At 71.6% G+C, this 55704-nt stretch carries 52 protein-coding genes, 1 pseudogene and 1 riboswitch; of the genes and pseudogenes, 25 read left to right on the top strand and 28 right to left on the bottom strand.

Annotated elements, in window-relative coordinates; all coding sequences use genetic code 11:
• The first annotated feature begins 297 nt into the window (after positions 1-297).
• Both ACFRCG_RS20320 and ACFRCG_RS20315 read left to right on the top strand, forming a co-directional pair.
• Complete coding sequence (locus ACFRCG_RS20320; protein WP_126643061.1) at positions 298-1044, top strand: GntR family transcriptional regulator; 747 nt, start codon at positions 298-300, stop codon at positions 1042-1044.
• Positions 1045-1156: 112 nt separating this feature from the next.
• Positions 1157-2320, top strand: coding sequence for an ROK family transcriptional regulator (locus tag ACFRCG_RS20315; protein WP_380033313.1), 1164 nt, complete (start codon positions 1157-1159; stop codon positions 2318-2320).
• A gap of 91 nt (positions 2321-2411) precedes the next feature.
• Here ACFRCG_RS20315 and ACFRCG_RS20310 read toward each other — a convergent pair whose 3' ends face one another.
• A complete protein-coding gene (locus tag ACFRCG_RS20310; protein WP_380033311.1) occupies positions 2412-3050 on the bottom strand; it encodes an NAD(P)-dependent oxidoreductase in 639 nt (212 codons plus the stop codon).
• Positions 3051-3151: 101 nt separating this feature from the next.
• Between ACFRCG_RS20310 and ACFRCG_RS20305 the strand changes: the two genes are divergently transcribed.
• The gene (locus tag ACFRCG_RS20305) at positions 3152-3553 is read left to right on the top strand and encodes a winged helix-turn-helix transcriptional regulator (RefSeq protein ID WP_380033309.1); all 402 of its coding nucleotides are present in this window, start codon (positions 3152-3154) and stop codon (positions 3551-3553) included.
• A gap of 46 nt (positions 3554-3599) precedes the next feature.
• Here the strand turns inward: ACFRCG_RS20305 and ACFRCG_RS20300 are convergent, their stop codons facing one another.
• From ACFRCG_RS20300 to ACFRCG_RS20275, 6 genes are all read right to left on the bottom strand, one after another.
• Positions 3600-4649 (bottom strand): SIS domain-containing protein, encoded by a 1050-nt coding sequence (locus ACFRCG_RS20300; RefSeq protein WP_380033307.1) that lies wholly within the window; start codon positions 4647-4649, stop codon positions 3600-3602.
• Positions 4650-4842: 193 nt separating this feature from the next.
• A complete protein-coding gene (locus ACFRCG_RS20295) occupies positions 4843-5904 on the bottom strand; it encodes a hypothetical protein (protein WP_380033306.1) in 1062 nt (353 codons plus the stop codon).
• Between the two features lie 607 nt (positions 5905-6511).
• Entirely contained in the window at positions 6512-7747 is a 1236-nt protein-coding gene (locus ACFRCG_RS20290) for an ABC transporter permease (RefSeq protein WP_380033304.1), read from the bottom strand.
• A complete protein-coding gene (locus tag ACFRCG_RS20285; protein ID WP_380033303.1) occupies positions 7741-8514 on the bottom strand; it encodes an ABC transporter ATP-binding protein in 774 nt (257 codons plus the stop codon). The genes ACFRCG_RS20290 and ACFRCG_RS20285 overlap by 7 nt, the downstream gene beginning before the upstream one ends.
• Entirely contained in the window at positions 8511-9923 is a 1413-nt protein-coding gene (locus ACFRCG_RS20280; RefSeq protein ID WP_380033301.1) for a peptidoglycan-binding protein, read from the bottom strand. Before ACFRCG_RS20280 ends, ACFRCG_RS20285 begins: the two co-directional genes overlap by 4 nt.
• A 10-nt stretch (positions 9924-9933) precedes the next feature.
• Positions 9934-10515 carry a hypothetical protein gene (locus tag ACFRCG_RS20275; protein WP_380033299.1) on the bottom strand — a complete coding sequence of 194 codons (582 nt, stop codon included), beginning with the start codon at positions 10513-10515 and terminating at the stop codon, positions 9934-9936.
• Positions 10516-10758: 243 nt separating this feature from the next.
• Here ACFRCG_RS20275 and ACFRCG_RS20270 point away from each other — a divergent pair, with 243 nt between their 5' ends.
• Both ACFRCG_RS20270 and ACFRCG_RS20265 read left to right on the top strand, forming a co-directional pair.
• Positions 10759-11412, top strand: coding sequence for a response regulator transcription factor (locus ACFRCG_RS20270; protein WP_380033298.1), 654 nt, complete (start codon positions 10759-10761; stop codon positions 11410-11412).
• Positions 11409-12809: a sensor histidine kinase gene (locus ACFRCG_RS20265; RefSeq protein ID WP_380033296.1), complete on the top strand. Its 1401-nt coding sequence runs from the start codon at positions 11409-11411 to the stop codon at positions 12807-12809. The genes ACFRCG_RS20270 and ACFRCG_RS20265 overlap by 4 nt, the downstream gene beginning before the upstream one ends.
• 466 nt (positions 12810-13275) lie before the next feature.
• Here ACFRCG_RS20265 and ACFRCG_RS20260 read toward each other — a convergent pair whose 3' ends face one another.
• Positions 13276-13965 (bottom strand): TetR family transcriptional regulator, encoded by a 690-nt coding sequence (locus tag ACFRCG_RS20260; RefSeq protein WP_380033294.1) that lies wholly within the window; start codon positions 13963-13965, stop codon positions 13276-13278.
• 102 nt (positions 13966-14067) lie between these two features.
• Here ACFRCG_RS20260 and ACFRCG_RS20255 point away from each other — a divergent pair, with 102 nt between their 5' ends.
• Positions 14068-14859, top strand: coding sequence for an SDR family NAD(P)-dependent oxidoreductase (locus tag ACFRCG_RS20255; RefSeq protein WP_380033292.1), 792 nt, complete (start codon positions 14068-14070; stop codon positions 14857-14859).
• Positions 14860-14875: 16 nt separating this feature from the next.
• Here the strand turns inward: ACFRCG_RS20255 and ACFRCG_RS20250 are convergent, their stop codons facing one another.
• Entirely contained in the window at positions 14876-15433 is a 558-nt protein-coding gene (locus ACFRCG_RS20250) for a DUF4291 domain-containing protein (RefSeq protein WP_380033290.1), read from the bottom strand.
• Between the two features lie 283 nt (positions 15434-15716).
• On the opposite strand from ACFRCG_RS20250, the gene ACFRCG_RS20245 reads away from it, so the two are divergent.
• Positions 15717-17417, top strand: coding sequence for an FG-GAP repeat domain-containing protein (locus ACFRCG_RS20245; protein WP_380033288.1), 1701 nt, complete (start codon positions 15717-15719; stop codon positions 17415-17417).
• A gap of 99 nt (positions 17418-17516) precedes the next feature.
• Here the strand turns inward: ACFRCG_RS20245 and aceE are convergent, their stop codons facing one another.
• The gene (gene aceE / locus ACFRCG_RS20240; RefSeq protein WP_380033286.1) at positions 17517-20240 is read right to left on the bottom strand and encodes a pyruvate dehydrogenase (acetyl-transferring), homodimeric type; all 2724 of its coding nucleotides are present in this window, start codon (positions 20238-20240) and stop codon (positions 17517-17519) included.
• A 132-nt stretch (positions 20241-20372) separates the two neighbouring features.
• On the opposite strand from aceE, the gene ACFRCG_RS20235 reads away from it, so the two are divergent.
• Positions 20373-21041 carry a GntR family transcriptional regulator gene (locus tag ACFRCG_RS20235; RefSeq protein WP_380033284.1) on the top strand — a complete coding sequence of 223 codons (669 nt, stop codon included), beginning with the start codon at positions 20373-20375 and terminating at the stop codon, positions 21039-21041.
• A gap of 119 nt (positions 21042-21160) precedes the next feature.
• Here the strand turns inward: ACFRCG_RS20235 and ACFRCG_RS20230 are convergent, their stop codons facing one another.
• Positions 21161-21547 (bottom strand): hypothetical protein, encoded by a 387-nt coding sequence (locus ACFRCG_RS20230; protein WP_380033283.1) that lies wholly within the window; start codon positions 21545-21547, stop codon positions 21161-21163.
• A 158-nt stretch (positions 21548-21705) separates the two neighbouring features.
• Positions 21706-21912 (bottom strand): DUF2191 domain-containing protein, encoded by a 207-nt coding sequence (locus ACFRCG_RS20225; RefSeq protein WP_078979074.1) that lies wholly within the window; start codon positions 21910-21912, stop codon positions 21706-21708.
• 262 nt (positions 21913-22174) lie between these two features.
• Between ACFRCG_RS20225 and ACFRCG_RS20220 the strand changes: the two genes are divergently transcribed.
• The 4 genes from ACFRCG_RS20220 to ACFRCG_RS20205 are packed head-to-tail and all read left to right on the top strand — an operon-like array spanning position 22175 to position 25363.
• On the top strand, positions 22175-22921 hold the full coding sequence (locus ACFRCG_RS20220; RefSeq protein WP_380033281.1) for an amino acid ABC transporter ATP-binding protein: 747 nt from the start codon (positions 22175-22177) through the stop codon (positions 22919-22921).
• Between the two features lie 13 nt (positions 22922-22934).
• A complete protein-coding gene (locus tag ACFRCG_RS20215; protein WP_380033279.1) occupies positions 22935-23900 on the top strand; it encodes a glutamate ABC transporter substrate-binding protein in 966 nt (321 codons plus the stop codon).
• Between the two features lie 15 nt (positions 23901-23915).
• Positions 23916-24560 carry an amino acid ABC transporter permease gene (locus ACFRCG_RS20210; protein ID WP_380033277.1) on the top strand — a complete coding sequence of 215 codons (645 nt, stop codon included), beginning with the start codon at positions 23916-23918 and terminating at the stop codon, positions 24558-24560.
• Positions 24557-25363, top strand: a complete 807-nt coding sequence (locus ACFRCG_RS20205) for an amino acid ABC transporter permease (RefSeq protein WP_380033275.1) — start codon at positions 24557-24559, stop codon at positions 25361-25363. Before ACFRCG_RS20210 ends, ACFRCG_RS20205 begins: the two co-directional genes overlap by 4 nt.
• A gap of 20 nt (positions 25364-25383) precedes the next feature.
• Here the strand turns inward: ACFRCG_RS20205 and ACFRCG_RS20200 are convergent, their stop codons facing one another.
• Positions 25384-26637 carry an MFS transporter gene (locus ACFRCG_RS20200; protein WP_380033273.1) on the bottom strand — a complete coding sequence of 418 codons (1254 nt, stop codon included), beginning with the start codon at positions 26635-26637 and terminating at the stop codon, positions 25384-25386.
• Between the two features lie 283 nt (positions 26638-26920).
• Positions 26921-28525, bottom strand: a complete 1605-nt coding sequence (locus ACFRCG_RS20195) for an alpha/beta fold hydrolase (protein ID WP_380033271.1) — start codon at positions 28523-28525, stop codon at positions 26921-26923.
• Between the two features lie 206 nt (positions 28526-28731).
• Between ACFRCG_RS20195 and ACFRCG_RS20190 the strand changes: the two genes are divergently transcribed.
• Both ACFRCG_RS20190 and ACFRCG_RS20185 read left to right on the top strand, forming a co-directional pair.
• Positions 28732-30072: a CHAT domain-containing protein gene (locus tag ACFRCG_RS20190; protein ID WP_380033269.1), complete on the top strand. Its 1341-nt coding sequence runs from the start codon at positions 28732-28734 to the stop codon at positions 30070-30072.
• 60 nt (positions 30073-30132) lie between these two features.
• Positions 30133-30276, top strand: a riboswitch (TPP riboswitch).
• Positions 30272-31639, top strand: a complete 1368-nt coding sequence (locus ACFRCG_RS20185; RefSeq protein ID WP_380033267.1) for a purine-cytosine permease family protein — start codon at positions 30272-30274, stop codon at positions 31637-31639. Its footprint overlaps the riboswitch before it by 5 nt.
• A 15-nt stretch (positions 31640-31654) precedes the next feature.
• On the opposite strand, the gene ACFRCG_RS20180 is transcribed toward ACFRCG_RS20185, so the two are convergent.
• Positions 31655-32305 (bottom strand): NADPH-dependent F420 reductase, encoded by a 651-nt coding sequence (locus tag ACFRCG_RS20180; RefSeq protein ID WP_380033265.1) that lies wholly within the window; start codon positions 32303-32305, stop codon positions 31655-31657.
• Between the two features lie 64 nt (positions 32306-32369).
• Positions 32370-33182: an inositol monophosphatase family protein gene (locus tag ACFRCG_RS20175; protein ID WP_380033264.1), complete on the bottom strand. Its 813-nt coding sequence runs from the start codon at positions 33180-33182 to the stop codon at positions 32370-32372.
• Positions 33183-33297: 115 nt separating this feature from the next.
• Between ACFRCG_RS20175 and ACFRCG_RS20170 the strand changes: the two genes are divergently transcribed.
• Positions 33298-34209: a LysR family transcriptional regulator gene (locus ACFRCG_RS20170; RefSeq protein WP_380033262.1), complete on the top strand. Its 912-nt coding sequence runs from the start codon at positions 33298-33300 to the stop codon at positions 34207-34209.
• A gap of 222 nt (positions 34210-34431) precedes the next feature.
• Here ACFRCG_RS20170 and ACFRCG_RS20165 read toward each other — a convergent pair whose 3' ends face one another.
• Together ACFRCG_RS20165 and ACFRCG_RS20160 are read right to left on the bottom strand one after the other, a co-directional pair.
• Complete coding sequence (locus ACFRCG_RS20165; RefSeq protein ID WP_380033260.1) at positions 34432-34635, bottom strand: DUF397 domain-containing protein; 204 nt, start codon at positions 34633-34635, stop codon at positions 34432-34434.
• A 14-nt stretch (positions 34636-34649) separates the two neighbouring features.
• A pseudogene (locus tag ACFRCG_RS20160) lies at positions 34650-35210 on the bottom strand (DUF5753 domain-containing protein); the annotation flags it as partial.
• A 493-nt stretch (positions 35211-35703) separates the two neighbouring features.
• On the opposite strand from ACFRCG_RS20160, the gene ACFRCG_RS20155 reads away from it, so the two are divergent.
• Positions 35704-36111: a PPOX class F420-dependent oxidoreductase gene (locus ACFRCG_RS20155; RefSeq protein WP_380033258.1), complete on the top strand. Its 408-nt coding sequence runs from the start codon at positions 35704-35706 to the stop codon at positions 36109-36111.
• A 67-nt stretch (positions 36112-36178) separates the two neighbouring features.
• Positions 36179-36553, top strand: coding sequence for a VOC family protein (locus ACFRCG_RS20150; protein WP_380033256.1), 375 nt, complete (start codon positions 36179-36181; stop codon positions 36551-36553).
• Positions 36554-36571: 18 nt separating this feature from the next.
• Here the strand turns inward: ACFRCG_RS20150 and ACFRCG_RS20145 are convergent, their stop codons facing one another.
• The 3 genes from ACFRCG_RS20145 to ACFRCG_RS20135 all read right to left on the bottom strand — a co-directional run bounded on the left by ACFRCG_RS20145 (position 36572) and on the right by ACFRCG_RS20135 (position 40811).
• On the bottom strand, positions 36572-39232 hold the full coding sequence (locus ACFRCG_RS20145; protein ID WP_380033254.1) for an FAD-dependent monooxygenase: 2661 nt from the start codon (positions 39230-39232) through the stop codon (positions 36572-36574).
• A gap of 119 nt (positions 39233-39351) precedes the next feature.
• Positions 39352-39906, bottom strand: coding sequence for an ATP-binding protein (locus ACFRCG_RS20140; protein ID WP_380033252.1), 555 nt, complete (start codon positions 39904-39906; stop codon positions 39352-39354).
• A complete protein-coding gene (locus ACFRCG_RS20135; RefSeq protein ID WP_380033250.1) occupies positions 39903-40811 on the bottom strand; it encodes an MEDS domain-containing protein in 909 nt (302 codons plus the stop codon). Before ACFRCG_RS20135 ends, ACFRCG_RS20140 begins: the two co-directional genes overlap by 4 nt.
• 566 nt (positions 40812-41377) lie before the next feature.
• Here ACFRCG_RS20135 and ACFRCG_RS20130 point away from each other — a divergent pair.
• Positions 41378-43594 carry an SDR family oxidoreductase gene (locus tag ACFRCG_RS20130; protein WP_380033248.1) on the top strand — a complete coding sequence of 739 codons (2217 nt, stop codon included), beginning with the start codon at positions 41378-41380 and terminating at the stop codon, positions 43592-43594.
• 97 nt (positions 43595-43691) lie between these two features.
• Here the strand turns inward: ACFRCG_RS20130 and ACFRCG_RS20125 are convergent, their stop codons facing one another.
• Positions 43692-44270, bottom strand: coding sequence for a 1,4-alpha-glucan branching protein (locus ACFRCG_RS20125; RefSeq protein WP_380033246.1), 579 nt, complete (start codon positions 44268-44270; stop codon positions 43692-43694).
• A 57-nt stretch (positions 44271-44327) separates the two neighbouring features.
• Positions 44328-45557, bottom strand: a complete 1230-nt coding sequence (locus ACFRCG_RS20120; protein WP_380033244.1) for a hypothetical protein — start codon at positions 45555-45557, stop codon at positions 44328-44330.
• A 244-nt stretch (positions 45558-45801) separates the two neighbouring features.
• Here ACFRCG_RS20120 and ACFRCG_RS20115 point away from each other — a divergent pair, with 244 nt between their 5' ends.
• Entirely contained in the window at positions 45802-46020 is a 219-nt protein-coding gene (locus ACFRCG_RS20115) for a hypothetical protein (RefSeq protein WP_380033243.1), read from the top strand.
• 50 nt (positions 46021-46070) lie between these two features.
• Here the strand turns inward: ACFRCG_RS20115 and ACFRCG_RS20110 are convergent, their stop codons facing one another.
• Positions 46071-46496 (bottom strand): EboA domain-containing protein, encoded by a 426-nt coding sequence (locus tag ACFRCG_RS20110; protein ID WP_380033241.1) that lies wholly within the window; start codon positions 46494-46496, stop codon positions 46071-46073.
• A gap of 237 nt (positions 46497-46733) precedes the next feature.
• On the opposite strand from ACFRCG_RS20110, the gene ACFRCG_RS20105 reads away from it, so the two are divergent.
• Positions 46734-47168, top strand: a complete 435-nt coding sequence (locus ACFRCG_RS20105; protein ID WP_380033239.1) for an SRPBCC domain-containing protein — start codon at positions 46734-46736, stop codon at positions 47166-47168.
• 10 nt (positions 47169-47178) lie between these two features.
• Here ACFRCG_RS20105 and ACFRCG_RS20100 read toward each other — a convergent pair whose 3' ends face one another.
• Positions 47179-47466, bottom strand: a complete 288-nt coding sequence (locus tag ACFRCG_RS20100) for a VOC family protein (RefSeq protein WP_380033238.1) — start codon at positions 47464-47466, stop codon at positions 47179-47181.
• Positions 47467-47687: 221 nt separating this feature from the next.
• Here ACFRCG_RS20100 and ACFRCG_RS20095 point away from each other — a divergent pair, with 221 nt between their 5' ends.
• Positions 47688-47843, top strand: a complete 156-nt coding sequence (locus ACFRCG_RS20095) for a hypothetical protein (RefSeq protein WP_380033236.1) — start codon at positions 47688-47690, stop codon at positions 47841-47843.
• A 322-nt stretch (positions 47844-48165) separates the two neighbouring features.
• Here the strand turns inward: ACFRCG_RS20095 and ACFRCG_RS20090 are convergent, their stop codons facing one another.
• A complete protein-coding gene (locus tag ACFRCG_RS20090; RefSeq protein WP_380033234.1) occupies positions 48166-49113 on the bottom strand; it encodes a hypothetical protein in 948 nt (315 codons plus the stop codon).
• 321 nt (positions 49114-49434) lie between these two features.
• On the opposite strand from ACFRCG_RS20090, the gene ACFRCG_RS20085 reads away from it, so the two are divergent.
• From ACFRCG_RS20085 to ACFRCG_RS20075, 3 genes are all read left to right on the top strand, one after another.
• Entirely contained in the window at positions 49435-50022 is a 588-nt protein-coding gene (locus tag ACFRCG_RS20085) for a hypothetical protein (RefSeq protein ID WP_380033232.1), read from the top strand.
• 142 nt (positions 50023-50164) lie between these two features.
• Positions 50165-51493 (top strand): sensor histidine kinase, encoded by a 1329-nt coding sequence (locus tag ACFRCG_RS20080; RefSeq protein WP_380033231.1) that lies wholly within the window; start codon positions 50165-50167, stop codon positions 51491-51493.
• Entirely contained in the window at positions 51490-52188 is a 699-nt protein-coding gene (locus tag ACFRCG_RS20075) for a response regulator (RefSeq protein ID WP_380033229.1), read from the top strand. The genes ACFRCG_RS20080 and ACFRCG_RS20075 overlap by 4 nt, the downstream gene beginning before the upstream one ends.
• 109 nt (positions 52189-52297) lie before the next feature.
• Here the strand turns inward: ACFRCG_RS20075 and sigJ are convergent, their stop codons facing one another.
• Together sigJ and ACFRCG_RS20065 are read right to left on the bottom strand one after the other, a co-directional pair.
• Complete coding sequence (gene sigJ, locus ACFRCG_RS20070) at positions 52298-53188, bottom strand: RNA polymerase sigma factor SigJ (RefSeq protein WP_380033228.1); 891 nt, start codon at positions 53186-53188, stop codon at positions 52298-52300.
• A gap of 137 nt (positions 53189-53325) precedes the next feature.
• The gene (locus ACFRCG_RS20065) at positions 53326-53574 is read right to left on the bottom strand and encodes a hypothetical protein (RefSeq protein WP_380033226.1); all 249 of its coding nucleotides are present in this window, start codon (positions 53572-53574) and stop codon (positions 53326-53328) included.
• A 480-nt stretch (positions 53575-54054) separates the two neighbouring features.
• Between ACFRCG_RS20065 and ACFRCG_RS20060 the strand changes: the two genes are divergently transcribed.
• Positions 54055-55692 (top strand): TROVE domain-containing protein, encoded by a 1638-nt coding sequence (locus ACFRCG_RS20060; RefSeq protein WP_380033224.1) that lies wholly within the window; start codon positions 54055-54057, stop codon positions 55690-55692.
• Positions 55693-55704 lie beyond the last annotated feature (12 nt).

Here is a 55704-nt window from a genome sequence, read left to right as displayed (position 1 = left end):
TCGGGGGTGTGGCCCGAGCGTGCTCCCCGCCGGAACCCGACCCGGCGCTCGGCTCCCCTCCCCCGCGATTCCCTCACCTCACGCCCGCCCCGGCGGGGTGTGTCCTTTGCGCAGGTCGAGCAGGAGGTGTCGCGTCGCATGTGGCGATGTGAGACAGGTCACCGGGAAGTTCATCCGACTTGGTCTGGACCTTTCGTGGTCCGACGCGGTTATATTCAACCGTCTTTAGTAAACCGAGCATGCAATAAATCCGCGCCGAGCAGGCGTCGGAGAGCCGAGGGGGCGTCCGTGAGCAGCATGGCGACAATGCCGGACGAGACGGCCGTCTTCGGCGAACCCAAGTACTGGCAGCTGCGCACCTCCCTGCTCAAGGCGATCGACGAGGACTTCAACTCCGGCGACATCCTCCCCAACGAGCGCGACCTCGCCGCGCGCTTCGGGGTCGCCCGGGCCACCCTGCGACACGCCCTGGAGCAGCTCGAGCTGGAAGGCCGCCTGGTCCGCAAGCGCGGCGCCGGCACCACGGTCGCCGGCCCTCGCGTCGACGTCTCCCTCGGCGCCGACGGCGAGGGCTGGCCGGGCGTGGACCTGCGCGACCGCGAGGTGATCGACTGCGCCACCGTGCCGGTCACCGACGAGTTCGCCGACACCCTCAAGGGCCGCCCCTCGGCCCTGGTCCACCGCCTGCGCCGGCGCCAGTTCTCCATGCGCCAGGTGGTCGGCCTGGAGTGCCTCTACGTCTCGCGCGCCGTCGTCCCCTCCCTCTCCACCCGCGTTCCGAACTTCGAGCGGGCGTCGCTGATGTTGCGCCAGCTGCGCGGCCACCGCCTCGAAGGACGGCACCGCGCGGTCGAGTTGGCCGTGGCCGAGGCCGAGGAGGCGCGCTACCTGGAGCGTCCGCCGGGTACCGCCGTCCTGGTCGTGACGACGACGTACACCGCGCTCGGCCGTACCGCCGCGGTCACCGTGGCCACCTACCGCGCCGACACCTGCCGGCTCGCCTTCGCCGAGGCCGGGCCGACCGCGCTGCGGCCCGCGTCCTGATCCCGACCCGAAATCTGGGTACCATCCGCGCCTGAGCGACGACGGCGTGCATGACGGGCGCGGCGGCCCGGACGAACGTCCCGTGTGACGACGCGGGGAGAGGACAAAAGCTGTGGCACAGGCGACCGGCGGGGATTCCTCCGTGGTCCGGCGGATCAATTCCGCGGCGACCCTGCGTGCGTTGCGCGGCGGCGAGGTGCTGACGGTGACCGCCCTGATGGAGGCCACCGGTCTGTCCCGACCCACCGTCGAGGGCGTCGTCGACGGTCTGCTCGCCGAGGGCCTGGTCGTGGAGACCACCACCGCCGAGGGCGAGGACGGCAGCCGTCCGCGCGGCCGTCCCGCCCGGCGCTTCCGGTTCCACGCGGAGGCCGGCCACCTGCTCGGCATCGACGTCGGCGTGCACCGCATCCGGGTCGTCCTCGCCGACCTCGGCGGCACCATCATCGGCCGCGCCGCCCGCACCGTCGAGGAGGGCTGCGAGGCCGAGGACCGCCTGGAACGCGTCCGCGCCACGGTCAGCGAGACCCTGCGGCGCGCCCAGGTCTCGCGCAATTCGCTCTGGGGCGTGGGCGTCGGCACCCCCGGCATCGTGGACACCGAGGGTGTGGTCACCCTGTCCTCGGCGATGCCCGGCTGGACCGGCCTGGACCTCGGCGGCCGGCTCGGCCGCTCGTTCAGCTGTCCGGTCCAGGTGGAGAACGACGCCAACCTGGCCGCGATCGGCGAGCGCTGGAAGGGGGTGGCGGTCGGCTCCGACGACATCGTCTACGTGATGGCCGGCCTCAGCCCCGGCGCCGGCTCGTTCATCAACGGTCGGCTGCACCGCGGCTTCGGCGGCGCGGCCGGCGAGATCGGCGCGCTGCACCTGCTCGGCCGCCAGGTCACCCCGGAGAACCTGCTCTCCACCACCGGCACCCCCCTGCCGCCGCTGGACGAGGCGGCGGTCGGCGAGGTGTTCCGGCACGCGGCCGAGGGCGACCGCACCGCGGGCGAGGCGGTGGACCGCTTCGTCCAACGCCTGATCCACGACGTCACCGCGCTGGTCCTGGCCCTCGACCCGGAGATCGTGGTGATCGGCGGCTGGGCGGCCGGCCTCGCCGACGCCGTACCGCCCCTGACCGCCGAGCTGCAACGCCTGTGCCTGCGCATGCCGCGCGTCGAACTGTCCGCCCTCGGCGCCGACGGCGTGGCCCTGGGCGCCGTCCGCGTGGCCCTCGACCGCGCCGAACACCGCCTCTTCGCGGTCGAACACACCGGCTCGGCAAGGGCCTAGAACCACCCGCAAGCCCGACGGCGGCACCGGCACCCGCCGCGCACGCCCATCTATCCCGCGTCCGCCACACGCTCGCCGGGCACCCGGCCGGTCATCGGCCGTCCGCGATCCCGACATGCACGCCGTGCAGGGTGGGGGTGTCCAGCTCGTCGAGCAGCGCGATGGCGAAGTCGGGGTAGGAGACCCGGCTTTCGACGTCACCGTCGGCCCGCCGCCACACGCCGGTGCGCGTACCGGCGTGATCGAAGTCCCCGGCCGGGCTCAACACGACCCAGTCCGGCCCGCCGCCCGCCTCGCGCAGCACCGCGTTGCCCGCCCCGTGTGCCAGGTAGAACTCCCGGTAGTCCTGCGGATATCCCGCCGTGTCCATCAACAACACGCCGGACGCCGTCGGCAACACCGAGGCCAGCCCCACCCACACCAGTCGCCGCACGCCCGCCCGGTCCAGCCCGTCGCGCAGCGCCCGCACGGCGCGCGTGAAGAAGTCCGCCGTCGGCGCCGCCGGGTCGTACACCGCCGCGATCGCCCCGTCGTGACCCGCCGCGAGTTCGGCCACCGCGTCCGCGTCCGTCACGTCACCGGCGACCACCCGCACCCGCTCCCCGGCCAGGTCCGCGTACTTCGCCGGATCACGCACCACCGCGGTCACCCCGTGCCCACGCCGCAGCGCCTCCGCGATCGCGGCCCGACCGGTGCGTCCACCCGCGCCGAAGACGATGATCTCGCTCATCGAAAACACCCCGTATCTCCGGGTCGATCCCTGTGTCGACCACCGCCGCGCACGCTATCCGGGGTCGTGGTTACCTCCTGGATACCGACTACGGTGGACACATGAGCGAGGCCACCGGGGAACTCACGGGAGAACCACTGCGCGCGGACATGTTCGACCCGGTCTGCCCGTCGAACCTGTCCCCGATCCGGTTCGGCGACAAGTGGGCGGGGATGATCATCCGCTGCCTGGAGGGTGGTCCGCGCCGCTTCTCCGAGTTGCGCGTACCGATGCACGGCGTCACCGCGAAGGTGCTCACCCAGTCCCTGCGCGCACTCGAACGCGACGGCCTGATCAGCCGCACCGCGTCCGAGACCCCGGTCCGCCGGGTGACCTACGCCCTCACCCCGCTGGGGCGCGGCATGCTGGTCCCGATGGCCGCCGCCTGCGAGTGGGCCGCGGCCCACTGGGACGAACTCCTGGACGCCCGCGAGGCGTCGATGAACCTGGACCGCACGGCCTGAAAACGGCGCGAGCCCGGGGGGCGGCGCCACCCGAGCCCGCCCCCGCCTACCGCGTCTCCGTCACCTTCGCCAGCGCCCGCGGCGCGTCCGGGTCGCACCCGCGCCCCAGCGCGATCTCGCGCGCGAGCACTTGCAGCGGCAGGATCTCCAGGATCGGCGACACCTCCTCGGCCACCCCGCCCGGCAACACGAAGCCCCGGCCGTACTCGGCCACCGGCTCGGCCGCGCCGACCACGAACAGGTCCGCGCCGCGCTCGCGCAGCCGATCCAGCACCGGCCGCAGCGCCCGGCCGCCCGCGCCCTCCGGCGCCACCGCCAGTACCGGCCAGCCCCGGTCCACGATCGCGAGCGGCCCGTGCATGAGGTCCGCGCCGGAGAACGCCTGGGCGCCGATGTAGCTGGTCTCCATGATCTTCAACGCGGCCTCGCACGCGGTCGGATATCCGTAGCCGCGCGCGGTCGCCACGAGTCGGTCCGCGAACCGGTACCGCTCGGCCGGCGCCTCGATCTCCGCCTGCCGCTCCAGGATCGCCCGAGCCGCGGCGGGCAGCCCGAGAGCCGCCTCCCCCGTACCGCCCCGGATGTGGTCCACGAGCAGGAACAGCGTGAGCAGTTCGGCCGTGTACGTCTTGGTCGCGGGCAGCGCGAGTTCGGGGCCCGCCAGTACGTCCAGGTGCAGGTCGGACTCCTGCGCGAGCACCGAATCGGCGTTGTTGGTCACCGCGAGGGTGAACGCGCCGTCCTCGCGGGCCTGTCGGGCGGAGGCGATCAGGTCCGGCGAACCCCCCGACTGGCTCACCGTCACGACCAGGCAGTCGGCCAGCCGTTGCCGAGCGCGGTACGCGGTCGTGGTGGACATCGAGGTGAGCCCGGCGGGCAGGCCGAGCAGGACCTCGGTGAGATAGCGCGCGTACAGCCCGGCGTTGTCGGACGTCCCGCGACCGGTGAACAGCACGAACTTCGGATCGCGCGCCCGGATCGCGGCCGCGGCGGCCCGGATCGGCCCGAGCCCGTCGGCCAGGATCCGCGCCAACCCCTCGGGCTGCGCCGCGATCTCACGGGCCATCACCGACCCGGGCACGGGGGAATCGAGCATGCGGGTGCTACCTCCGGACTGCGGCGACCCGCCCCGGAACAACCTCCGGCGCGGTGTCCCGAAGGTACCCACCGCGCCGAGCACCGGGCAATATTGGTCTAGACCACTATCGCGGGCAGCCGAAAGCGACACGAAAGGCAAACGAAAGGCGGGCACGCGCTCCGCGCATGCCCGCCGCTTCCGCCCGATCCGGCTACGCGTTCTCGCGCGCCCTCCCGGCGACGACCCCGTCCAGGTCGGCCTTGCTCAGGTCCACCGTGCCCACCGGCACCGCCGTCGCCTCGCGTCGCGCGTTCCGCCTGGCCCGCGACCACAACACACCCGGCATCGCGCCGAGCATGCGCACCTTGGCCACCGGTACCGCCAGCACGGCCCGCACCCGCTCCCGAGGCCCGTCCGTCCAGGCCAACCAGCCCGGCCGGGTCCGCCCCGCGAGCAGACCGAGCACGATCGCCGCACCCACCGCGATCAGGTGCTCACGACCGGCGAGGTTGGGCAGGATGATCGACTCCAGGACCATCGACCCGCCGGTGATGGTGAAGAGTATGGGCGCGCGGTGGATGATCGAGAGATACGTGAACAGGCCCACCACGGCCGCCGACGGACCGGTGTCCAACACGTGCGCCGCCGAGGACGGCAGGCCGAGCGCGTGGTCCGGGCCGATCGCGATCATGATCCGGGCGCCCATCGTGCCCGCGAGCGTGGTCACGTAGGCGACCATCAGCGTGCGGCCCGCGCCGAGCGAGAGCTGGGCGATCGCGAACGCCAGGAAGAGTTGGGTGATGCCGGCCCACACCGGTAGGTTCAGCGCGGGCACGAACAGCGAGATCGGCGTGCGCAGCAGCGCCAACCACAGCGGCAGGTCGGCACTGACCCCACCGACGAGCCGGACCACGGTCTTGCCGGCCGGGGTCTGCCCGATCGCGTGGAAGAAGATCACCGCCGAGCTGGCCACCACTGCGAGCGCGAGGCCCTTGCCGCGACTGCGCCACAACTGGCGCACCGGGTCGGCCACGATGCCGCGCCACTCGCCGCACAACGTCCGCCACAGGAACAGGAGCAGCTGCCACGGAGCGGACCACAACACGCCCCGGACACCGCCGCGGTCCGCCTTCGAGGGGGTCGTCGCCGCGGTCCCGCCGTTCGTCTCCGCCGCGTCGGGCCGCCGCGACGCGATGAGGGTGCCCGCAGGGGCGGACCCGCCGGCGGCGACGTCGTCGCCGTCGTCCCGGCGATCGTCGAGAACGCGCAACACTGCTGATCAACCCCCAACGACTCGTCGAGTCCGACCGCACCGGACCCGAGCCGGTGGTGATGGGTGTCCACCACGCCCTGCCCTTCTGCCGCGTCATCGTAGGACGAGGACACGACACACCGGTCGGGTGGGTTGACGCAGGGCGGGCGCTCCGCGGTTGCGACTGGTTCCGGTCGACCGGGCGATGCGGGGGGTGGTGAACCGCTTTTCCGTCTCAAAGATTACCGACTCTCGCCGCCGGCCACCGTCAACCGAATCGATGACATGACCGGCTCGGCGTCATCATCTGGTCGTACGTTGTCCCTCCTCTCCCGCTCCCACCTGCACCGATGCGGAACGCGCGGCTTCGGTACCCCGCCGGGATCGGCCGACTCCTCCCCTCGGTCGGCCGGTCCGCGCCGCTAGCGAAATCACCAACTCGGGCCCACACGTGGCGAAACCGTCCGAACGCGGAGGGTAAAATCCGCAGTCGGACGGTCTCGTCGACGGTCGGTGACGCGAGTCTGTGGGGGCGAGGGTGAAATCTTGCCCAGCCCACACTCAGGAATTGCCCAGCCTTTGCCCAGCTCCACCCGATCGGCGGCCGGCCCGGGCCGCGTCCGCGCCCTCAGGCCCCGTTCAGCGCCTCCGTGGGTGGCAGTCGCGCAGCGCGTCCGGCCGGGTACAACCCCGCCAGCGCGCCGATCGCCACCGATGCCGCGACGCCGCCCAGGATGGCCGGCCACGGCAGCACCAGCGGCCACCCCTTCGCGTGCGCGTACCCGCTCGTCACGATCAGCCCGAGCAGCACGCCGGCCACCCCGCCGAGGCCGGACAGGGTCACCGCCTCGGTCAGGAACTGGAGTCGGATCTGCCCGCGCCCGGCACCCAGCGCACGCCGCAGGCCGATCTCCTGGCGGCGTTCCAGTACGGAGATGACCATCGTGTTGGCCACCCCGACCCCGCCGACCAGCAGTGCCACCGCGCCGAGCCCGACGAACAGGCCCGTGAAGGTGTTCTTGGCGGCCAACTGCGCCTCCAGCGCGTCCGACGGACGGCTCACCTTGACCGCGCCGGGATCGGCCGGGTTCGCCGTCGCCGCGAGCACGTCGCGAACGTTGCCGACCGCGTTCTCGTCGGAGCGCTCGTAGATCCGGGTCGGGTGCCCGTCGAAGCCGAGCAGGTCCTTGGCGCCCTGCCAGCCGACCAGCGCGGAACGGTCCACCTCGGGGGCCAGCGGCACCGGCTTCAGCACGCCGATCACGGTGAACCAGCGGTCGCCGATCCACACCTGCCGGTTCGGCCCGTCGACCCCGAGCAGTTCCGCCGCCCGTGCGCCGAGCACGACCGTGGGGTAGCGGGAGGTGGCCGCGTTGAACCACTGCCCCTTGCCGACCCGGCCGCCGATCGTGCCGAGCAGATCCTCGCGGGCCGCCGCGACGGTGATGCCCTTGGTCTCGCGTGGGTCGATCCGGTCGGTGCGGCGTACGCTCCGGCCCTCGAGTTGGGCGGTCGCGCTCGCCGAGGTCACCGGACCGATCCGGCGCACCATGTCCACGGCGTCCTCGGGCAGTTGCAGCCGGGTGCCGAACATGTTCTCGCCCGGTCCGACCGAGAGCATGTTCGTGCCCAGGCTGCGGATCTGATCCATCAACCGGGCCTGGCTGGCCGCGCCGATGCCCAGGACGGCGACCATCGCGGCGATGCCGATGGCGATGCCCAGACCGGACAGGATCGCGCGCATCGGCCGACCGCGCACGCCGAGCAGGCCGACCCGGACCACGTCGACCGGACCGAGCCGGGCGGTGTCCGGCAGCGGGACGAGTGTGGACCGGGGGCCCCGGTCCCGACCGAGGATCACCATCCGGCCACCCCCGCCGGCTCCGCGCTCGGCACGCCGCTGTCCGCGTGGATCCGGCCGTCCAGGATCTCCACCCGCCGGGGCAACGACCGGGCGATGCCCGGGTCGTGCGTGATCACCACGATCGTGGTGCCGTCCGCGTGCAGTTCGTGCAGCAGCCGCATCACCGTCGCGCCGGAGCGCGAGTCGAGCGCACCCGTCGGCTCGTCCGCCAGCACCAGCGCGGGACGGGCCACCAGCGCGCGGGCGATGGCCACCCGCTGCCGCTCGCCGCCGGACAACTCCCGCGGCACGTGGTCGAGTCGACTGCCCAGGCCGACCCGGGCCAGCGCCTCGGCCGCGCGTTCGCGCCGCTCGCGGACCGGAATCCCGTGGTAGTAGAGGCCGTTGGCCACGTTGTCCACGGCGGTGAAGTGGTCGGTGAGGAAGAACTGTTGGAACACGAAGCCGATCCAGTTCGCCCGCACGCCGGAGAGTTGACGATCCGTCAAGCCGGCGATGTCGTGCCCGAGCAGACGCACCACACCCTCGGTCGGCCGGTCGAGCGTGCCCATCAGTTGCAGCATCGTCGACTTGCCGGACCCGGACGGCCCCACCACCGCGAGCAGTTCGCCCGCCTCGATGGTCAGGTTCGCGTCGATCAGGGCATGCACGCCGCCCGGGTAGGACCGGCCCACGCCGTCGAGTTCGATCACGGGCGCCGCGCCGCCGGGGCCGGCGGCCGAGGCCGACTCGGCCCCGGCCGGCGAGCTTTTGCGGTACCTCCTCATGCCTTGGGCACCCCGACCTTCAGTCCCTCGGTCACGCCGTCGCCGGTGACCTCGACCCGTCCGTTGGCGAACATGCCGAGTTCGACCTTCAACAGCCGGGTGCCGCCGTCGGGTTCGATCGCCTCGACGCCGTAGCCGCCCTCGGCCAGGGCGAGCAGCGCGTTGACCGGGACGGTGAGCACGCCCTTCTTCTCCTTGCCGGTGAACCCGACGGTGACCGGCGCGCCGTCCAACGTGCCGGCGTCCTTGGGCTGGTCGAGCGCGATGTCGACGGGGATGGTGGCCTTGTCACCGCCCGACGGCGCGCCCGGGGACTGGTCGCCCTCCTTGGCCACCGTGCCGACCTGGGTGATCGTGCCGCTCGCGGTCTTGCCGCCGGGCAGGGTGACCTGGACCTTGGCGCCCTTCGTGGCGAGCGTCTGCTTGTTCACGGGCAGGTTCACGGTGACCCGGCGGCCGGTACCGCTCGCCTTGAGCAGTGGCCCCTGCGAACTCGCGCCGAGCGTGGCGGTGACCTCGCCGACCCGGACCGAGTCGGGCAGTACCACCGCGTCGCCGGGGTCGAAGCGGCCGGTCTGCTTGTGGCCCATGTCCTTCTGCCACTTCTTCAGCGCCGTGGCCGTCGCGTCGGTGAACTTCTCGTCCACGGTGAACCCGCCGTAGCCCAGCGCCTGGAGGTTCTGCTCCAGTTCGCGCACGTCCACACCCTTGTCGACGCCGACCGACAGCGCCCGCCAGAACGGCGTCTCGCCGTAGAACAGCGGCACCTTGGTGCCGTCGCGGCCGTAGACGCGGTCGCCGCGCACGAGGGTGTCGCCGACGCCGGGGAGCCAGGTGATGGTGCCGGGGCCGGGGTTGTTGCCGCCGTCGGGGGGCGCGTTGCCGGTGCCGGGAGCGTTGCCCGTGCCGGGAGCGTTGCCGCCGCCGGTTGACGAGTTGCCGCCGCCGGTCGCAGAGCCTCCACCTCCACCTGAGGTCGAGCCTGTGCCGGGGCCCTTGCCCGTGCCCGGGCCGGCGCCGGGGTTGCCCCCGTTGCCGCCCGTCCCGCCCTGCGGCTTGTTGGCACCGCCGCCCAGCGCCTCCGGGTCCGCGCCGGGCGGTGCCGCGTTCACGGAGTAGGTGCCCGCATACCCGAGCTTGCCGTCCACGTTCTGCCGGTCGACCAGATCGGCGCGGGTCACCGGTACGGCGTCCAGTTTCGTGCGGTTCGCGGACGCGTCGGAGCCGTCACCGCCGTCGGACAGCAGTACCGCCGCCGCACCGCCCGCCGAGGCCAGGACCAGTGCAGCCGCCAGTGCGCGCCGCCGCCGGCGCCGGCGCCGATCGCGCGGGTACGCCGTGCGATCCGGGGCCACCGGCTGCGACGTGCTCTCCCCCTCGAACTGCTGCGGGGTGTCGATCGAAACCACGGGGCGGCCCCTACTTCTGCTTCTCGAACGGCGGGACCTTCTTGTTGCATATCTCGATCGCCTTCATGACCTTGTCGTCACTCGCGTCGATCGTCACCGCGGCGGCACCACCGCCGTCGTCCATGTTCTCCACGCCGTTCTCCCGCATGCAGGCCGCGCGCTTGGCCTGCCACTCCTTGTACTTGGGGTCGTTGGGGTCGAAGTCCAGCTTGGGCTGGAACTTCTCGCACGCCTTCATCGCGTTCTCGGTCTTGCTCATGTCGCCGTCCATGGTCATCGCCGGCATCCGCATCGCACCGCCCTCGCCCTGCTCCGGGTCGGGCATGTCGATGCCGTTCTCACGCATGCAGCTCGCGAACTTGACCATCTGCTCGTAGCGCGCCTTGGCGTCGTCCTTGCCGGAGCCCGGCTGACCGCCCGCCTTCTGGTCCTTGCCGGCGCCGCCGCCCGAGGCCACCTTGTTCTTCGCCGACCCGCCGTCGTCGCCCCCGCATCCGGCCGTGGTCAAGGCGAGGCCGCCCACCAGAACCATGCAGGCCGCCCACCGCAACACCAGGGGCCGTCCCGATCCCGTGCGCCCGAACCTCGTCATCACTGCCGCTCCCGCCTGTGATCCCGCCGTCGTCCGGCCCGATGGTCCGGACGTCCGGTCGCACGCACCGCCCACGGCGTCATGGACGGGATATGTGCGACAGCAGGTCTACGTGGCGGCGGGTTTCCCGGCCGTCACCCGAATTGGTTATCCGGAGCTAACACGGGGTCGCGTATAAACGGTGGGGGCCGACTCGAAGTCGCCCAATTCCCCCCATCGGCCCCGAAGCGGAGCGACGAAACCTTGCGAGTCCTGGTGACCGAGGACGAGGAACTGCTGGCCGACCTGGTGGCCCGAGGGCTGCGCCGGGCGGCGATCGCGGTCGATGTGGCGTACGACGGCGAGAGCGCGTTGGAGCGGCTGGCGGTCAACGACTACGACGTACTCGTGCTCGACCGCGACCTGCCCGGCACGCACGGTGACGAGGTCTGCCGGCGGGTGGTGGCCGGGCGGCTGCGTACCCGGATCCTGATGCTGACCGCCGCCGGGACCGTGCCCGAGCGGGTGGCCGGGCTGCGCCTCGGCGCCGACGACTACCTGCCCAAGCCGTTCGAGTTCGCCGAACTCCTGGCGCGTGTACAGGCGTTGGGGCGTCGGGCGACACCGGCGGTGCCGCCGGTGCTGGAGAAGCACGGCATCGTGCTGGACAGCGCGCGGCGCCAAGTCACCCGCGACGGCGAGTACGTTCGACTCGCGCACAAGGAATTCGCCGTGCTGGCCACGCTGATGGCGGCCGACGGCGCGGTGGTCAGCGCCGAGGAACTGCTGGAGCGGGTCTGGGACGAGAACATCGACCCGTTCTCCAACACCGTACGGGTGACCATGTCGAAGCTGCGGGCCAAGCTCGGCGACCCCCAGGTGATCCGGACCGTGCCCGGCGCGGGGTACCTGATATGAGCGGCGTGGTGGCGGCGCGCGGCCTTGCGGGCGATCTGCGACTGCTCCGGCGGGCGGTGTTCCGGCGGCCGTCGGCGCGGGCGCGACTGGCGTTGATGTACGGCGGCATGTCGCTGGTGGTCGGGACGGTGCTGTTGGGCATCGTGTACTGGTTCGTCGATCAGCGTGTGTCGCAGCGGCTGCCGACGGCGATGGCCAGGACGTTGTCGCTCGACGCCTCGGGCGACGTGGCCACGTTCGCCCCGGCCGCCCCCGTACAGACCGCACCGGCGCAGCCGGCCGAACCGGGGGCGTACGCCCAGTACACGCTGCCCCTGGAGCGGATTCGCCGGGCCAGCTCGGTCGGCCAGGAGGTGACGATGAGCCAACTGCTGACCGTACTCGGCGCCGCCCTGCTCCTGCTCGCGGCGGCCTCGATCCTGGTCGGGTGGTGGATGTCGGGCCGCGTACTGCGCCCGGTGCACGGCATCACCGCGACCGCGCGCCGGTTGTCCGAGCACAACCTGCACGAGCGGATCGCGATGCCGGGGCCGGACGACGAACTCAAGGAACTCGCGGACACGTTCGACGGGATGCTGGATCGGCTGGAGAAATCCTTCGACAGCCGGCGGTTGTTCGTCGCCAACGCCTCACACGAATTGCGCACTCCACTCACGATCCAGCGCACGGCGATCGAGATCGGCCTCGCCGATCCGCACTCGCCGGCGGACATCGCCGAGACCCGCGAACACCTGCTGGCGCTGAACCGGCGCACGGAGCGGCTGATCGACGGCCTGCTCAATCTGGCGGTGAGCGAGCGCGGGAACGTCCGGGTGTCGCCGGTCGCGCTGGACGAACTGACCGCCGACGTCCTGCGCCAAACCCGCCCGGCGGCCGAGCGGGCCGGGGTCCGGGTGGACGCGAACCTGGCCGCGAGCACGGTCGCCGGCGACCCCCTGCTCCTCCGCCAACTGGTCACCAATCTCATCGAAAACGCGGTCCGCCACAACCACGCGGGCGGCTTCATCACGATCGGCGTCTCCCCCGGCTCGTTCCGAATCCGCAACACGGGCCCGGTGATCCCCGCCGCCCGCGTCCCCGACCTCTTCGAGCCCTTCCACCGCTTCGGCCCCAACCGCACCGGCTCCGCCAAGGGCTCCGGCCTGGGCTTGTCCATAGTCCAGGCCATAGCCCACGCCCACGCAGCCCGAATCACCACAAAAGCCAACCAACACGGCGGCCTGTCCATAGCAGTAGCCCTACCCACACCCCACAAAACCCCAACAACCCAACCATCCAGTCCGCCGGCAAACAAACTCCCGCCAGGCGCCGCGCAGTTCACGACCAAATGCGAACAAGCCCCCGACCTCCCTGCCAAGGCAGGCTTCGGGAGCCGAGCGTCTCGGACATCCGGCTGAGCCGACGGCGCCGACAACCCCCCGGGTACGGTCGATGCGGCGGGTCGCGTGCAGGAGGCGGTCGCCGGGGCCAACGACGCAGCAGGAACCACGTCCCAAACCAGGCACTCGCGCAAGACCAACCCTCAACCGGAACAGCCCGGCCCAGCCCCCCTTCAAGACCACCGCAGCGCAACGAAGCACCCAACACAGGCCCCGACCCACCCGGTACCCCCGGCCCACCCCCCGCCGCGCAACCCACGCACCCAGCACGACGTACAAACCCAGCCCGGCCGGCGTTTGAGGCCACCCCAGCACAACCACACGCCCAACGCAGGCCAAAACCCCCGACCCCGCAAGCGCCTCCGGCCGGCCCGGCCGCCGCGCGACCCACGCCCAGCCCGGCCGGCGTTTGAGGCCACCGCAGCGCGACCCGGCGCCCGACGCCGGACAAAGCACCCCGGCCCCGTGAGTGCTTTCGGGCCGCCTAGTTGCCGCCCGGCTCGGGTTCTGGTCGGGTCAAGAGCCCGCCACGCGCAACGCGCGCGAGGGCGGTGGCCACGTGCTCCGCCGCCTCGTGTGCGTCGCCGTCGCCCGCGGCCCACCGGCTCATCGCGACCCGCACCGCGACGTTCGCGGCCCCCGCGGTCAGCCACACGTCGGCGTCGTCCACCGACAGCCCCGACCGCGCCGCGATCACCGGCCGCAACCGCTCCTCGCATTCGTGGTGCACCGCCAGCCACACCGCCCGCAGCGCCGGATGCCCGTCCGCCACCCGCAACATCACCCGCAACTGCGCGTCGTCGACCCCGTCCACCTCACGCGCATGCCGCATCGCCGCGCGATAGCTCAGTTGCATCGCCGCGAGCAGCCCGGCCTCCGGATCCCACCCCGCCAGGCGCTCGACCCAATCCGCCATCCCGGCGGAAAGCACCGGCGAGACCGTCTCCTCCTTGCTCCGGAAGTAGCGGTAGAAGGTCCGCAGCGCCATGCCGGCCGCGTCCGCGATGTCCTCCACGGTGGTCTCGTCGAACCCCCGCGACGCGAACAACCGCACCGCCGCCCGGGACACCTCCGTTCGGGTGTCCGCCTTCCGCCGCTCGGTCAACGAGGGCCGCCCGACCCGCGCCCCGCGCCCGCCCCGACCCGCCCCACTCGCCGCAGCAGCACCGTCCATCCGCCCATTCTAATGCCGCCACGGGAATTAATGGCACAACGTGCATGTTAGGCGTAACGTGCAAGGCGGGGGCTCACCACCATCCGGAAAGAAGGCACTCACATGAACCGCTTCGACACCCGCCGCATCCTCGTCACCGGCGCCGGCTCCGGCATCGGGCAGGCGACGGCCCTACGGCTGCTGCGCGAAGGCGGCCGGGTAGTCGCGGCCGACGTGGTCACCGAAGGACTCGCCACCACCCGCGAGCGCGCCACGGCGGAAGGCACCGCCGAGCGCCTGCACACCCTCGTGCTCGACATCGCCGACGAATCGTCCGTCACCGAGGGCGTGAAATCCGCCATCGCCGAACTCGGCGGCCTGGACGTCCTGGTCAACGCCGCCGGCATCCTCCGCGCCGAGCACACCCACCTGACCTCGCTCGACCTGTGGAACCGGATCATCACGGTCAACCTCACCGGCACGTTCCTGGTCACGCGCGAGGCCCTGCCCGCGCTCCTGGAGACCGGCAACGGCGTCGTGGTCAACTTCAGCTCGACCTCCGCGGCCTTCGCCCACCCCTACATGGCGGCCTACGCGGCCAGCAAGGGCGGCATCCAATCCTTCACGCACGCCCTCGCCCTGGAATACGGCAAGCAGGGCCTGCGCGCGGTCAACGTGGCCCCGGGCAGCATCAAGTCCGGTATCACCGACGCGACTTCCGGCTACCTTCCCGCGGACACCGACTGGGAACTGTTCGCCAAACTCTCCCCGATCCTGGCCACCGACCTCGAATCGGGCGGGGCCCCGATGGCCGGCCCCGACACCATCGCCGGCGTCATCGCGATGCTCGCCTCCGACGACGGCGCCTTCATCACCGGCACCGAAATCCGAGTGGACGGCGGCACGCACGCCTGACGGCCCACGCGTCGGCTCAGCCGTCCACGCCCACGCGCCGCGCCACCGCCGCCGGCAGGGGATACAGCTTCTCCGGCGGCAACAGGCGCTGCGCCTGTGCGACCCGCCCGTCCTTCACCAATCCCGCCAACCGCCGTACCAGCGGCGTCAGATCGGTGATGCCGACGACCCACTCCTCATTGAACGTCCGGATCAATCCGCGCCCGATCCCCACCTGAATGCTGTAGTGATTCAGCGCCGCACCACGCAACGACCGCTCCGGATCCCACTGCACATGCACATCGGCGCCCGCCACCGACCCCTCGGTCGACACCGCCCGCGCCAGCGCCTCCTCGAACCCGGCCCGAGTCATCCGCACGGCCAACACGCGTTCCTGGCCCGCCTTGCGCCCCCAGTCGCTGCGGTGCATCAGCCAGCGAAACGACGGCTTGACCCAGGTCATCCGCCCGAACGAGAACGGCGCCACGAACCGCCCCTCCCGCAAAGCCGGTTCGGCGATGGCCGGCGCATACGCCTGGTACACCACCAACGACCGCGCATCGAAGTCGGCCCGAATCCGACGCAACATCACCATGCCCCGACACGCTGCCGGCCCCACCCTCCCCCGGCCACGCATTTTCCCGGCCCACCTCGATGTGCCATCTCTCACTACAACCTTCGCCCTGCCTCGAATGTCCAACGCACCGGCAAATCAACCGAACCAGCGGATCCCACCCCCATACGCCACCCTCCGAACCCATTCGATCACCCTCCGCGAAGCCCGCGCATCGACGACGGCCTGATTCCCGTTGCGGGCACCCCAGTCAACTGGTTGCCTTCCATCGCCCGGTGATCCCGGCGACACGAGGAGTGCATCCATGGCCCTGATCCGAAGGAAAACCACCCGCCACCGCAGTCGGCTCCCGGCGCTGGCGGGCGGCATCGCTACCGCGGTCCTGGCCGGCAGCCTGCTGACTACCCCGGCGTCCGCAGAACCCACGGCCGGCGGTCCCACCAACCTGCGCATGAGCCCGGTGCCGGTCAACGGCTCGACGGGGACGTGCGGCTACCTCCACGGAATCAACTCCCTCAGCACATTGGACCTGTTCGCGACGGTAGGCGAGGCGAACGGCCCGCTGGTCGGGGCACACTTCGAACTCCACGAAGTCGGCAACGGTGACCCGACCACCTTTGACAGCGGCTGGGTATCACAGCAGTACGGCATCCACGAGGCCCAAACGCGCATCCCGGGCGACCTGCTGACCGACGGGAAGACCTACGCCTGGAGCGTCGAGTCGGGCCTGGCGAACGCTCCCGGTTCGGACCGCACCACAGGCTGCGCCTTCACCTACGACGGCACCGCCGCAGCCCCGCCGACCGTCACCAGCACCGACTTCCCGGTCGACGGCGGCGGCAAATACGCGGGGCAGGCGGGGGTGTTCGTCTTCGGCACCGGAACCGACACCGACGTCACCGCCATCGAATACGCTCTCAACGGTTCCGTTCCGGTGGGCGGAGCCGCCCGAGCCCTCTACGACGCGCCTTCCGGCACGTGGCACACACCGCCGCTGATCATCGGCCGATGGGGCACCAATTACCTGTACGCCCAAACCATCGACCGTGCCGGCAACCGCTCGCGACAGACGATCCACAGCTTCTTCGCACCCACCGACCCCAATCCCCCCGCTCCGAAGCCCGGTGACATCAACCGCGACGGCAAGGTGGACATCCTCTCCGTGGACGCCGCCGGCGCACTCCGCTTCCACAGCGCGGGCGACGACCCGGCAGCGGGCGGTCGAATCGCGGCAGCGGCCAAGGCGGGACCTGGACAGCGCACGTGGGCCGGCGCCCTCGTCACGCACCGCGGGGGGGACTCCGCCGACTACCTCTACGCGTACGCGAACGGAGCGATGCGCGCGTACCGCAGCGTTCCCGGTCCCCTGCCCGAGGACGGATTCTTCTCGACCCGCGTCAGTGTGGTCACGCGCCCTCAAACGTGCGTCGACCCGACCGCGGCGGACGGAACGTGCATCGGATACGCCGGTTCGTGGTCTCGGGTGACACAACTCGTGGCCGCGGGTGACGTCGATGGAGTGGCGACCGGAAGTTCCGCGGCATCGACCAGGGACCTGTTCACCATCGAGGACGACGGCGCGGGCAACGCACGCCTGTGGCTGTTCGTCGGCACCGTCGGGACCGGATTCGACCACGCCATCCCCATCGGCCTCGCCACCCGGCAGAACCAGGACATCATGGTCCCCGGCGATGTCACCGGCGACGGACTGCCCGAGTTGTGGATCCGTGACCGCACCAACGGCAACGTGTACCAATACGCCTCCGTGAAGAAGGCCGACGGCACCGCCGACCTCGACGCCTACACCGCCACGCCCACCCTCATCGGTACCGGCTTCGACACCACCGCCCACCCCCAGGTCTCCACCGACGGCGACTTCGACGGCGACGGCAAAGCCGACCTGTGGGCCCGCACCCCCAACGGCAACATCTACACCTTCCCCGGCCAGGCCCCCGATGCCACCGGCAACACCTTCGGCCCGGCACAACTGATCGCCGGCACCTGACCCACCACCGGGGCCGCCCCCCAACCACGGAGGCGGCCCCGGTCGCATCGGCGTCAGATGCCGACGTACTCGAATACCGCGCGACGACCGCCCCGGCGGTCACCCCGGCGACCGGCCGTAGCGCCGTATCGCCTCCTCGGGGGCCTCGGGCTTGACCCTGCCCCGGCGGGCCAGCAGCCGCAGGGTGCGGATCACGATCGACGGGGCGTCCACCGCGAAGTGGGCGCGGGTCGCGGCTCGGGTGTCGGACAGGCCGAACCCGTCCGTGCCGAGCGAGGTCCACTCCTGCCGGACCCACGGCGCGACCTGGTCGGGGACGGCGCGCATCCAGTCGCTCACCGCCACCACCGGCCCGGTCGCGTCCGCCAAGGCCCGGATGATGTACGGGACTTGGTCCTCCCCGGCGGCCAGCGCCTCGCGGCGCAGTTCGGTCCACGAGGTCACCGACCACACCTGGGCCCGCACGTCCCAGTCCTCGGCGAGCAACCGCTGCGCCTCCAGCGCCCACCGCACCGCCGTGCCACTGGCGAGCAGTTCGGCGTCGGCCTCCGTGTCGGCGACGGGCGCGCAGCAGTGCATGCCCCGCACGATCCCCTCGACCGCCCGGCTCCGCTCGGCCGCCGCGCGCTCGCCCTCCGCCGCCCCGCCCCCGGGCATCGCCGGCTGCGGCAGCGGCTCGTTGTACACCGTCAGGTAGTAGAAGACGTCCTCGCCCGTGGGGTGTTCGGGCGTGGCCGTGAGCATCCGCCGCAACCCCTCCCGCACGATGACCGCGATCTCGTACGCGAAGGCCGGGTCGTACGACACGCACGCCGGGTTCGTCGACGCGATCAACTGCGAGTGCCCGTCCGCGTGTTGCAACCCTTCGCCGGTCATCGTGGTCCGGCCCGCCGTCGCGCCGATCAGGAAGCCGCGACCCATCTGGTCGGCCAGTGCCCACAGTTGGTCGGCCACCCGCTGCCACCCGAACATCGAGTAGAAGACGTAGAACGGGATCATCGGCTCGCCGTGCGTGGCGTACGCCGTGGCCGCCGCCGTGAACGAGGCGACCGCGCCGGCCTCGGTGATGCCCTCGTTGAGGATCTGGCCGTCCACCGCCTCCCGGTAGGAGAGCAGCAGTTCGCGGTCCACCGCGTCGTAGGTCTGCCCGTGCGGCGAGTAGATCCCGGCCGTCGGGAACATCGACTCCATCCCGAACGTGCGTGCCTCATCCGGCACGATCGGCACCCAGCGCCGGCCCACGACGGGGTCGCGCATCAGATCCTTGGCCAGCCGGACGAACGCCATCGTGGTGGCGATCTCCTGCTTCCCCGACCCCTTGAGCAGCGCCGCGAACGGCGCCGACGTCAGCGCCGGCGGCTCCGGGAGCGGGGTGAACGCGGTACGCCGGGCCGGGACCGGGCCGCCGAGCGCGCGCCGCCGGTCGGCCAGGTAGCGGGCCTCCGGCGAGTCCGGTCCCGGGTGCAGGTACGGCGGCAACTCGCCGTCCAGATCGGCGTCGGACACCGGCAGGTCGAGCCGGTCGCGCATCACCCGGAATTCGTCCTGGCGCAGCTTCTTCATCTGGTGATTGGCATTGCGCGCCTCGAAGCCGGGTCCGAGCGTCCAGCCCTTGACCGTCTGCACCAGCACCACGCTCGGGCCGCCGCGATGCTCGACCGCCGCCCGATAGGCCGCGTGTACCTTGCGGGGTTCGTGTCCCGCCCGCGAGAACCCCACCACCTCGGCGAGCCGCGCATCGGCCAAGTGCGCTGCCACGTCCCGCAGATCGGGGGTGCCGCCGAGCAGGTTGTCCCGGATGTAGGCGCCGTCCGCGGCCGAGTAGGTCTGGAACTGGCCGTCGGGCGTGTGTTCCAGACGGCGGATCAGCTCGCCGTCGTGGTCGCGGGCGAACAGGTCGTCCCAGTCCCGACCCCACAGCGCCTTGACCACATGCCAGCCGGCACCGGCGAACACGCTTTCCAACTCCTGGACCACCCGCCCGTTTCCGCGCACCGGGCCGTCCAGGCGTTGCAGGTTGCAGTTGATCACGAAGACCAGGTTGTCCAGCCCCTCGCGGGCGGCCAGGGTCAGCGCCGCGGTGGCCTCGGGCTCGTCCATCTCGCCGTCGCCGAGGAAGGCCCAGACCCGGCTGCGCGACGTGTCCTTGATGCCGCGGTGGTGCAGATAGCGGTTGAACCTGGCCTGGTAGACCGCGGCCAGCGGACCCAGGCCCATCGACACGGTCGGGAACTCCCAGAATCCGCCCAACGATCGCGGATGCGGGTACGACGGCAACCCGCCGCCGCCCACCTCGCGCCGGAAGCGGTCGAGCTGATCGACCGTCAGGCGCCCTTCCACGAAGGCCCGGGCGTACACACCGGGTGAAGCGTGTCCCTGGAAGTAGATCTGATCACCGGGACCGCCGTCGGCCCGCCCCCGGAAGAAGTGCTCGAATCCGACCTCGTACAACCAGGCCGCCGACGCGTAGGTGGCCATGTGCCCGCCGAGGCCGAACCGGCTCGCCCGGGTGACCATCGCGGCGGCGTTCCATCGGTTGTACGCGGTGATCCGCTCCTCCAGGGCGAGGTCGCCGGGGTAGGCCGGCTCGGCCGCGGTCGGCACGGTGTTGACGTACGGGGTGCGCGTCACGGGCGGCAGGTCGAGGCCGTGGTGCGCGCCGTGTTCGAGGAGACGGGCCAGCAGCAGGCGGGCTCGGCCGGGGCCGGCGGCGCGTACGACGGCGTCGAGCGATTCGGCCCATTCCGCGGTTTCCTCGGGGTCCCGGTCGGGGAGCTGGTCGAGCTGCCCGGGCGGGATTCGGCTCGACGTGTGGGGTGACATCCGGGCCGCCTCCTTCGTATCGGTGAAGGCTTCCGCACCGGCTTCCGACTGAAGCCCGGCGGCGAAGCATATTCATTCTGCGCAATGATCGATCATTGCGCAAAAGCCGCCCACTCCGCCTACACTGGCGCGATGACCCAGCCGCGACCGACCGCCGAGCCGCCCCGCCCGACCCTGGAACGCCGTCCGCTGCGCGAACAGATCCGCCAGTACGTCACCGAGGCCGTGGTCGCGGGCCGCTGGGCACCCGGCGAGCGCATCGTCGAACGCCGCGTCGCGGTCGAGCTGGGCGTCAGCCAGGCCCCCGTACGCGAGGCGCTGCGCGAGCTGGAACAGCTGGGCCTGGTCGAATCGGAGCCGAACAAGGGCGTACGCGTGCGCTCCTTCAGCGAGGCCGATCTGCGCGAGATCTACCCGGTCCGGGCCGGCCTGGAGGAGACCGCGGCCCGGCTGGCGCTGCCGCGGATCGACGACGAACGGCTCGCCGCGCTCGATCGCCACGTCGCCGCGCTGCACGCGGCCTCGACGGCCGGTGACGCCGCCGCGCAGGTCCGGCACGGGGTGGCCTTCCACCGCGAGATCGTCGCCGCGTCCGGGAACGCACTCCTGGGCTCGGTGTGGGAGGCGCTGGGCATCGAGGTCTGGACGACGCTGTCGATCCGCGTGTACCGCATGGACCTGCACGAGAACGCGGCCGACCACGAGCCGATCGTCGCCGCCTTCCGCCGCCGCGACCCGGCCACGGGCGACCTACTGCGCGAACACGTACTGGGCTACGGCGGCTGCGCGTTGGCGCCGTAGGCGCGACCGGCCACGCGGCCGGGTACAGGGCACGCCGGGGCGCGTCACGCCCGCGCGGACCCGCCCGTCCCCGGGCTTCGCGCACCTACACATCCCACCCCCGAACGCGCCCCGCTCCCTCACCGCAGGACGCCCCGCTCCGCGCGCATGTGCGGCGCGACCACATTGCGCGGCCGGTTGAACAGGATCACCGTCAGCTCGACCACCGCGACCGCGAGCGCCACCACGAACGCGACCAGCGACAGGTAGCCCCAGAACGCCGCCGGACTCTCCCCGTCCGCCGCGAACCACGGCGACACCGCGATCACTATGGACACGCACCACATCTGGATCGCCACCAGCGCCATCGCCCGCACCAGCCCACGCCGCGCCGGGTCGCCCAGCGGCAGCGCCCGGAACGCGAGCATGACGTCGTCGGCCACACGCGCGCTGCGCCACATGTCGCTCGTACGGTTCGTCAGACCCACCGAGGACATGAACGCGAAATAGGTCAGCCACAGCCGCATGCGCACAACCTCTTCCCCCGCGACCCGACGTGTGGCTTCGCGTCACACGTGTCACCAGCATTCTCACCCAGCCCCTTGGGCCCGTACACGGGGCCTCCGGTCAAAAGGGACAACAATGTGGTGCGTGGGGGCGGGGCCACCGCCGGGAGCGGTGCGCGCTACTCGGTGACCGGGTTGCGCCGCTCGCGCTCCTCGACCGTACGCCGGTGCTCCTCGACGTTGCCGGTCAGCGCCTCGGTGCGATGTCCGCGGGCGATGTAGTCGAGGACGACCGCCTCGATCGCGTCCTGTGCGTTGCGGACGCCCGACAGGACCATGACCTCGATCACGGCGTTCGCGTCCAGGCTGATGTTGACCTTGGCCATCGACGGCTCCCTCGACTCGACCCGCTTTACACGATCGCACGACTGCCCGCCCGTCGGCGCGATCGCTCCGCCGCCGAAGCGCCGCGGATCCCCGGGGTATCGCACCGCACGACCGCCGCATCACCCGCGAGAGGGGACTCTATCGGCCGTTAGGGGGGTTGGCGTGGTCGGCGCGACTGAATCGTCCCGAGCGAGTGGATCCTCCGGGCATGTGCGCTTGCGTACGGTCCCTGCCCCCGTGTCGAAGGCGAGTCGAATACCTGTGACCTCGCAAGACCCCCTCGTCGTTCTCTCCGGCGTGAACAAACACTTCGGGTCGCTGCACGTGCTCCGCGACATCGACCTGACGGTGGCCCGCAACGAGGTGGTCGTCCTGATCGGCCCCTCCGGCTCCGGCAAGTCCACGCTGTGCCGCACGATCAACCGGCTGGAGCCGATCGACTCCGGCACGATCACCATCGACGGCCGGCCCCTGCCCGCCGAGGGACGTGGACTTGCCCGGCTGCGGTCCGAGGTCGGCATGGTGTTCCAGTCCTTCAACCTGTTCGCGCACAAGACGGTGCTGGAGAATCTGACCCTCGCTCAGATCAAGGTGCGCAAGCGCGGCAAGGCCGAGGCGGAGAATAAGGCCCGCGAACTCCTGGCTCGGGTCGGGCTCGCCGACCAGGCGCCCAAGTATCCGGCGCAACTCTCCGGTGGACAGCAGCAACGGGTCGCGATCGCACGGTCGTTGGCGATGGATCCCAAAGTCATGCTGTTCGACGAGCCGACCTCCGCGCTGGACCCGGAGATGATCAACGAGGTCCTGGAGGTCATGCGCACGCTCGCCGTGGAGGGCATGACGATGGTCGTGGTCACCCACGAGATGGGCTTCGCCCGCTCGGCGGCCAATCGGGTCGTGTTCATGGCCGACGGACAGATCATGGAATCGCGTACGCCCGAGGAGTTCTTCGACCACCCGGAGACCGACCGGGCCAAGGACTTCCTGTCCAAGATCCTCAAGCACTGACGGGGGATCGGACATGCGCACCCATACCGCCATCGCGACCGGCCCCGGCCCCGCGGCGGGCACCGGCGCGCCGCCGCGTCGCCGACCCCGTTCCGCCGCGGTGCCGCTCGCGGCCCTGCTCGCCGTCGTGTTGCTCGCCGCGTGCGGCAAATCCGGTACGCCCCCGCCCAAGGGCCCCAAACCCAAGGACCTGCCGTCGTATCAGGTCGCCACCGACGTGAACATCGACTCGCCCACGTTCCGATCGGCCAAGTCGCGCGGCAGGTTGGTCGTCGGCACCAAGGCGGACCAGCCCTATGTCGCGGCGCAGGACCCGGCGACCGGCTACTACTCGGGCTTCGACGTCGAGATCGCCAAGATGATGGCCGCGTCGTTGGGCTTCGGGGTGGACCGGATCGAGTTCAAGACGATCACCTCCGCCAACCGCGAGACCTCGTTGCAGAACGGCGAAGTCGACTACTACGTCGGGACGTACACGATCAACGACAACCGCAAGAAGCTGGTCGGCTTCGCCGGGCCGTACTACATCGCCGGTCAGGCGCTGCTGGTCCGCAAGGACGACAAGTCCATCAACGGCCCCCAGGACCTGGCCGGCAAGAAGGTCTGCTCGGTCGCCGGTTCCACGCCGTACCAGCGGATCGTGGCCAACTACCCCAAGGCGACCGCCGTCGCCTACGACAGCTACTCGGTCTGCGTGGACAACCTGATCAGCCTTCAGGTCGACGCGGTGACCACCGACGACACCATCCTCAAGGGTTACGCCGCGAAGGTGCCGGACCAACTCCGGCTCGCGGGCGAGCCGTTCTCCCAGGAGCCGTACGGGATCGGCGTACCGCGCGGGGACCGCACCTTCCGACTCGCGCTGGACGACGCGATCGTCGCGCACGAACAGAACGGCGATTGGAAGCGCGCCTACGACTCGACCCTCGGCCTCTCCGGCGTACCGGCGCCCCCGCCGCCGCCCGTGGACCGGTACTAGCGGAAGGCGTCGACCATGAACGTCCTGCTCGACAACTTCACCCTGTTCCGCAAGGGCTTCGTCGGTACCGTCGAACTGACCCTGGCCGCCGGGCTGATCGCACTGGTCGTGGGTGTGCTGATGGCCGGATGCCGGGTCTCGCCGGTGCGGCCGATGCGGCTGCTCGGCGGCGTGTGGGTGACCGTACTGCGCAACACCCCGCTCACGCTGCTGTTCTTCGCGGTGGTCCTGGGGCTGCCCCGATTCGGCGTGGTACTCCCGTTCTTCACCCTCGCCGTGCTCGCCCTGGGCTGCTACACCTCGGCGTTCATCTGCGAGGCGGTGCGGGCCGGCATCAACACCGTGCCGGTCGGTCAGGGCGAGGCGGCCCGGAGTCTGGGCATGAACTTCGGCCAGACGCTCAACCTGATCGTGCTGCCTCAGGCGGTGCGCGCGGTGATCCCGCCGGTCGGCAGCACGATGATCGCACTCGCCAAGAACACCGCCATCGCCGGTTCGTTCAGCGTGGTCGAACTGCTCGGCACGTACCGCCCACTCAACGAACTCGGCTACGACATCGTCGCCACGTTCCTGTGGATCGCGGTCGGCTACCTGATCATCACGCTGACGATCAGCGCGGTGTTCCGGTTCCTGGAGAAGCGTCTGGAGGTGGCCCGATGAGTGTCGAGACGTCGGCGCTGTACGACATCCCCGGCCCGAAGGCCCTCGCCCGGCACCGGACTTACGGCTGGATCGCGACCGCCGTGCTGCTCGGCGTGCTGGCCTGGGTGATCTACAAGCTGATCGACACGGGCCAGTTCGCGAGCGACAAGTGGGCGCCCTTCCAATACGTGGGTGTGCAGAAGCTGTTGCTGCGCGGTCTGTGGCACACGCTCCAGGTCTTCGCGTGGGCGGCGGTGTTGTCCCTGGCGTTCGGCGCGTTCTTCGCCGCCGGACGGCTGTCCGACCACCGGGTGATCCGCTGGATCTCGGGCCTGGTGGTGGAGTTCTTCCGGGCCATGCCGGTACTGGTGATGATCTTCTTCATCTTCATCGCGATGAAGGTCGAACCCCGCCTGGCCCTGATCGCCGGCCTGACCCTGTACAACGGCTCGGTACTGGCCGAGGTCTTCCGGGGCGGGGTCAACGCGGTCCCCAAGGGCCAGAGCGAGGCGGCCTACGCGCTGGGCATGCGCAAGACCGCGGTGATGATCCACGTGCTGATCCCCCAGGCCGTGCGCACCATGCTGCCCACGATCATCAGCCAGTTGGTGGTAACGCTCAAGGACACCTCGCTCGGATACCTGATCTCCTACGAGGAATTCCTCTACGCCGGCAAGCAGATCGCCACCAACCTCGACTACAGCCTCCCCTTCATCCCGGTGGTCATCGTGATCGCCCCCATCTACATCGGCATGTGCATGCTCCTGTCCGGCCTGGCCCGCTACCTCGAAAGCCGCCGCCGCCGACCCAGAGGCACGTAACCGCCGCGCCGGCCGGTGGTTCAACGTGCTCCGGAGCCTTTCAGGGCGGCTGCTTCCTTCCCCGAGGCCGGTGGGGCCGCCTGCCGATTGTGCTGGTGGCGTTGCGCCCAGCGGACGGAGAATGGTGCTGCCAGGCCCGTCAGGGTGAACAGCGCTCCCACGACGTACCATCCGGGGCGGCCCCAGGTGATGCAGAGTGAAATGAGCAGGGCCGGGCCGAGGGCTTCGGCAAGTCCTGCGCCGAGGCCGAACACCCCGAGATACTGACCTGTGGCGTACTGCGGGGCCAGGGCGAAGGACACTTCGAAGCCTGCGGCGGAGTGCCACAACTCGCCGATCGTGTGGATCACCATCGCGGTCATGAGCAGCGCTGCGGCGGCCCACGCCGGTATCCCCGCGGACAGGGAGATCAGCGAGCAGGAGACGAGAAAGGCCACGCCTGCTCGACGGTATGCGGCTCCGCCTGCCGTCGGGGAATCGATGCTGCGGCCGGCTCGCATCTGGAACACGATGACGATGACGGTGTTGGTGAGCATGACGCCCGAAAGGAGCCAGCGCGGGGCTGTGGTGGCTGTGACCAGCCAGAGCGGGACGGCCACTGTGAGCACCTTGAACTGGACGGCCATGATGCCGTCGAGAACGGTGAGCAGGAGGTAGGGCCGGTCCCGCAGGGCAACCCAGCGGGGACCGCCCGCGGTGGGGACGGGTGTGACCGACGGCAGGCGGATCAGGATCGCCGCGGAAGCCGCGAAGGCGACCGCGTTGCCGATGACCAGGAGTCGATAGGCGGGGAGGGTGCCCACCTGGACGGCCCAGCCCGCCAACAGGGCGCCGAGGGAGATCCCCACATTCGTCACGGCGCGGAGATAGGCGCGGAACTCCTGCGGCCGGTCCCCTCCGTAGTGCCTGATGAGTGGACTGCGTGCGGCCAGTCCGGCGGCTTTGGCGCCCATGGTCGTGCCTACCGCAAGGGCGAACAGCCAGAAGCTGTCCGCCAGCAAGAAGCCCGCGGTGGCCAGCGCCTGGACGACGAGGGTGACCGCATAGACACTGCGTGCCCCATGCCGGTCCGCGAGATGACCGACGGCGATGCCCGCGACCAGCGAGAGCACGCCGGCGATGCCGAGACCGAGGCCCACCTGGGTTGCCGGCAGCCGGACGGCCTCGGTGAAGTACAGGACTCCAGCGGTCAGATAGAGCCCGCTGCCGAGCGTGTAGACGAAGTTCGAGGCGGCGAGGACGCGCTGTGGTCCGGGTTCCGGCATCAGGGGCATGAGGGCGGCTCCGCATCCCGAGTCGACAGTAAGAGCCGGCCCAGCTTTCTGCCTGCAACACGCAATTGCAAGAGATATGCAATAGAGAGGCCGCGGATGGTGTCCACCTCGGGAGCGGGGCGCGCTCCAGCTGCCCCGCGCGGGGCGATCGGTTGGTGGCACCACCAGGGCTGGAACGTCGGCGACCCGGCCCGATCGGGCATCGGTCGGCACTCGGGCCGGGCTGTTCCGGTGCCCCCGAGGCGAAGCGCGCCGGGGGCACCGGAACCGTCGGGATGTGGCCTCAGTCGCGGGTCGGGATGCTCAGCGTCGAGGGGTCGTTTCGGGGGGAGGTGAAGGTGAGTTGGCTGCCGAGGGGGTTGTGTTCGAGGTAGAGGGGGTCGACCGTGTCGATTACCGCGGCCAGGCTGTGGCCGGCCGGGACGTCGTAGGACGTGGCGGTCAGGTCGAGGTCGATCGGGAAGGGGGTGCCCGGGGTTTTGGCGTGGAAGGTGTAGGGGGCGTGGGTGACGAGTTTGCCGATGCCCAGCGGGCCTACGTCGTATAGGTAGGCGAAGATCGTTCCGCTTTCGTGGGATGCGCTGATCGTGGTGTGCAGCTTGGTGGTGCCGCGGACCCTGGTTGTCGTGGGGTAACGGTCCGATTGCCAGACGGCCGCGAAGGCCCTGGGCAGGAGCGGTATCGACGCGGTCGGTGGGGTCCGCAGGAACTGGTCGAGGATGCTGGACAGGAAGATCGTGCCGCCGTCGGCCCCGGAATCGATGCCGGTCAGGATGCGGCGGCTGTCGGTGAGCGCGAGGGTGCGGGTCGCGTTCGCGGCGGCGGGCCAGTTCGGGTAGCCCTCGTAGCCGCCGCCGGTGCGGGACTTCAGCTGCACCGCCGGCTCCCGGTCGATGCCGTTGTCGATGCCCCTGAGGTGGTGGTCGAGCCAGCGGGTCGAGTCGGCCCAGACGTCGTTGGGCAGGCCGAACAGGCCGCCCGCCTCGGCGGTGGCGTGGTCGCCGGGACGGAATTCGAGGCGCTTGGGACCGGTCAACCCGCCGAAGAAGTCGGCGTATTGGTCGGGCGGGAAGAGCGAGTCGCCCCACGCGTTGCCGAGCATGATCGCGGGGGCGTTGGCGTTGATCCGGTCGAGGTGGGTCGCCGGGGAGCGCTTGGCGCCCCACGCCAGCATCTCCGGCTCCTTGGCGAGGTTGCCCGAGAGGAAGTTCTTCAGGATTTCGGTGAGTTCGGCGCTGGGTCGGCCGGTGAGGAAGCCGGCTCCGCCCAACAGGGCCGCGGCCTGCGCGTGTTCGGTACGGCCCGCGTAGATCGACTTGATCAGGTCGGCCCAGCCGCTCATCGCGACGACGGCCTTGATCCTGGGGTCGAACGCGGCGGCGAGGAGGCTGATACCGGCGCCGTAGGAGACGCCGGCCATGCCTATTCGGGTCGGGTCGGCGGGCGTGTTGGCCAGCGCCCAGTCGATCACCTTGGACGCGTCGGCGATGTCCGGCGGCCCGGCGGTCTCGATCTCGCCGCCGGATTGCCAGAAGCCGCGCGAGTTGTAGCCGATCACGACGTAGCCGCGATCGGCGAGTTGTCGTGCGGGGACGACGTATTCGATCTGGGGCATCGCCCAGCTGGTCGGCAGTACGACGACCGGGTAGCGGGTTCCGGGCGCGCCGCCGGTGGGGGTGATGACGTTGGCGGCCAGTTTGGTGCCGCCGTCGCCGGGGATGTCGACGAAGCGCGGGGACGAGCCGGCGGCGGACCGGACGACCGTCGCCGTGGTGGGGGTGGGGGCGGCGCCGGCCGCGGCGGCCGGGCCGAGGGCGGTCCCGGCGAGGACCGCGGCCGAGACGACGGCGGCCGCACGAGCGCGTGGGCGCAGGCGGAATCGACCCATCAGGGTCTCCTGACGTCATGGTCGGGGCGTGACCCGACCCGCGAGAATGCATGGTGAGGCGACGCCAGGGGACGGCGTCGGAGGGTGACTCACGAGTAAGTTACGCGCCGGTAAACCAAGACGGAAGTGCCACGCGGCGATCGACCGAGGCACCGCCACCCACCCGAGTACGGTGGTCCCGGCACGTGGGGCAAGCGGGGGTGAACGTGGAGCGCGCGCAACACACCGAACGCGCGGCGCGGGTCGAGCACATCGACACCGAAGCCGACACCGACACCGAAACACGCCGCGCCTGGGACCGAGGCGAACGCGGCCTGCTCCGCTGCGTGGAGGCTTTGGCGGATGACGCGGCCCGCCGCACCCTGCCCGGACTCCCGGAGGCGACCGGCGGGCCGGACCCGTCCGGCGGACCGCACGCGACCGACCGGCGAACCAGACCGGGCGGGGCGGACCCGAACCCCGGCCCCCGCGTTGACGCCCTCCACGAGGCCCTCACCCTGCTCACCGAAGCTCTCGCCGCGCTCCCCGCCACCGATACGCGCTGGCCGGAATTCGCCTACGCCGCCGGTGTTGCCCATGGCGCTGTGGCGGACCACGACGGCGACGCCGACACCCGCGACCAGGCTCGGGTCTGCTTCCGGCGGGCCCGCGGTGCCGCGTCGGCGGATGCCCACCTCTTTCGGGCCGCCACCCACGTGGGTGACGCCCGAGTCGGCGCCGGCCCCGCCAACGGCCGGTGGCGCGCCCTCCTCGACCCGCCGCCCGCCGCCGAGATCGCCGTCGCGCTGCGCCGCCTCGGCGCCGACGCGCTGGTCCAACTCGTCCCCGGGGCCGCCGTGGTCAGCGGCGTCGACGGCTCGACCCGGCTGCTCGACCTGCCCGGACTCGACTACGGCCTGGACCTGCCCGACGGCGACCGGGAGCACCTGTCCGACTTCCTCGACGCCCTCTGCGCCTGGGCCTGGGACGCGGTGATGGCCCCCGTACTCGCCGCCGTCCCCGGCACGTTCGGCCGCACGCCGTCCCTGGTCCTGCTGCCGGCGGGCCTGTTCGATTCGGTGCCCTGGCACGCCGCCTGGTCGACCGTCGACGGCCGCCGCCGGCACGCGCTCCAGGTCGCGCGGATCTCGTACATCGCCTCGCCCCGCCTGCTGTGCGACATCGCCGCGCGCCCGACGGCCGACCCGCACCGGAGCCGGCACCGCCCGATCGAAATCGGCCACACCGCCGGCGCCCCGATCGTGTTCGCCCCCGACCGCGCCGCCGGATCCGCCGCCGAGCACCTGGCCGCCGGCGCCCACACCGTGGTGTCCACCCTCTGGCCCGTCGCCCCGACCACCGCCGCGCTGGTCCTGTACATGGCCCACCACTACCTCAACCGCCGCGACCTCCCGCCCGCCCAGGCGCTCCGCACCGCCCAGCTCTGGATGCGCGACCCCAAACGCGGGATCCCCACCGCGATGCCCGCCGAACTCGCCGCGCAGGCCCGGGAGATCGTCCCGAACGACCTCACCGGCTGGGCCGCCTTCACCCATTCGGGCCGCTGAGCCGCCGCCGCCGACCCCCACCCCGCCTTCCCAAGCCGCCCGCCGGGGGCGTACTGTTCGCCACGCCATCGCGGGAGCTCGGACCAACCGGGCTGAGAGGGCGGCATGGGGTGTCGGTGGCGAGCCGGCGCACACCCCGGGGCCACCGACCGCTTGAACCTGTCCGGGTAATGCCGGCGTAGGGAGAGCAGGTAGAGCCATGTCGGCTCCAGCAGTGGACGACGCACGCCCCGCCGCGGCACACCCGGCGACCGAGGCCCCGCTGGTCCTGGACACCGCGCCGCCGCGCACCCTCGGCTTCCGCGACCAGGCCGCGTTCTGGGCCAACCTCGGGGTGAGCCTCCTCGGCTTCTCCGGCGCCCTGTTCGTCCTTGCCCCGGCGGGCTATCCGCAACTGTCCATGGTCGCCGCGATCGTCGCGGCGATCGGCGGCACGCTGCTCGGCACGCTCATGGTCGCGGTCGCCGGCATCCCCGGCGCCCGCAGCGGCGCGCCCGCGATGACGGTGTTGCGCGGGTTGTTCGGCACGAAGATCTCGTACGTGCCGACCGTGTTCAACATCGTCCAGTGCATCGGCTGGGGCACCTTCGAGCTACTGGTCATCGCGCTCGGCATCGAGGCGATGACCGACGGCGACGGCCCGCACTGGCTCTACATCGTCGCCGCCGGCACGGTCACCACCGCGATGACCCTGCGCCCGCTCGGCATGCTGCGCATCCTGCGCCGCTACGTGACGATCGCGGTGGGCATCGCGATGCTCTACTTCTCGGTCCAGCTGTGGCGCGAGGGGCTGCCGCCGATGACCGAGGGCTCGTGGTCCGGATTCTTCCCGGCGATGGACGCCGCGCTCGCGGTCGCGGTCTCGTGGGTACCGCTGGCCTCCGACTACACCCGCCACTCGCGCGGCACGAAGCCGGCGTTCTGGGCCGCGCTGAGCGGCTTCTCCGTCACCAGCATCTGGTGCTATCTGCTGGGCCTGGTCGCCCTCGCCCAGGTGGGCGGCGACGCGGACAAGATCTTCGACTCGTTCCTGGGCGTCACCGCCGGTTGGGTGTTCTTCGCGGTCCTGGTCGTCCGCGAGGTCGACCAGAGCTTCGCCAACGTCTACAGCACCGCGATGTCGATCCAGAACCTCGCGCCGCGCGTCGACCGCCGGATCCTCTGCCTGGGCGTGGGGGCGCTGGTCACGGCGTTCGCGCTGATGGTGAACGACTTCGACACCTACGCGAGCTTCCTGTCCCTGATCGGCTCGATCTTCATCCCGCTGCTCGGTGTACTGGCGGTGGACCTGTTCGCGGGCCGCGGCCGCGCCGGCTGGGACCTGGGCGACCACTCGCCGGCGCGCTGGGTGATGCTCGCCCCGTGGCTGCTCGGCTTCTGCATGTACCAGCTGATCAACCCCGGCACGGTCGAGTGGTGGGTGGACTTCTGGACCCCGATCCAGGACACCCTCCACATCCACGCCCAACGCTGGACCTCGGCCTCCCTGTTCTCCTTCGCCCTCGCCGGCGCAACCGCGTACATCGCGGTCGCGTGGGACCGTCGGCGTGCGCTCGCCACGCGCTGAGCCGAACCGGCGGGGTCAGCGGGCGATGGCAACGGCGAACGGTCGAAAGCCCTGCCGGCGCATGACGTGCGGCACCACGAGGATCATCGCCTCGGTGGCGCGGGCCGTGCCGATGCCACCAAGATCCTCGATCCATCCGGGCCGCCATCCCAGGTCGCCGAGCAGCCCCGCCACGGTCTTCTTCGCCTGCTCGTCGTCGCCCGACAAATAGGCGGTCGGCGAAGTGGCCAGGGTTTCGGGCGCGGTCATGACCATGAACAGCATGGTGTTGAGCGTCTTGACCACCCGCGTGTCGGGCAACGCGGCCTGAAGTCGCTCGGCGAGGCTGCCGTCGGGGTAAACCAGCTCGCCGGGCAGTCCGTCGTCGGCATCGTGCGTCGCGTTGGAGACGTCGACCAGGATCTTTCCGGCGAGTTCGGCACGTAGGTCGGACAGCCGCTCCAGGGCCGTGTCTCCGGGCGTCGCGTTGATCACGACGTCGGCGGTGCGGGCGGCGGTGCGCTGGTCGGCGAAGGAGACGCGGGGGTCGGCGGCGCCGTCGCCCGAGGCCGCGGTGTCCTTCGGTGGGCTCCGGTGGCCCAGGGTGACGCGGTGCCCGGCCGCGGCGAACTTGTTGGCCAGGTTCGCACCGACGCGGCCGGTGCCCAGGATGCCGATGGCGGTCATGAGGTGATGCTCCTTGCGGTGTTGGCGGTGGCGGTGACAAACAGCGGTGGCGCCCGGCGCACGGTCAGGCGACCGCCGACAACACCTCGAGCGCCGCAGTGTGAATACCGGGCGCGGCGGCGAGGAAGTCCGGGCTGCCCGTGGTCCACGGCTCACCCGCCAGGTCGGTGACGACACCCCCGGCCTCGGCGACCAACAGCGCGCCCGCGACCAGCCCCGAACGAACATCGGAGAACTGCCAGAACGCGTCCATACCCCCGCCGGCAACGTGGACGAGCTGCAAGGTCGCGGGCACGGACACCCGTACGACAAGGCCGTTGACCAACATTGCGGAAACGGATTCACCGATCCGCCGGAACGTGTTCCCGTCCTCGCCCGGCCTGGCCTGACCGGTCCCGGTGAGCGCCGCGCCGAGGTCGGTCTTGGCGGACACCCGCAAAGGACGCCCGTCGAGCCACGCGCCACCGCCCGCGGTGGCGGTGTACGTGTCACCGGTCAGCGGCAGGTGGACCACGGTCAGCACCGGCCGGTTGTCGCGCACCAGGGTGGCCGTGACGCCCCAGTCGGACATCCCGTGTACGTGGTTGATGTTGCCCTCGGCCGGGTCGACGACCCACCACTCCCCGGCCGGGAGCGCACCGCCGGCCAACTCGTCCTCGGCCCACCGCGATCCGGGCCGCGCCCGCAGCAGCGGCTCGCGCAGCACCTTCAGCACCGCGGCGTCGTTGGCATGGATCCGCTCGACGATCTCGTTCGGGCTCACGACTCGGGCATGCGGGATGTAGCGGTCGCGCAGGATCGCACCAGCGGTCCGCACCGCGGCGGTCACCGCCGGCATCAGCGTCGTGTCGGCGTCGAAGGGCAGGGCTGTACTCATGATCGACTCCCGGGTTTCGGTGGTCGCGGCGCGGCTTCCGCTCGCCCGCACTTCGAACCTAGAACCCCCACCGATTAACAACAAGTGCATGCTTCTCACTCGTAGAGTTACTCCCATGCAACTGGATCTGAACCTGCTCACGGCCCTGGACGCGCTCCTCGAAGAGGGCAGCGTCGCCGGCGCCGCCGCTCGCCTCCACGTCACCGCGCCGGCGATGAGCCGCTCGCTGGGCCGTATCCGCAAGGTCACCGGCGACCAGATCCTGGTCCGCACCGGCCGCAGCATGGTCCCCACCACGCGCGCGCTGGCGATGCGGGCCCAGGTCCACGCCCTCGTGCAGCAGGCCCACCAGTTGTTGTCCAGCCGGCAGGAACTCGAACTGCCGGTCCTGCGACGGGTGTTCACCGTGCGCTGGCACGACGCCCTGACCGACGCCTGCGGCACCGACCTGATCGCCGCCATCCATCGCGAGGCCCCCGGCGTGCAGGTGCGGCTGTCCGCCGAACCCGGTACGGACACCCCCGAACTGCGCCGGGGCGAGGTCGACCTCGAATCCGCGTCCGCCCGGCCGACCCTGCCCGACATCCGCCACCGACTCATCGGCCGGGACCGGCTCGTCGTCGCCGTCCGCCCCGGCCACCCGCTCACCGAAGGACCCATGAGCGTCGAGCGCTACTCGGCCGCCGACCACGTCACCGTCTCGCGGCGGGGGCGCCTGCGCGATCCGATCGACGACGCCCTGGCCACGCTCGGCCATGAACGACGCGTCGCCGCCGCCGCGCCCACCGCCGCCCTCGCGATGCGGCTCGCCCTGGACACCGGCCTGGCGGTCTGCCTCCCGGACGCGGTCACCCACACGGCCCGCGAACGACTCGGCCTGGTCACCCTGCCGCTACCGGTCCCGATGCCGGCCACGCCGCTGTACCTGCTGTGGCACCAACGCCACGACGACGACCTTGCCCACACCTGGCTGCGCGACCTGGCCACCGACACCATCCGCGCGCTGTTCCCGCCGCCCACCCACTAGCGGCACGAAACCCGAGCGCCACAGCCCAATCTGACGACACATCAGATAAAGGCTTGGCCTCCTCCGCCCGAGAGGCGGTCGACGTCTTCACCGCGCGGAACCAGTCCGACCCAACCAAGTACGGCCCGAAGCCGACAGAGACCAAACAAGTCCTCGCGGACCTGACTCCCGAGTAGGGCCGTCAGACCCCATCGGCGCGCCGGGCCGAGTGCCCGACGCGCGCTATGGACGGAGTCCCTGGATGAGCGTCACCCAAGCTGCGGGCGACACGGGTATCACTGGGGATCCGGGTATTTTGCTGTCTCGGATGCCCATGGCAGCGCCGATGATCGCAGCTTCGACGCAATTGTCATTTCCGGTGTAACTGGATTTGACCCAACGAGGTCCACGCTGAACTCGATCGACCTGCACAGCTCGTGCCTCCATCCGGCGATCATCGCGAGCGACGCCACCTGTGACAGTGCGGTCGAGTGCAGACGGTCGAACACGGCTTTGAATGCCTGCACATCGTCCAGGCTGTCGATCAGTAGCGAGCCCATCAGTTGCTCCAGCCATGCAACATACCGACCTCGCCTGGGTTCAAGGATCAGGCATGGAGCGGAAACCGCAAACGGCGCCCCTGTCGGGAGCACTTGGAGGCGAATCTGCGAATGCTCCGACAGCACCTTGGCGAGGTGATCGAGTTGACCGACAAGCACATCGAGGCTCCCGATGGGCTGGTACAGCGCCGGTTCGGCCACGATGAACCAGGCCGGGTGATGCGACTGCATCAGCCGTTGAGCCCGGTCCATGCGCAGGCGTTGGCGCTCACGAGCCGCCGCGAGGGACAGTGTCGGGTCATGCATCAGGATGGCCGACAGTGCGTAGTCCGGGGATTGCAGTAGGCCAGGAATGAACGTCGTCTCGTAGTTCCGCAGGCTCAGCGTCTCGCTCTCCAGCCGGACGAGCCGGTGCAGCCGTTCGGGCACATCGTCGAGCAGGTCGCGCCAACCGCCGTCCATCCGGTCACCGGTTGCCTCATCCGGCACGGCGAAGCCCAACACACCAAGCGGCCTCCCGAATAGGTCCTCCAGCACCCGACGGTAATCCGGCGTCGGATACGGCGGGTCCGCGCTCTCCCACCGGCGGACCTGGCGCACGCTCACCGCCAGGCGCATGCCCATCGCGCGGGCGTGTTCCTCGAAGGCGTCGGCGAATCCCGCCTGGGAGTGCAGGCCGAGGGCGCGGCGGGCGGACACCAGCTTGGCGTTGGCGCCGAGTGGTCGTGTGGACATGGCAGCTCCGGTTGGTCCATCCCCACGCGCCCGCCCCGGTGTTCGCGTATGCGGGGATCGCAGGATGGCGAAATCACGTGCACACAACGTAGCGAATCAGACACGCGACCTGCGCCAAAATGCCGAAGTCGGGATCACTGCGGCCTTGACTTCAAGTGGGCTTGAAGTTCTACGTTCGAGGTGAACGCTCCCGGCGGGGGAGCCTCCGGATGGAGTGCCAATGGCGAGCTACACCGAGATCGAACGTGCGTACCTGGTCGGGCAGAGCCTCGGTCGGCTCGCCACCGTCGGTCCGAAGGGCGCCCCGCATGTGCGGCCCGTCGGCTTTCGCCTCAACGACGACGGGACCATCGACATCGGTGGGCCCAACCTCAGCTCCAGCCAACGGTGGCGCAACGTCGAGCGCAATCCGGGCGTCTCCTTCGTCGTCGACGACATGACGCCCGACGAGCCGGGTGCGTACAGGCCGGGCTGGGGGCGCGGCGTCGAGATCCGAGGCCGCGTCGAACTGCTGCGCAACCACGAACCGCCACTGCCCCTCGACTTCTTCAGCAACGAGGTGATGCGCATCCACCCCGAGCGCGTCATGGGCTGGAACCTGGAGGACCCGCCGGGCGACCGTTCCTGACCGACCGGACGCGCCGACATCGACCGCTTCCACGGGCGATGTCGGCCGTCGCACCTACCCTGGCCGCATGAAGATCCGCCGCGTCGTACCCAGCGTCACCGCCACCGATCTCGGCCCCAGCCGGGAGTTCTACCAGGACTTCCTCGGCTTCGAAGCCGGCATGGACGAACCCGGCTTTCTGATGCTGCGCTCGCCGAGCAACCCCACCGCGCAGGTGATGGTGGTCGTCCCCGACGAGTGCGACTGGGACACGCAGTCCGGCCGCACGGCGATGTCCATCGAGGTCGAGGACGTCGACGCGGCCTACGCGCGGGCGCGCGAGCGGGGCTACGAGATCGTGTACCCGATCACGAACGAACCCTGGGGCGTACGCCGCTTCTTCGTGCGCGACCCCAACGGCAAGGTCCTCAACGTCAACATGCACATCGAGCAGCCGGGCTGACCCGGGCGAGACCCCGAATCACCGCGCGCCGATCGCCGCCCCCAGCGCGTGCCCGCCGAAGCCGTCGTCGGCGTGCTGGGCCGCCCACCAGTCGACCATGCGTTCGGGGGTCATCGTGGTCCAGTCCGGTGTGTCCTCGACCATCGCGTAGCCCATCGAACGGGCCACCTGCACCAGGTCCGCCCCCGCCGGGTGGCGCTCGGCCTCATAGCGCGCCAACACGTCGTCCCACGAACCGGCCGGTCCCACCTCCCGGCACGCCGCCTCGAACGCCACCGCGTCCTGGATGCCCTTGACCGCACCACTGGCCACATGCGGCCGGGCTATCGCCGCCGCGTCCCCGGCGACCAGCATGCGTCCGCTCGTGAACCGGTCCACCACAAGGTCGTTGATCGGCTGGATCAGCGTGTCGCTCTCGGGCGTCGAGGTGACCAGGTCGGCCCAGAACGGCGGAAAGTACTTGCGGGCCAGCGCCAACAACGCCGGACGCGGGTCGGCCGTGCCGCCCACCGCGCTGTACAGGCCCCACGAGATCCGGTCTCCCCCACTGCTCGGGATCCGGTACATCACACCCTGGCCGTTCGGGATGCAGATCGAGATCAGGTTGTCGATCGGCTCGTGGTTCCACGCGCAACTGCCGCGCCACATCGCATAACCGGCGTATTGCGGTTGGATCTGCGGGAACACCGCCGTACGCACCGCCGAACCGTAGCCGTCCGCGCCCACCACCACGTCGTAGCGCTCACTCGTACCGTCGGGCAGGTGAATCTCGCCGTCCGTACCGACGGTGACCGGTGTACCGCCGCGATAGTCGACCTCGGCCGGCACCCGGCGGCGCAGTCCGGCCCACAGCTGGCCCCAGTTGTACATCCGGAACGCGGCGGGCTGATCCCACAACGATCGCCCGCGTGCCGACTCGCCGTCGTCGAGCAACCAGGTGCGCCCGTTGACGTCGCGCCAGGGCGTGGTGTCGTCGAGGTAGCCGGCGGCGACCAGTTCGGCGTAGCGGTCCATGTGCAGCGCGATGCCCACTCCCCGGTCGGCGAGTTCGCCGGTGGTGCGCTCGTACACGGTGACCTCGGCCCCGCCGCGCGCCGCAGCGAGCGCGAACGCGCAGCCCGTGATGCTTCCGCCGACCACTGCGACCCGACCTATCGGCATGCCCATCTCCCTTGGTTCACGTCCGACTTCGCACAGGCGTCCGGACCGGGCCGGACCCGGAAGGACCCTACGGGATGGCGGTCGCGATCCGATCACGTACACCGACCAGTTGTGCCCGGCGCGTCTCGTCGAAAGCGAACTGCGCCTCCGCGCTGCCCTCGTACCGGGGAGTCGGGCGTGGTCGTCGATCAACGCGGTCAGGCGCGGCAGTGCACCGATGGCGTGGGCGCCCATGTCAGCCGGCACCTGGAGCGCGAGTTCGCCGACGAACCGATCGCCCGCGACAGCCGACGTCTCGGCGACCAGGCGCGCGGTGAACTCGGCGTCGTCGGGCCCCCGATGCCGCCACAACACGCCGGCCACCTCATACTTGCGCATCGATTCCCGCTCGAACAGGAACATCGCCTGCCGGGCCTGGCGTTCGGTCGGGCCACCATGCGCGACCAGCCCCATCAGCGTGCGTGCCTTCCGGCGGCCGGACGCGTCGGCCTCGACGGGCTGTGCGGCCAACCAGGCATCGGCCTCGGCGCGCCCCTCCGGCAATCGACGCACCGCGAAGACCTCGTCCAGGGTCGGCGGGGGCAACAGGCCACCTGGTGACCCGAGTTCGTCCGCCAGTCGACGCCCGACGCCGTCGGTGCGCCCGGCCCAATGCCCGGCCGCCGCCCGCCACATATCACGCGACAGGCACAACACCCGCAAACTTTCGGCACGCAGCCCGTCATCGGTCCGCCCACCATCGGCCCTCTCCGCCACCTCCGTCAGCGCCGGCAGCAGTTCCGTCGGCCCCGTACGCCACAGCCTGATCGCCTCCGCCGCCATGTCCACGCCGACCCACCGCACGTCCCGCTCCTCGGCGGCCGACAACAACCGCGCGATCTCGTGGCACTCCTCCTCGTCCCCGAGCAGCCGCCAGGCCCACACCGAGCCCACCCGCACGTCCATCGGCCCACCATCGCGCCGCAACCGCCGCACCGCGTCCGCGAGATCGGCCAGGATCGCCTGGCACCACGCCTGCCGCCAGGCCCACGGAAGGTCCCCATCCCCGAGCAGGACCAGCGCCGCCGTCACGCGCACCGCCGGATCGGCGTCCTCGGCCAGGACCGTGGCCGTGTCGTCGAACTCCCGCCCACGACCAAGCAGTGCGATCGTGCCCGCCACCCGCACATCCGGATCCGCCGCCCCCGGCAGCCACGCCGCCACGGCCCCGACTTCGGCGGTCGCCACGAACAGCCGGGCCGCCGCGATCCGCACGGCCGGTTCGGCGTCCGTCAGCCACGACCACGCGTGCTCGGCCACCGGCGGCCAGGCCGTACCGAACTCCGCCAGTTCACGCAGTAGTTCGATCGCGCGCAGCCGCGTGCCGACCGGCCCCGCGCCGGCAATTGCCAACAGCAGCCGAGCCGTCGGACCGTCACGGTCGGCCCGTACCGCGTCGAAGATCGCCGCCCGCTCCGGCCCGAAGCTCGCCGCGGCCCCCGAGGCCACCGCCCGCACGCACGCACGTTCGTCGATCATCGGCCGACCGTGTCACACCACCCCGCCCGAGCCAAGCCGTTTACGACCGAGAACTCCTGCACGAATCACGGTCGTTCACGGCACCGACGACACCCGACGGCATCCGACTCAGCCCCCGATCAGTGCAGCTCACCCTCCGTCTCCGCGCGCCCCGCAACCTCGCTCGGGACCGCCCCCGCCGACGCCGACGTCGACGCGTTCAGATGCATCGTCATCCGCACCACCACGCCCTCGTCGCACTCGGCCACCTCGACCTCGTCGCACAGCGCCCGCGCGATCCACAGCCCCCGCCCCGGCGTCTCCTGCTTGTCGGTCAGCCGAGGAAACGCGCGTCGACGGCAACCACCCTCGGCACCGCCACCGTCGACCCGACCGCCGTTCGCCCCGCCTCCGTCGTCCCCGGCCGCGTGGATCTCGCAGACCACCCGCCCGGCCCTGGGCACACAACGCAGCAGCGCGGGCCGGGAGTCCGAGGTGACGGCGCACGCGGCGATCTCGTGTACCGCGAGCACGAGGCAGTCGGGGCGGTCGTCGCCCAGGCCGACGGCGTCGGCGTGCCGGCGCACCACGGCACGGACCAGGCACAGGTCCGACGCGCCGAACGGCAGTACCTCCACCGGTCCGGCACCGATCCGCGTACGGGCGTGGGCGCGATCACGGTTCGGGCCGGTCACTGCACTCCCCCACTGCACTCCCCGGAAGGTCGGTCCTCGTCCACGATCAGGCCGCCGGCCCCGCTCCACCCGAGCAGGTCGACCACCTTGCGGACCGCCGGTCCCGCGGCGCGCAGGACCAGGTGCCGGTCCGGGCCGAGGGCGGTGGCGGCCCGATACAACGATTCCATCGTGCCGAGGTCGGCGAACTCCAGTGCGGACAGGTCGACGACCAGGTCCCGGCCCGAGTGGGCCATCGCGCGCCGCAGCGCGTCCTCCAGCAGGTCCCGGGTGCCCACGTCGGCCTCGCCGACCAGGCGCAACCCCTTGGTGGTGTCGGTGACCTGGAGGGTGGGCGGACGCGCGCGACCGGTGCCGGCGACGAGCGGGTGCAGCCGTTCCTGGGCGTCGATCTGTACCGAACTGAACTCGCGCGGATCGTACAGGCAAAAGCCCATCGCCCGGCGGCTCGGCAGGCCGAGGCCGGCGAGGCGTTCGAATTCGAGCAGGTCCGCGTGTTCGACGCCGCCGGCCCGACCCCACGTCATGTCGCCGCATACGCGCAGGCCGCGAAAGCCGTCGGCGAGGGCCTGATCCACCGCCGCGAAGAACGTCTCCGCCATCCCCTCGGGCGTGAACTCACCTTCCCACAATGGTGTTCGGCCGACATCGACGACCACGAGCGAACCTTCGGCCTCGCGGTCGTCGGGCCGGGTGGGTCCTTCGGACAGCGCACTCATCAGCCAGGCCCGGTCGCGCCTGCCGAGCAGGCACATCACCCGGTCCTCGGCGGACAGTCCGTCCCTGATGTAGCTGTGCACCGCGAGCCGCGTGACGGCCTCGTCGGCCGACACGAAACAGCAGTGGCTGCCGTACTCCATCGCTCCCACCGCGGCCACCGTGGCCCCGGCCTGGGAAGTGTCCATCTGCGTATGCCCCCTGGTCGTGACGCGCCCCGGGCCGGACCCGGGGCCCTCGTCTCGCACCAGACCGTAGTACCCGAAGGCCGCATCACCGGGCGCAAACGGTCAAGAAAGCTTCTTTCGGGGGCACCAACCCACCGGGCAGGGCACAATCTTTGGTTTCCGGCCGGCACCTCGGCCGGAGCGGCACCGGACCGGCCACCCGATCGAGGGCAACCGGACACGGATGCGGCGGCACCGAACCGGCCACCCCACCGAGGGTCAACCGGTATGGAACGCGGCGGCCCCGACCCGGACCGCCCGGCGGCCGACCCGTCGCGTCGTCGAGCACACCGGCCGACCGATCGTGAACCCGATCGGGTGACACCGGCATCGGTTGGCCCAATACCGCGCGGGCGATGGTCGTACGGCGACTAGCGTCCTGACGAAACCCACTCGTCCCAGGGAAGACATTGACCACGCATGCCCCGGCGCAGCGCGCCATCGGGCCCGACTCGCCGCGCGTCGACACCATCGACGTGACGTCTTGTCAGGCCACGTGTGAACACCTGCAAGGAGTTGGCTGAGCCATGCGCGTCGCCATCACCGGAGCCACCGGATTCCTCGGTCTCCATCTGCTCCGCGAACTGCTGGACCGCCACCGTACGATCACCGTCCTGTCCCACGCGGGCTCGCGCGGCGCCCTCGACCGGATCCGGGCCTTTCTGGAAGTCATCGCCGCCCCCGACGAGTTGGTGCGGCGACTTCCCGAGCGGCTGCGGATCGTCGAGACCGATCCGACGTCGCCGCGGCTGGGCCTGGCCGGGTCCGAGTTCACCTCGCTGGCCGATTCGATCGACATGATCTGGCACTGCGCGGGCGACCGTCGACCCGACGCCACGATGGCCGAGTTGTGGCCCGACACGGTCGAAGGCACTCGCCATCTGCTCCGGTTGGCCGAGGCGGGGCGGCGGCGACCGCGCGTGTTGCACATCGGATCCGCCTATGTCGCGGGCGCCCGTCGCGACGGCACGATCAAGGAGCAACCGGCCGATGACTCGGCGGGTTTCGAGAACGACTACGAGCGGGCCCAGTACGAGGCGGAGACGCTGGTCCGGGACTGGGCGGCGCGGCTGGGGCGTTCGGCGTTGATCCTGCGGCCGACCACGCTGGTCTCGGATCGTCCCGGGGTGCCGGCGAACTCGCTGCGGCACGTGGTGGAGCGGGCCGCGGCGACCAGCGGGTGTGCGGCGTTCGGGTGGGCGGCGCGGCTGCCGGGGCGGATGCGGCCGGTGTTGCGGCTGCCGGCGGCACCGGACGGCCGGCTCAACTTCATGCCGGTGCACGAGGCGGCGCGAACGATGACGCGGTTGGCCGATCTGACCGGCTCCGGCGGGGTGGACACCTACCACGTACGGCATCCGCACGACGTCCCGATCGAGGTGGTGCGCGAGGTGCTGGCCGAATTCCTGCCGGTACGCCTGCGGTTCGTCGCCGAGCCGCCCGCGCGGCCCACCGGCGTGGAACGGCTCGCGGAGGCACACGCGGCGTGCACTCCGTATCTGACGCACCGTCGGGGCTATGACGACTCGGGGGTACGGGCGTTGCTCGGCGAGCCGAGGTCGGCGATCGCGGTGGATCGGGACTACCTGGTGGACTGTGTCCGGCCGGGGCGGGGCGGGCGGCGCGACACCGCGTTGGAGCGGGCGTATCGCGATTCGGGCCGGGCCGGGTCGGCCGAACTCGGCGCCGTACTGCGGTTTCGCGGCCTGACGCCGACGGTTGTGGACCTGCGTCAGGCGGTGGCGGCCCGGTTGTGGCGGGTGCCGGTCCTGGCCTACCGCTCGGACGGCACGTTCCGGCGGCGCGGGCCGGTGGACCCGGATCGGCACGTGCACGTGTACCCGGTCGGTCCGGGACGACTCGGCGCGGCGGTCGACGCGTCGTTGGCGGATCGGCTGCCCCGGGACCGTCCGGCGTGGGAGGCGCGGCTCGTACACGGCTACGCGGGCGACGAATGGGCGGTGGTGTTCAAGGCGCACCACACGCTGCTCGACGACGCGTCGGTGGTCGAGGTGGCCCGGCGGCTGTTCGGGGTGGAGCCGATCGAGGCGGCGGCGGTGACCGCGCACGGGCCCGCCGTGCTCGGCGTCCGCGACCACGCGCGCCGCCTGTCGCCGCCGTCCACCCGGCCGTTCGCGACCCGGGGGGCGACCGGCACGCGACGGATGGCCTGGCTGGAACTGGACCCGGAACGCCTGCACGCGGCGTCGCGGCACGGTCGCGGGGTCGGCCCGGACGACGTCTTCCTCGCCGCGCTCGCGGGCGCGCTGCGCACCTGCCCCGGCGTACCGTGGCGGCGCGGCGTGCGGCCGGTCTGGGCGCTGGTGCCGTCCCCGTCCGGCACGATGGGCGCCCCGGAGCCGGGCAACCACGCCCGGCCGGCCCGGGTCCGCCTGCCTTGCGATCAGGTCGACCCGATCCGTCGCCTGCACCTGGTCGCGAAGGACAAGGCCCCGCCCGTCGACCGCTGGGGCTTCCGTACCGCCATGTCCCCCTGGCAGATCGACCTGGCCGCCGGCTCCGCCCACCACTGGCCCCGCCACTCGTACGCCTTCCGCGGCTCCCCGGTGTTCGACGCGATCCCCCTCGGCGCAGTGCCGCACAGCGCCCCGATCGGCGTCTTCCTCGGCTCCTTCGACGACACCATGCACATCACGGCCCTGGTCGACACGTGTCTCCCGGCCGGGTTGGCGGACGATCTGTGCGCGGCGTGGTCGGACTCCCTGGCCGAGCTTTCCCCGTAGACGCCGCCCGCGGTTCGACGGCACCGACCCGTTCGGTGCCGTCGAAGCGGGTCGGTGCCGTCCGACCTCGTGGCCGGTCTTCCCGCACCCGGCGCGACTACCGCGACGCGAAGGTCACGAGTACGCCTCGCACGGCCGTCCCGTCCGGCCGGGTCCAGCCGGCGACCAGGCGCCCCGGCTCCCCTTCCTCGGCCACGACGGGCCGAAGGACCCGGTTCACCCGAACATCGAGCACACCGGCCGCGCCACCGCCGTACACCGTCACGGTCGGGTCGGGCGTGTCGCTCTCACTCCGATGCTGCGGCGTCGCCTCCCCGCGCAGCACCGCGTGCAACTGCCCCATCACCACCGGATCCCGCACGCCGTCGTAGATCCACCGGGTACCGAGCACGCCATGCTCGGAGACGCCGATCAGCGCGTCGTCGAAGGCAGCGTCCAGCGCCGCGCCGCGATAGGCCATCGGCACGAGATACGCGGCCGACTCCGGGGCGCCGGCCTCCGCCACGATCATGAACTCGATCCCGACCTCACCCGCCGGGTCGTCCAACCGGAATCCACCGGCCCGGATCCGCTCCGGCGCCTGGGCCCCGCCCGCGTACCAACTCTGCCGGGGCAGCCAGTCGGCGAGCAGTTCCAGTTTCCCGGGCGTCATGGTGGTGTGGTGGATCGAGGCCATGCGTACTCCCTCACACATCGGTTCGTGATCGAACCCGATCGAATCCATCTCGCCCCGCTACACCAGCAACCGCCACACGTCCCGGTCGGCGGTGCCGCTCCAGGCCGGGTCGCCGTGGCCGTAGTCGGGGATCACCGTGAAGGTGACCTTCGCATTGTCGCCGTCCCGGATCAGGTTCGCGCCCCTGGGGTGATCGCCGCGTCCCAGGGCGGTGTTGATCCAGGTGACCTCGGCGGTGATCGCCGACCAGTCGATGCGGTACACCGATTCCTCGCCCGCCCAGATCGCGGTGAGGTCGCGCAGCAGCGCGATCGGGACCAGGCCGCCGCCCAAGCGAGCGGTGGCATCGGCCCAGGTCGCGAGCGGGCTGTGGGTCAGCGTGAAGCGGTCGTCGGACGGGGTCGCGCCGAAGGCGAACGTGCCTGCGGCGAAACCCTGTTCGTAGATCCAGTTGGTCGCCCCGGGCAGCTTGGCGGTGTGGATCAGGGCGAAGTGCGCGAGCGCGGCGTTGGTGAACCGGCTCGCCGGATCGACCGGTCGCGGGACCGCGGAGGCGCCGTTCGGGTCGCCCACGGCACGCGCCAACAGCCCTTTCAGGCCCGGGTCGTTCGCGTACACCCCGGCGGCGAGCAGCGCGTCCGACTCCGCCCTGGCCCGCGCGGCGCGGACGGCGAGGTCGCCCTCGTACGGGCCGGTCGTGTCCAGCACCATCACCCGGCGCGGCCTCGGCGCCCGATCCGCCGCCAGGTCGAGGGCGAGCGCGGCGCCGGCGGAGTGGCCGAGCAGGTCGTACGGCATCCGCAGCGCCGCGTCGACCGCGTCGATCACCGTGCGGGCGTCCCGCTTGTGCGCGGCCAGACCCCACTCGGCGGTGAGGTCGGCGGCGGTCGCGCCGCTCTCGCGCGGCGAGATGCCGATCACCAGGTAGCCGTGCGTGCGCAGGTGGTGGGCGAGGTTGTGGGCGGTGGGCGTGAAGAAGTTCGACGCGAAGTCGAGGCCGCCGCCGGGCAGCAGATAGGCGACGCGCCCTGGCACGCGGCCGGTGTCCGCGACCACGTCGACCACCAACGGCACGGCCGTGTCCCGCAGTTCGAGGGTGGTACGGGTCCAGCCGGGCCCGTGTTCGCGCCCGCGCACGACGAGTTCGCCGCCCGAGTCGCCCAACGCGCCCCCGATCCGCTCGACCGCGGATGCCGCCGGATCCCGCGTCCCCGCTCGTGCGCCGCCCGTTCCCGAGCCGAGCGGCACCGGTGCCGCCAACGCCGCCAACACCGTTCTTCGCCGCATGTGGGTCCCCCGACTCCCGATCCGACCTCCCGCCCGCACGCGGGCCGGCCTTCAGCCTGCCGACCGCACCCGATCGTGGTCAACGACCGGGCCCGGGACATCCGCCCGGCGGGCCGGCATCATTGCCGTCATGGACGGATTCGGTGACGGGTGGTTGACGATCACGGCGTATCGGAACGTGCGGGGCTGTCTCGGACCGGCGGCGGCCGTACGCGCTTGACTGCGTGAACGCGGCATCGACTGGATGCCGTTCGCCGACAAGGAGATCCACATCGGGCTTCTGTGCGGGGTCGGTCCCGACGGCGGTTGGCAATGCTGGTACGACATCCGCGTACCCCCCGAGGCGCTGCGCCGGCTCGGCCTGCATCCCGATCAGCCGTCGGCCGAGGTCACCGGCCCGTCGCCGCCGCGCTGGTGGCACGCGGCGGCCGAACACCACGCCCGGGGGCACGGCGGCTGGTAGGTGGAGGCGGCATCGCGTCCACACCGGGCCGGGGCACGCGACCCCGCCGGCTACCCCGGCTCGGGGCCGTCGTCCGTCCCCGCGAAGCGGGCCGCCGCGATCAGGTGGGGGTCGCCGGTACGGAGGGCGTCGGCGACCAGGGACGTGGCCAGCGCCGGATCGTGCCCGGTGACCCCGAGATAGGGCAACGCGCGCAGTACGGCGCGGCGTTCGTGGGCGTCGCCGCGCCAGTACAGGGTGCGCAGGTGCGCGGACAGATGGTCGTGGGGCGTACGCGCCGCCAGTTCGGCCAGGGCCAGGACCCGCGCGGCGTCGTCGCAGGTCCAGCCGGGCAGGCCGATCAGCGGGGCCCGGCCGCAGGTGCGCCCGGCGGCGGCGAACACGGTGAAGTCGGCGAGGCTGGGCCAGTCCTGGCTGCCGGGTTTTGCGCAGGCGGTGAACGCGCTGCGCAGATCTGCGATCGGCGGGTGCGGCATGGGCGGATCCTCCCGAGGGCCGGTGACGCGGGGTACGCACGTGTCCTGTGCAGTGCGTTCCCCATCCGGGAAGCTCCCCAATCGACAAACCCCGGGATCCCGGACCCACGATGTCGACCGCCGGAGTCGGCTCACCTTCCTGGGGGCGCGCGGGGGCGCTCGGGGGTGGTGCAGTCTTGACCTTCAGCGGACCGTTCGTGGGCTGACGTGGGCGTTCGTGAGATCTACGGTTGGTTCATGGTCCGTGAACCGCTCGTCGAGGTCAGTGTCGTGATCGCCGCGCCCACCGAGGCCGTGTGGCATGCCCTCGTGGATCCGGACTCGCGCGCCATGTGGTGGAGCTATCTCGACCTGGACGCACGCGTGAACGGCCGGCTCTCGGAGCGCTGGAGCGGGGCCGACGGCGAGGCGCGGTTGACCACCGGTCGGGTCGAGGCGCTCGACCCCGGTCGGCTGTTGCGCTTCACCTGGGCCGACGACGACTGGCCCGTGTCCACGACGGTGACCATCGAGCTGACCAGGGCCCGACCCGGCACCCAGCTCCGGGTCCGCGAGACCGGCTGGAGCCGCCTGCCCGACGGGCCGAGCCTGGCCGCCGCCCACCGCGACGGCTGGGGTACGCACGTCGAGGACCTGCGCCGCTTCGCCGAGGCCACCGGCGGCCCCCGCTGACCCGGTCGGTTCACCCCACCCGTACGTCCACGCTCCGCCCGTCGGGGTCGGTCAGCAGATGGCGCCCCCTCGGGAGCGGCGAGTCGGCGGCCAGGACGAGGCCGATCCGCAGATAGCCGGTCATCCGGTCCGGCCGCGCCGGATACAGCTCCATCACGGTGCCGTCGTCGAGGGTCGCGGCGTAGTGCTCGGGACCGCTCCCGTGCCGCTCGCGGACCAGGGCCAGACCGAGCGACGCGTAGAACTCGCGGCACGCGTCGAGGCGCGAGGTGTAGACAACGATGAGGCCGAGCGACACGCCGGCGAGTCAATCACGATCGTGGGCCGCCCGGTAGCCGGGGCCCGCGCCGGACCGGGTCCTCCGTCCGAGGTACATGGTCGCCGGTGGTTGACGCGAGGGCGGGCGGTAGGGTTGTCCCGCCGCTCGGACGACGAACGGCGGAGCGAGCCGTTCCCGGTTCGTGCCCTCGGTGCTGCCGAGGACGCGGTCGGCCGGCTGCACCACCCTTGGGAGTCATCGTGTTGGACGCACTGGGCGCATTCGCCGAACTCACCCCTTTCCTCGCGGTCGCGGTCGGCTTCACGTTCGTGATCCGAGGCATCCTGCGTGCGGATCGGCGCGAGCGCGAGCACTACGCGAAAAAGGACGCCGAGGCCCGCGCGCACTCCTCCTGACCGTCGGGAGCACCGCCTGTCGGGGCCGCCGTGTCGGTCTCCGCGCATCGGCGCCGTCCGCGCTCCGGCGGATAATCCGCGCGCCGGATCGCACACCCGCGCTACGGTTTCACCCGACCCTCGGTGCGCAGGTCGCGGATACTCCATGGAGCCCGCAAGGGCGGTGAAATGTACGGGGCCTCGAGTCCCGGTCTCCGCTGCCGCCTCGATCTCGGCGGGTCACCCACTCTTCCGGTATCGACTCGCGGCCGATACCGACCGCAGCCGCCGGTCGTCCGACCCGGCGGCTGCGTGCGTTTTCGCGATGACACCCCGTCCCGGGTCAGGCCGCCTTGGCGCCGCCCCGCTCCTTGTCCATCAGCTCCCGGAAGTCCACCGTCGCGCTCGCCGGCGGCGGCGTCACGTCGACCTTGGTGCCCCAGTCCCGGTAGTCCACCGTGCTGCCCACCTCGCCGACCTTGGTCGGCGTGCGCACCGACTGCCGGACCGGGAGGTCGGTCTTGGCGTCGATCCACACCTCGATGGTCGACGACGTGGCGCCGATCGCCTCGTTCGCCGCGCGCAGGCTCTCCAGGGTCTTGGGGCTCAACCCGAGTGCGTCCGCGCCCAGTTGACTGGCCTTGGCCATGTCGACCGTGCCCTTGTAGTGCACGGTGGGCCGACCGTCCAGGTCCTCTTTGCCGACCTCGGCGATGTCGCCGGACCCCTTGAGCAACGACAATTGGCTGGTGGGGTCCTGCTGGCCGAAGCCCTTGTTCATCAATTCGCCCACCGCCGCGAGGGCACCGGTCTTGTCCAGCGAGCCCAGCGCGGTGAAGTCCATCTTGAGCCAGGACTTGCCGCCGGTGTCGGCGGTGAGCGCCGAGCCCATGTTCATGTACATCGCGGTCGGCGTCACCAGCGTCTCGATCTTCGCCGGCATGCCCTTGACGGCGCCCTGCGGCATCGCCATGGTCATCCGCAGTCCACCCGCGTCACCGAACCTGATCGCGCCCTGCGCGCTCGAGCCCTGGCCGCCGGGCAACTTCTGCTGCACCGTGATCGCGACCGATTCGGTGCCGTGGACCTTGTCCACCGCGGCGAAGACCGCCGCCGCGGCCCCCGCGTAGGCCTTGGTCCCGCCCCCGTCCCCGCTCGACCCCTCCGCGACCGGGCCCCGATCGCCGGAGCCCGACTCGTTCCCGCATGCGGCGGTCACCAGCAGCAGCGCCGCGCCGCCGATCGCCGTACCCAGCCCCCGCCGCAAACGCGGTCGCGTGCGTCCGCTCATATGTTCATCCCCCTGATGATCGACTACACCGATCAACCTACCAACGCGTTCGCCGGATGGTGCGGGAGAGGTGCCGGGGTGCCCGGCCTGGCGCGCGGACCCGCGTCCGCGTGGCGAGCGGCGCCCACCGCGGCCGGGCGTCGACCCCCTACCCCGGTATCACTCGCGGGTTGGCGCCGCGGTGTGATGCCCACCCGGTGGCCCGCCTCCTAGCGTGGAATCCACGGCGCCGATCCGGCGCCCGCCGGCAACGAACCGGTACACCCGGCCCCCGCCGACGCCCGCGCGGCCGGCTCCCGGCACCCACCCCAAGGACCCGCCATGGCATCCACCGTCGCCCGCCCCGCCCCCGGCGCCCGGCCCGCCGCCTCGCCCCCGACCCGACGCCGTCGCCCGCTGCGCCGTTTCACGCCGGCCTCGGTGTCCGAGGCCGCCCGGCGCTCCGCGTACGCCTTCCTCGCACTGCCGCTCGGCCTGATCGGCATCGTCCTGACGCTCGGCGGCCGTTCGTCCCGCGCCGCGCGCCTGCAACTCGCCGCGGCCCGCCGATTCCTGGACCCGCACACCGGTGGCGGCCGGCACCGCGGCGCCGCGACCGACAGGGGCGGCGCTCCCGGCGCCGTCCGGGTGCTCCGACACGCCGTCCTCGACACGGCGCTGGGTGTACCGATGCTGATCCTGGCCGCGTACGCCTACGGCAACACGATCCGCAACCTGACCTACCCGATCTGGTACGGCGACAGCGACTACCACGACGCGTGGGGCGGCCCCTCCCTGGCCGGCGTCTGGGCCGTACACACGATCGGCGGCCTCGCCTTCCTCGCCGTCTGCCTGTGCCTGATCCAGGGCCTCACCGATCTCCGGGCAGCCGGTGCGCGTCGCACCTTCCGCACCGAAAGCCCTGCCTGAACCCACCCGAACCGATGCCACCCCTGATCCGGCCGCCTCCTCGCGCCGACCCCCGGACGCCACCATGCACACCACCCTCGAAGCCGACTCCGCCCCCGCCGCGTCCCACCGACCACCCGTTCCCGGCATACCATCACCAACCGTGAAGATCGTTCGGCCGGCGACGATCCGGTCCGCGCTGCGCGAGGCGGTGTCGCCCTCCTCGGTGGCCCCGCTCCCGCCCACGCGCCGCACGGTGCGGGTGCTGACCCTGGCCGCCCTCGCGCTCACCGTCGTGGGGTGGCTCGACCTCCACCAGCACTACGACTTGGGTGCCCCCGGGACGACGATCGCCGCGATCGCCCGCGCCGTCCCGGTCCTGCTGTGCCTGTATCGCCCGCTGCCGGCCTGGTGGTTGGCCCTGGCCGCGGCGATCGCCACCGCCGTACCCACCCACCCGGTGTCCTCCGCGGAGCCGTGGCCGTGGGCCGTGACGTCGGTGTTCTCCCTCGTCGTGGTGCTCACCGTGGTCGCCCTGCGCGCCCCGCGCCGCGTGCTCCTCGTGTTGTGGCTGGCCCTGCTCGCGGCGGGCACCCTGCTCGCCGCGACGCGCGGCCCGATCCGGGTCGACGAACTGCTGCCGATCACGATCCTGTCCGCACTGGCCCCGCTCACCGCCGAGGCGATCGGCAGCCGGGGCGACGCGCAGCGCCGACTGGTCCTGGTCGAGGAGGTCGGCCGGGCCGAACACGCCCGGCGCGCCCTCCTGGAGGAACGCGCCCGCATCGCCCGCGAGTTGCACGACGTGGTCGCCCACCACATGTCGGTGATCACCGTGCAGGCGGACAGCGCGCCCTACCGGATCGCCGACCTGCCGCCCGCCGCCGTCGACGAGTTCGGCACGATCGCCGCCGAGGCCCGTCGTTCGCTCACCGAGATGCGCCGACTGCTGCACGTGCTGCGCCAAGACGCGGACACCGGCGCGGGTGGCGGCGGCCCCGCGGCGGAGCACAGCCCGCAACCCGGCCTGGCCGATCTGCCGGTACTGATCGAGACCGCACACCGCGCCGGCCTGGACGCGCACCTGTCCATCGCGGACACCGCGCCCGCGCCGGACCGCGTCCCGGTGGGCGTACAACTGTCCGCGTACCGCCTGGTCCAGGAATCGCTGAGCAACGTGGTCCGGCACGCGCCCGGCGCCACGGTACGGGTGACCCTGTCCGGCGACGCCTCGGCGCTGTGCGTCGACGTCCGCAACTCCGCGCCCGCGCACCGCGGTCGGCCCGTCGAACCCGCCTCCGCCGAGGCCGACCCGGGCCGGGGGCCGGCCGCCGGCGGCCAGGGTCTGATCGGCATGCGCGAGCGAGTCGCCATGCTGGCCGGGGAGTTGCGTACCGAGGCGCTGCCCGACGGCGGCTTCCACGTCGCCGCCATACTGCCCCTGCCGCCGGCCGACGCCGGGGCGGCCCCGTCGACCCCTGGAGTGGCATGACCACCGTACTGATCGCCGACGACCAGTCGATGATCCGCGCCGGCTTCGCCGCGTTGCTCGCGGCGCAGCCGGACCTGGAGGTGGTCGGCGAGGCGGCCGACGGGCGCGAGGCGATCCGGCTGACCCGCGAGACGCGGCCCGACGTGGTGCTGATGGACGTACGCATGCCGGTCCTGGACGGCCTGGCCGCGACCCGCGAACTCCTGGGCGCACCGGGCGAGTCCGACCCGCTGCCGAGGGTGCTCATGCTCACCACGTTCGACATCGACGACTACGTGTACGAGGCGCTGCGCGCCGGCGCCAGCGGCTTCCTGCTCAAGGACGCGTCCCCGGCCGACCTGATCGCGGCGGTGCGCATCGTCGCGGCCGGCGACGCGCTGCTCGCACCCTCGATCACCCGTCGGCTGATCGAGGACTTCGCCCGCAACCGCCCGATCACCCGGCCGAGTTCGACCCGCCTGGGCAAGCTCACGCCGCGCGAGACCGAGGTGCTGGGACTGGTCGCGCAGGGGCGCTCCAACGGCGAGATCGCGGCCCACCTCTTTCTCGCCGAGCAGACCGTCAAGACTCACGTCAGTCGCATCCTCGACAAACTGGACCTGCGCGATCGGGCCCAGGCGGTCGTCTTCGCCTACGAGAGCGGCCTGATCGCCCAGGGCGGCACCGGCCTGTCCCGCCCGCCGCAGCAGGGATAGCCCCGCACCCCGCCCTGAAGCCGAGAACCCGGGACGGCCCCCGAAGCGCCGCGTCGACCCCGGCGCCGTTCGCACGCCCCGGGGGCGACCCACTCCCTTGCTCCGGCACCTACTCCGACCGCGTCCCCAGGTCCACGAGTTCCGGACGCTCCAGTCGCCGCGGGTCGGCGAGGATGTTGATCTCGACGATCTTGTCGCCCACGATGGTGAACTCCATGACTCCCATCGGCCGGCCCTGCGGCGCGGTGAACAGCCCCGGGGAGCCGTTGACCAGCACCGGCCGCGCGTACTGCGCCATACGGGCAAAGGAGAGCGCCTGGGCGACCACCGCACGGGCGCCGCGGACGAGTTGCGACACCCCGAGCGCGCCGTCCCCGGTGTCGGCGCGCAGCAGCACGTCGGGGTCGAGCAGATCGAGCAGGGCCTGGAAATCGCCGCCGCGCGACGCCGCGAGGAACGCGTCCACCACCCGGCGCTGGCGCGGCAGATCGGGCTTGGGCGCCGCGCCCCGGACCCGACGGCGGGCCCGGCTGGCGAGCTGGCGCGTCGCGGCGGTGGTTTTGTCCACGATCGGCGCGATGTCGTCGAACGGCATCGCGAACATGTCGTGCAACACGAACGCGAGCCGCTCGGCCGGCGGCAGCGTGTCCAGTACGACGAGCATGGCCAACCCGACCGAATCGGCCAGCACGGCCGACTGCTCGGGGTCGGCGCCGTCCGCGTCGGTCACGATCGGGTCCGGGACGTGCGTATCCCACTCGTCCTCGCGCCGGGACTTGCGCGAGCGCAACATGTCGAGACACACCCGGCCGACCACCGTGGTCAACCAGCCCGCCAGGTTATCCACGCCGGAGATGTCGGAACGATCCAGCCGCAGCCACGCCTCCTGCACGGCGTCCTCGGCCTCGCTGAGCGAACCGAGCATGCGATAGGCCACCGCCCGCAGATGCGCCCGGTTCTCCTCGAACCGCTCGGCCACCAATCCCCGCTCCGTGATCATCCGCTTTCTCCCGTCCGGTTCCACCGCCAGCACGATCACCGATTTCCAGACGATATGACACCAGCCCCCACGTCCCGAACAGCCCTCCCAACCCCCCACGAATGCCACGGGACGCCGCCGGCCGAACCCCGCCCGCCTCAGCCGATCCACACCAGGTTGATCACGCTCACCATCACCCGCTTCTCCTGCACGATGTACGTGGCGAACCCGTGCGCCGCGAAGGCCGCCTCCAGGGTGTCGCGCAACCCGCCGCTCATCCGCGCCCCCACGGTCCACGGGTCGTACCGCAGCCGCCGCTCCAACTCCGTCCAGGCCCGCCGTGCGGCGGCCGGGAGCGTACGCCGGATGGCCTCCGCCTCGACGTGGTACTCCACGCCGTAGCTCACCCCCACACCCGCAACCACCGGCCGTCGCGGCGGATCGCGCGGCCGGCGGCACCCGGATCTGCGGAAACGCTCATACACCCAAGCGTCGCACCACCCACACGGTCGCCCACCCGAGACCGGGAATCCCATACGGCACACCTCCGTGCCGCCGCGGAAAATGGATGTCGCCCACCCGTCCCGCTCCCCTAGGCTTCGGACACGAAGCAACGCACCTCCCGGTGCGCAGACAAGCGGCTACTTCCTCCCAGAAGTGGGACCTGGTCCCACCGCCGCGCGTCATCTCGATCTCGGGAGGATCAACGTCGGGGTTCCCGGTGCGCAGACCGGGATTTCTTCCTTTTGTAGGGGTGGTCCCGGGTTCGAGTCCCGGTCACCGGTTCGCCGGTGGTAGCTCAGCGGTAGAGCGCCTTCAAAGCCCGGTCGTCCCGACCTCGGGCACCTCGGCGTTGTCACCTCCCCCACATTCCACGGGGGATCACCATGTCTCGATTCAACCTGCCCCGGGGCCGCCCGGCCGCCGTCTCGCCGGTGCGCGGCACGGGCTCGAAGACCGTCACCCACCAGGGCGGCACCGGCTACACCCGCGACGCGCGCAGTGAGTTGTTCCTGCTCGCGGTGGCGAACTTCGTCGGCACCGACACGTTCTACGAGAGCGGCGGCACCCGCGACGACCGGTTCACCCAGCTCGTCCACGAATTGGCGGTGTACGACGGCGAATGGCTGCTCGGCCTGCTCACCTGGCTGCGCCGCGACGCCAACATGCGTACCGCCGCGATCGTCGGCGCCGCCGAAATGACGCGCGCCCGCCTGGAGTTCGGGCTGCCGGGCCTGTCCCGCCGGGCGGTGGACGCGGTGTTGCGCCGCGCCGACGAGCCCGGCGAGTTGCTGGGCTACTGGACCTCGCGCTACGGCCGGGCCATTCCCAAGCCGATCAAGCGCGGCATCGAGGACGCCGTGCGCCGGCTGTACACCTCGCACGCGCTGCTCAAGTACGACACCGCGAGCAAGGGCTACCGCTTCGCCGACGTGCTCAACCTGACCCACCCGCGTCCGGCGGCGGACAAGCCGTGGCAGGGCGCGCTGTTCGGCTACGCGCTCGACCGCCGGCACCACCCCGACACGGCGATCGCGCCCGCGTCGGACCCGGTACTCACCGCACGCGCCGAGCTGATGGCCGTGCCCGCGGCCGAGCGCGCGGCGCTGCTGCGCGCTCCGGACGCGGCCGAGCGGCTGCGGGCCGCCGGCATCACCTGGGAGGCGCTGGCGGGTTGGCTCCAGGGGCCGATGGACTCGGCGGCGTGGTCGGCGGTGATCCCGTCGATGGGCTACATGGCGCTGCTGCGCAACCTGCGCAACTTCGACGAGGCCGGTGTCGACGACGTCCTCGCCGCGCGGGTCGCGGCTCGGCTGGCGGATCCCGAAGAGGTCTCGCGTTCGCGGCAGTTGCCGTTTCGGTTCCTGTCCGCGCACCGCGCCGCGCCGTCGCTGCGCTGGGCGTACCCGCTGGAGCAGGCGCTCGGTCACGCGCTGGCGAACATCCCGAAGCTGCCCGGGCGGACGCTGATCCTGGTGGACACCAGTTCCAGCATGGAGTCGGGATTCTCCCGGGACGGCACGCTGATGCGCTGGGACGCGGCGGCACTGTTCGGCATCGCGATCGGTCGGCGCTGCGGGTATGCCGACGTGGTGTCCTTCTCCAGCACCCGGCGGTACTGGGAGGACGAGCCCGGCGCGCACACGAAGACCTATCCGGCGCGTCGCGGCGAGTCGTTGCTGCGCTCGCTGGATCGTTGGAAGCAGGACGGCTACTTCCTGGGCGGCGGCACCGACACCGCCCTGGCGCTGCGTCGGGAGTACCGGGCGCACGACCGGGTGCTGATCGTCACCGACGAGCAGGCCGGGCACGACACCCAGGAGGTGACCAGGTCCATCCCGGAGAACATTCCGCTCTACACCTGGAACCTGGCCGGCTACCAGGCCGGGCACACCCCGTCGGGCAGCCGCAACCGGCACACCTTCGGTGGCCTCACCGACGCCGCGTTCACCATGATCCCGCTCCTGGAGGCGGGCCGGGACGCGCGGTGGCCGTGGGAGGCGACGGCCGGCACCGCCGGCTGAGCCGTGCCGGGC

It is taken from the genome of Embleya sp. NPDC056575 (assembly GCF_042793325.1).
GTDB lineage: Bacteria > Actinomycetota > Actinomycetes > Streptomycetales > Streptomycetaceae > Embleya.
This window is presented reverse-complemented; position numbering and strand designations above follow the sequence as displayed.

Coding starts and splice junctions, on each gene's coding strand:
- ACFRCG_RS20180 (WP_380033265.1), bottom strand. CDS start 32,305: ATGACCGCCATCGGCATCCTGGGCACCGGCCGCGTCGGTGCGAACCTG.
- ACFRCG_RS20290 (WP_380033304.1), bottom strand. CDS start 7,747: ATGGTGATCCTCGGTCGGGACCGGGGCCCCCGGTCCACACTCGTCCCG.
- ACFRCG_RS20085 (WP_380033232.1), top strand. CDS start 49,435: ATGGCATCCACCGTCGCCCGCCCCGCCCCCGGCGCCCGGCCCGCCGCC.
- ACFRCG_RS20105 (WP_380033239.1), top strand. CDS start 46,734: ATGGTCCGTGAACCGCTCGTCGAGGTCAGTGTCGTGATCGCCGCGCCC.
- ACFRCG_RS20265 (WP_380033296.1), top strand. CDS start 11,409: ATGAGCGGCGTGGTGGCGGCGCGCGGCCTTGCGGGCGATCTGCGACTG.
- ACFRCG_RS20075 (WP_380033229.1), top strand. CDS start 51,490: ATGACCACCGTACTGATCGCCGACGACCAGTCGATGATCCGCGCCGGC.
- ACFRCG_RS20320 (WP_126643061.1), top strand. CDS start 298: ATGGCGACAATGCCGGACGAGACGGCCGTCTTCGGCGAACCCAAGTAC.
- ACFRCG_RS20185 (WP_380033267.1), top strand. CDS start 30,272: ATGTCGGCTCCAGCAGTGGACGACGCACGCCCCGCCGCGGCACACCCG.
- ACFRCG_RS20250 (WP_380033290.1), bottom strand. CDS start 15,433: ATGGTGATGTTGCGTCGGATTCGGGCCGACTTCGATGCGCGGTCGTTG.
- ACFRCG_RS20135 (WP_380033250.1), bottom strand. CDS start 40,811: ATGGACACTTCCCAGGCCGGGGCCACGGTGGCCGCGGTGGGAGCGATG.
- ACFRCG_RS20155 (WP_380033258.1), top strand. CDS start 35,704: ATGGCGAGCTACACCGAGATCGAACGTGCGTACCTGGTCGGGCAGAGC.
- ACFRCG_RS20300 (WP_380033307.1), bottom strand. CDS start 4,649: ATGCTCGATTCCCCCGTGCCCGGGTCGGTGATGGCCCGTGAGATCGCG.
- ACFRCG_RS20205 (WP_380033275.1), top strand. CDS start 24,557: ATGAGTGTCGAGACGTCGGCGCTGTACGACATCCCCGGCCCGAAGGCC.
- ACFRCG_RS20150 (WP_380033256.1), top strand. CDS start 36,179: ATGAAGATCCGCCGCGTCGTACCCAGCGTCACCGCCACCGATCTCGGC.
- ACFRCG_RS20145 (WP_380033254.1), bottom strand. CDS start 39,232: ATGATCGACGAACGTGCGTGCGTGCGGGCGGTGGCCTCGGGGGCCGCG.
- ACFRCG_RS20215 (WP_380033279.1), top strand. CDS start 22,935: ATGCGCACCCATACCGCCATCGCGACCGGCCCCGGCCCCGCGGCGGGC.
- ACFRCG_RS20285 (WP_380033303.1), bottom strand. CDS start 8,514: ATGAGGAGGTACCGCAAAAGCTCGCCGGCCGGGGCCGAGTCGGCCTCG.
- ACFRCG_RS20230 (WP_380033283.1), bottom strand. CDS start 21,547: ATGCGGCTGTGGCTGACCTATTTCGCGTTCATGTCCTCGGTGGGTCTG.
- ACFRCG_RS20255 (WP_380033292.1), top strand. CDS start 14,068: ATGAACCGCTTCGACACCCGCCGCATCCTCGTCACCGGCGCCGGCTCC.
- ACFRCG_RS20200 (WP_380033273.1), bottom strand. CDS start 26,637: ATGCCCCTGATGCCGGAACCCGGACCACAGCGCGTCCTCGCCGCCTCG.
- ACFRCG_RS20225 (WP_078979074.1), bottom strand. CDS start 21,912: ATGGCCAAGGTCAACATCAGCCTGGACGCGAACGCCGTGATCGAGGTC.
- sigJ (WP_380033228.1), bottom strand. CDS start 53,188: ATGATCACGGAGCGGGGATTGGTGGCCGAGCGGTTCGAGGAGAACCGG.
- ACFRCG_RS20305 (WP_380033309.1), top strand. CDS start 3,152: ATGAGCGAGGCCACCGGGGAACTCACGGGAGAACCACTGCGCGCGGAC.
- ACFRCG_RS20125 (WP_380033246.1), bottom strand. CDS start 44,270: ATGGCCTCGATCCACCACACCACCATGACGCCCGGGAAACTGGAACTG.
- ACFRCG_RS20260 (WP_380033294.1), bottom strand. CDS start 13,965: ATGGACGGTGCTGCTGCGGCGAGTGGGGCGGGTCGGGGCGGGCGCGGG.
- ACFRCG_RS20120 (WP_380033244.1), bottom strand. CDS start 45,557: ATGCGGCGAAGAACGGTGTTGGCGGCGTTGGCGGCACCGGTGCCGCTC.
- ACFRCG_RS20090 (WP_380033234.1), bottom strand. CDS start 49,113: ATGAGCGGACGCACGCGACCGCGTTTGCGGCGGGGGCTGGGTACGGCG.
- ACFRCG_RS20165 (WP_380033260.1), bottom strand. CDS start 34,635: ATGGAGGCACGAGCTGTGCAGGTCGATCGAGTTCAGCGTGGACCTCGT.
- ACFRCG_RS20210 (WP_380033277.1), top strand. CDS start 23,916: ATGAACGTCCTGCTCGACAACTTCACCCTGTTCCGCAAGGGCTTCGTC.
- ACFRCG_RS20245 (WP_380033288.1), top strand. CDS start 15,717: ATGGCCCTGATCCGAAGGAAAACCACCCGCCACCGCAGTCGGCTCCCG.
- ACFRCG_RS20310 (WP_380033311.1), bottom strand. CDS start 3,050: ATGAGCGAGATCATCGTCTTCGGCGCGGGTGGACGCACCGGTCGGGCC.
- ACFRCG_RS20170 (WP_380033262.1), top strand. CDS start 33,298: ATGCAACTGGATCTGAACCTGCTCACGGCCCTGGACGCGCTCCTCGAA.
- ACFRCG_RS20235 (WP_380033284.1), top strand. CDS start 20,373: ATGACCCAGCCGCGACCGACCGCCGAGCCGCCCCGCCCGACCCTGGAA.
- ACFRCG_RS20175 (WP_380033264.1), bottom strand. CDS start 33,182: ATGAGTACAGCCCTGCCCTTCGACGCCGACACGACGCTGATGCCGGCG.
- ACFRCG_RS20195 (WP_380033271.1), bottom strand. CDS start 28,525: ATGGGTCGATTCCGCCTGCGCCCACGCGCTCGTGCGGCCGCCGTCGTC.
- ACFRCG_RS20110 (WP_380033241.1), bottom strand. CDS start 46,496: ATGCCGCACCCGCCGATCGCAGATCTGCGCAGCGCGTTCACCGCCTGC.
- ACFRCG_RS20060 (WP_380033224.1), top strand. CDS start 54,055: ATGTCTCGATTCAACCTGCCCCGGGGCCGCCCGGCCGCCGTCTCGCCG.
- aceE (WP_380033286.1), bottom strand. CDS start 20,240: ATGTCACCCCACACGTCGAGCCGAATCCCGCCCGGGCAGCTCGACCAG.
- ACFRCG_RS20275 (WP_380033299.1), bottom strand. CDS start 10,515: ATGACGAGGTTCGGGCGCACGGGATCGGGACGGCCCCTGGTGTTGCGG.
- ACFRCG_RS20130 (WP_380033248.1), top strand. CDS start 41,378: ATGCGCGTCGCCATCACCGGAGCCACCGGATTCCTCGGTCTCCATCTG.
- ACFRCG_RS20115 (WP_380033243.1), top strand. CDS start 45,802: ATGCCGTTCGCCGACAAGGAGATCCACATCGGGCTTCTGTGCGGGGTC.